The organism is Actinomadura montaniterrae, assembly GCF_008923365.1.
In the GTDB taxonomy this organism is placed as follows: domain Bacteria; phylum Actinomycetota; class Actinomycetes; order Streptosporangiales; family Streptosporangiaceae; genus Spirillospora; species Spirillospora montaniterrae.
In genome coordinates this window covers 55,133-97,327 of sequence record NZ_WBMR01000010.1, presented here as the reverse complement: position 1 = coordinate 97,327, position 42,195 = coordinate 55,133, and the positions used below count along the sequence as shown (strand labels likewise).

39 protein-coding genes and 1 rRNA gene (1 of these 40 running past the window's edge) are annotated in these 42,195 nt (G+C 73.1%); 18 read left to right on the top strand and 22 right to left on the bottom strand.

The features are described 5' to 3' along the window. Window positions 1–68: ribosomal RNA gene (locus F9B16_RS06180) — 16S ribosomal RNA — on the bottom strand; the annotation flags it as partial. A gap of 789 nt (window positions 69–857) precedes the next feature. Here F9B16_RS06180 and F9B16_RS06175 point away from each other — a divergent pair. Beyond that, window positions 858–1,631: a nitroreductase family protein gene (locus F9B16_RS06175; protein WP_225991405.1), complete on the top strand. Its 774-nt coding sequence runs from the start codon at window positions 858–860 to the stop codon at window positions 1,629–1,631. On the opposite strand, the gene F9B16_RS06170 is transcribed toward F9B16_RS06175, so the two are convergent. Both F9B16_RS06170 and trxA read right to left on the bottom strand, forming a co-directional pair. Next, entirely contained in the window at window positions 1,569–2,408 is an 840-nt protein-coding gene (locus F9B16_RS06170) for a putative RNA methyltransferase (RefSeq protein ID WP_151538899.1), read from the bottom strand. The genes F9B16_RS06175 and F9B16_RS06170 overlap by 63 nt on opposite strands. Window positions 2,409–2,558: 150 nt before the next feature. Beyond that, the gene (gene trxA, locus F9B16_RS06165; protein WP_151538897.1) at window positions 2,559–2,912 is read right to left on the bottom strand and encodes a thioredoxin; all 354 of its coding nucleotides are present in this window, start codon (window positions 2,910–2,912) and stop codon (window positions 2,559–2,561) included. A 131-nt stretch (window positions 2,913–3,043) separates the two neighbouring features. Between trxA and F9B16_RS06160 the strand changes: the two genes are divergently transcribed. Both F9B16_RS06160 and F9B16_RS06155 read left to right on the top strand, forming a co-directional pair. Continuing rightward, window positions 3,044–4,063, top strand: a complete 1,020-nt coding sequence (locus F9B16_RS06160; RefSeq protein WP_151538895.1) for a sigma-70 family RNA polymerase sigma factor — start codon at window positions 3,044–3,046, stop codon at window positions 4,061–4,063. A 191-nt stretch (window positions 4,064–4,254) separates the two neighbouring features. Next, entirely contained in the window at window positions 4,255–5,604 is a 1,350-nt protein-coding gene (locus F9B16_RS06155; RefSeq protein WP_151538893.1) for a class II 3-deoxy-7-phosphoheptulonate synthase, read from the top strand. Window positions 5,605–5,718: 114 nt separating this feature from the next. Here F9B16_RS06155 and F9B16_RS06150 read toward each other — a convergent pair whose 3' ends face one another. From F9B16_RS06150 to F9B16_RS06140, 3 genes are all read right to left on the bottom strand, one after another. Continuing rightward, on the bottom strand, window positions 5,719–6,087 hold the full coding sequence (locus F9B16_RS06150) for an ATP-binding protein (protein ID WP_067469847.1): 369 nt from the start codon (window positions 6,085–6,087) through the stop codon (window positions 5,719–5,721). An 81-nt stretch (window positions 6,088–6,168) separates the two neighbouring features. Further along, window positions 6,169–6,507 carry an STAS domain-containing protein gene (locus tag F9B16_RS06145; protein ID WP_151538891.1) on the bottom strand — a complete coding sequence of 113 codons (339 nt, stop codon included), beginning with the start codon at window positions 6,505–6,507 and terminating at the stop codon, window positions 6,169–6,171. Between the two features lie 31 nt (window positions 6,508–6,538). Then, on the bottom strand, window positions 6,539–8,812 hold the full coding sequence (locus tag F9B16_RS06140) for a SpoIIE family protein phosphatase (protein WP_151538889.1): 2,274 nt from the start codon (window positions 8,810–8,812) through the stop codon (window positions 6,539–6,541). Between the two features lie 323 nt (window positions 8,813–9,135). On the opposite strand from F9B16_RS06140, the gene F9B16_RS06135 reads away from it, so the two are divergent. The 3 genes from F9B16_RS06135 (at window position 9,136) to F9B16_RS06125 (ending at window position 15,245) form a co-directional block, all read left to right on the top strand. Then, a complete protein-coding gene (locus F9B16_RS06135; protein WP_225991404.1) occupies window positions 9,136–13,371 on the top strand; it encodes a HAMP domain-containing protein in 4,236 nt (1,411 codons plus the stop codon). Between the two features lie 88 nt (window positions 13,372–13,459). Next, the gene (locus F9B16_RS06130) at window positions 13,460–14,119 is read left to right on the top strand and encodes a response regulator (protein ID WP_151538886.1); all 660 of its coding nucleotides are present in this window, start codon (window positions 13,460–13,462) and stop codon (window positions 14,117–14,119) included. Between the two features lie 97 nt (window positions 14,120–14,216). After that, window positions 14,217–15,245, top strand: a complete 1,029-nt coding sequence (locus F9B16_RS06125; protein ID WP_151538884.1) for an urease accessory protein UreH domain-containing protein — start codon at window positions 14,217–14,219, stop codon at window positions 15,243–15,245. Between the two features lie 12 nt (window positions 15,246–15,257). Here F9B16_RS06125 and gltX read toward each other — a convergent pair whose 3' ends face one another. Both gltX and F9B16_RS06115 read right to left on the bottom strand, forming a co-directional pair. Then, entirely contained in the window at window positions 15,258–16,658 is a 1,401-nt protein-coding gene (gene gltX / locus F9B16_RS06120; RefSeq protein ID WP_151538882.1) for a glutamate--tRNA ligase, read from the bottom strand. Window positions 16,659–16,743: 85 nt separating this feature from the next. Beyond that, a complete protein-coding gene (locus F9B16_RS06115) occupies window positions 16,744–17,322 on the bottom strand; it encodes a TIGR03086 family metal-binding protein (RefSeq protein WP_151538880.1) in 579 nt (192 codons plus the stop codon). Between the two features lie 96 nt (window positions 17,323–17,418). On the opposite strand from F9B16_RS06115, the gene F9B16_RS06110 reads away from it, so the two are divergent. Both F9B16_RS06110 and F9B16_RS06105 read left to right on the top strand, forming a co-directional pair. Then, on the top strand, window positions 17,419–18,291 hold the full coding sequence (locus tag F9B16_RS06110; protein WP_151538878.1) for a helix-turn-helix domain-containing protein: 873 nt from the start codon (window positions 17,419–17,421) through the stop codon (window positions 18,289–18,291). Continuing rightward, the gene (locus tag F9B16_RS06105) at window positions 18,254–18,898 is read left to right on the top strand and encodes an NUDIX hydrolase (protein ID WP_151538876.1); all 645 of its coding nucleotides are present in this window, start codon (window positions 18,254–18,256) and stop codon (window positions 18,896–18,898) included. Before F9B16_RS06110 ends, F9B16_RS06105 begins: the two co-directional genes overlap by 38 nt. A 22-nt stretch (window positions 18,899–18,920) precedes the next feature. Here the strand turns inward: F9B16_RS06105 and F9B16_RS06100 are convergent, their stop codons facing one another. Then, window positions 18,921–19,682 carry an SDR family NAD(P)-dependent oxidoreductase gene (locus tag F9B16_RS06100; protein ID WP_151538875.1) on the bottom strand — a complete coding sequence of 254 codons (762 nt, stop codon included), beginning with the start codon at window positions 19,680–19,682 and terminating at the stop codon, window positions 18,921–18,923. Window positions 19,683–19,812: 130 nt separating this feature from the next. Further along, window positions 19,813–20,313: an HAD domain-containing protein gene (locus F9B16_RS06095; protein WP_151538873.1), complete on the bottom strand. Its 501-nt coding sequence runs from the start codon at window positions 20,311–20,313 to the stop codon at window positions 19,813–19,815. 135 nt (window positions 20,314–20,448) lie between these two features. Between F9B16_RS06095 and F9B16_RS06090 the strand changes: the two genes are divergently transcribed. From F9B16_RS06090 to F9B16_RS06080, 3 genes are all read left to right on the top strand, one after another. Then, window positions 20,449–21,903 carry an amino acid permease gene (locus F9B16_RS06090; protein WP_151538871.1) on the top strand — a complete coding sequence of 485 codons (1,455 nt, stop codon included), beginning with the start codon at window positions 20,449–20,451 and terminating at the stop codon, window positions 21,901–21,903. A gap of 57 nt (window positions 21,904–21,960) precedes the next feature. After that, on the top strand, window positions 21,961–22,815 hold the full coding sequence (locus F9B16_RS06085; RefSeq protein ID WP_151538869.1) for a class II glutamine amidotransferase: 855 nt from the start codon (window positions 21,961–21,963) through the stop codon (window positions 22,813–22,815). Between the two features lie 67 nt (window positions 22,816–22,882). Continuing rightward, a complete protein-coding gene (locus F9B16_RS06080; RefSeq protein ID WP_151538867.1) occupies window positions 22,883–23,698 on the top strand; it encodes a PIG-L family deacetylase in 816 nt (271 codons plus the stop codon). A 70-nt stretch (window positions 23,699–23,768) separates the two neighbouring features. On the opposite strand, the gene F9B16_RS06075 is transcribed toward F9B16_RS06080, so the two are convergent. The 6 genes from F9B16_RS06075 to F9B16_RS06055 all read right to left on the bottom strand — a co-directional run bounded on the left by F9B16_RS06075 (window position 23,769) and on the right by F9B16_RS06055 (window position 28,977). Then, window positions 23,769–24,923 carry an ARPP-2 domain-containing protein gene (locus F9B16_RS06075; RefSeq protein ID WP_151538865.1) on the bottom strand — a complete coding sequence of 385 codons (1,155 nt, stop codon included), beginning with the start codon at window positions 24,921–24,923 and terminating at the stop codon, window positions 23,769–23,771. Beyond that, window positions 24,920–25,690: a hypothetical protein gene (locus F9B16_RS52450; RefSeq protein WP_225991403.1), complete on the bottom strand. Its 771-nt coding sequence runs from the start codon at window positions 25,688–25,690 to the stop codon at window positions 24,920–24,922. Before F9B16_RS52450 ends, F9B16_RS06075 begins: the two co-directional genes overlap by 4 nt. Further along, the gene (locus F9B16_RS52445) at window positions 25,687–26,364 is read right to left on the bottom strand and encodes a hypothetical protein (RefSeq protein ID WP_225991402.1); all 678 of its coding nucleotides are present in this window, start codon (window positions 26,362–26,364) and stop codon (window positions 25,687–25,689) included. Before F9B16_RS52445 ends, F9B16_RS52450 begins: the two co-directional genes overlap by 4 nt. 177 nt (window positions 26,365–26,541) lie before the next feature. Beyond that, window positions 26,542–26,904 (bottom strand): VOC family protein, encoded by a 363-nt coding sequence (locus tag F9B16_RS06065; RefSeq protein ID WP_151538863.1) that lies wholly within the window; start codon window positions 26,902–26,904, stop codon window positions 26,542–26,544. A gap of 106 nt (window positions 26,905–27,010) precedes the next feature. Next, window positions 27,011–27,688: a TetR/AcrR family transcriptional regulator gene (locus tag F9B16_RS06060; protein ID WP_151538861.1), complete on the bottom strand. Its 678-nt coding sequence runs from the start codon at window positions 27,686–27,688 to the stop codon at window positions 27,011–27,013. Then, window positions 27,685–28,977 carry an acyl-CoA dehydrogenase family protein gene (locus F9B16_RS06055; RefSeq protein WP_151538859.1) on the bottom strand — a complete coding sequence of 431 codons (1,293 nt, stop codon included), beginning with the start codon at window positions 28,975–28,977 and terminating at the stop codon, window positions 27,685–27,687. The genes F9B16_RS06060 and F9B16_RS06055 overlap by 4 nt, the downstream gene beginning before the upstream one ends. Window positions 28,978–29,094: 117 nt before the next feature. Between F9B16_RS06055 and F9B16_RS06050 the strand changes: the two genes are divergently transcribed. The 3 genes from F9B16_RS06050 to F9B16_RS06040 all read left to right on the top strand — a co-directional run bounded on the left by F9B16_RS06050 (window position 29,095) and on the right by F9B16_RS06040 (window position 32,377). Next, a complete protein-coding gene (locus F9B16_RS06050) occupies window positions 29,095–30,159 on the top strand; it encodes a phosphotransferase family protein (protein ID WP_318839215.1) in 1,065 nt (354 codons plus the stop codon). Between the two features lie 131 nt (window positions 30,160–30,290). Further along, window positions 30,291–31,835 (top strand): cytochrome bc1 complex cytochrome b subunit, encoded by a 1,545-nt coding sequence (qcrB, locus tag F9B16_RS06045; protein WP_151538857.1) that lies wholly within the window; start codon window positions 30,291–30,293, stop codon window positions 31,833–31,835. Between the two features lie 29 nt (window positions 31,836–31,864). Continuing rightward, complete coding sequence (locus F9B16_RS06040) at window positions 31,865–32,377, top strand: GNAT family N-acetyltransferase (protein ID WP_151538855.1); 513 nt, start codon at window positions 31,865–31,867, stop codon at window positions 32,375–32,377. Between the two features lie 165 nt (window positions 32,378–32,542). Here F9B16_RS06040 and mctP read toward each other — a convergent pair whose 3' ends face one another. Next, complete coding sequence (gene mctP / locus F9B16_RS06035) at window positions 32,543–34,177, bottom strand: monocarboxylate uptake permease MctP (protein ID WP_151538853.1); 1,635 nt, start codon at window positions 34,175–34,177, stop codon at window positions 32,543–32,545. Further along, the gene (locus F9B16_RS06030) at window positions 34,174–34,434 is read right to left on the bottom strand and encodes a DUF3311 domain-containing protein (protein ID WP_151538851.1); all 261 of its coding nucleotides are present in this window, start codon (window positions 34,432–34,434) and stop codon (window positions 34,174–34,176) included. Before F9B16_RS06030 ends, mctP begins: the two co-directional genes overlap by 4 nt. A gap of 170 nt (window positions 34,435–34,604) precedes the next feature. On the opposite strand from F9B16_RS06030, the gene F9B16_RS06025 reads away from it, so the two are divergent. Then, window positions 34,605–35,579 (top strand): TIGR03621 family F420-dependent LLM class oxidoreductase, encoded by a 975-nt coding sequence (locus tag F9B16_RS06025; protein WP_151538849.1) that lies wholly within the window; start codon window positions 34,605–34,607, stop codon window positions 35,577–35,579. 30 nt (window positions 35,580–35,609) lie between these two features. Here the strand turns inward: F9B16_RS06025 and F9B16_RS52440 are convergent, their stop codons facing one another. From F9B16_RS52440 to F9B16_RS06010, 4 genes are read right to left on the bottom strand one after another with little or no spacing between them, the layout of a single operon-like run. Next, window positions 35,610–36,260 (bottom strand): ATP-binding cassette domain-containing protein, encoded by a 651-nt coding sequence (locus tag F9B16_RS52440; protein ID WP_264159684.1) that lies wholly within the window; start codon window positions 36,258–36,260, stop codon window positions 35,610–35,612. Between the two features lie 26 nt (window positions 36,261–36,286). Next, entirely contained in the window at window positions 36,287–37,132 is an 846-nt protein-coding gene (locus tag F9B16_RS52435) for an ATP-binding cassette domain-containing protein (protein WP_225991401.1), read from the bottom strand. A 1-nt stretch (window position 37,133) separates the two neighbouring features. Next, the gene (locus F9B16_RS06015) at window positions 37,134–38,207 is read right to left on the bottom strand and encodes a sugar ABC transporter substrate-binding protein (protein ID WP_151538847.1); all 1,074 of its coding nucleotides are present in this window, start codon (window positions 38,205–38,207) and stop codon (window positions 37,134–37,136) included. Continuing rightward, a complete protein-coding gene (locus F9B16_RS06010; RefSeq protein WP_151538845.1) occupies window positions 38,204–39,268 on the bottom strand; it encodes an ABC transporter permease in 1,065 nt (354 codons plus the stop codon). The genes F9B16_RS06015 and F9B16_RS06010 overlap by 4 nt, the downstream gene beginning before the upstream one ends. A 48-nt stretch (window positions 39,269–39,316) precedes the next feature. Between F9B16_RS06010 and F9B16_RS06005 the strand changes: the two genes are divergently transcribed. The 3 genes in view from F9B16_RS06005 to F9B16_RS05995 are tightly spaced (at most 53 nt apart) and all read left to right on the top strand, a layout consistent with a single transcriptional unit that may run on beyond the window. Beyond that, on the top strand, window positions 39,317–40,126 hold the full coding sequence (locus F9B16_RS06005; RefSeq protein WP_225991400.1) for an SDR family NAD(P)-dependent oxidoreductase: 810 nt from the start codon (window positions 39,317–39,319) through the stop codon (window positions 40,124–40,126). Between the two features lie 17 nt (window positions 40,127–40,143). Next, window positions 40,144–41,811 carry a thiamine pyrophosphate-binding protein gene (locus tag F9B16_RS06000; protein ID WP_151538843.1) on the top strand — a complete coding sequence of 556 codons (1,668 nt, stop codon included), beginning with the start codon at window positions 40,144–40,146 and terminating at the stop codon, window positions 41,809–41,811. A 53-nt stretch (window positions 41,812–41,864) separates the two neighbouring features. Next, window positions 41,865–42,195 carry the beginning of an IclR family transcriptional regulator gene (locus tag F9B16_RS05995; RefSeq protein WP_151538841.1) on the top strand. It continues 479 nt past the right edge of the window, so only the first 331 of its 810 coding nucleotides appear in the window; its start codon is at window positions 41,865–41,867; the stop codon falls past the right edge of the window.

Sequence of the window (42,195 nt, the reverse complement as noted above, 5' to 3'; positions counted from 1 at the left end):
CGCTCGACTTGCATGTGTTAAGCACGCCGCCAGCGTTCGTCCTGAGCCAGGATCAAACTCTCCATCAAGGTCCAAACGACCACCCCAGGGGGCGAACCCCGAAGCAGCCAAACCTCAGAAGAAAATCTCAGCAACGCAATCCTCAACGAGGATCGCTTTGCCTCAAAGAAATCCCCACCACCCCCGAAAACAGGGATGGCCACGGGGCGACCCGACCGAAACCGGCCGAGTCGATAAAGGCACTGGCTTTTAACACGCTGTTGAGTTCTCAAGAAACGGACACCCACCGCGCCGGACCCGCTTCCGCGAGCCCCGCTCCGGGGCAACCCTATTAACTTACCAGGTTCTTCTTCGGTGTCAAGCCGATCGGCGAAGATCTTTTCGACGTCGAGGAAGTTCCCGGTTCTCCGCGCGTCACGACCGCGGACAGCCCGAAGGTCTGTCGTGATCGTTCATCGGGAGGTGCCCTCCGGGCCGGCCACCTTGCGGCGTCCTGCATCCCGTCTCGGGCTGACCCAGTCATCGTACATCAGCGCGGGCGGCGCCCGAGCCGTTTTCCGAGTCCTGGTTCCCCGGGGCCGTCCGCCTCTCGGCGTCCCGCATCCCTCGGGGCGAGAGAGACATTAGGACCCGCCCACGGGACCGTCAAATCGGGGCGCTCCGGTCCCGCCCCGCACCCGCGTCCGGGCAGCACCGCGGGGCCCGTTGACCTCCCTTTTCACACCCTTAGTGGACCGGGTCACAGTGCGGTACCGTTCGCAGTCCCGAGTCGCTCGCCCGCCGGTGTTCCGGTGAGGCGGCGGCCGGTCCCCGGTTCGGCCGGTCCCCGATGCCGGCCGAGGTGAGGAGGAACGCCCGTGAGTGTCCCCGCAACGGTCCGCGCGTCGGCGGAGCGCCTGGTGGTCGCCGCGACGATGGGACCGACGGTCCATGACGTGCACGCCTGGCGATTCAAGGTCGTCGCGGGCCTCATCGAGCTGCACGCCGATCCGGACCGGTTCAGGCGGCTGCGCGATCCCGCGGGCCGGGCCCTGCACCTCGCGAGCGGGGCCGCGCTGGTGAACCTGCGGCTGACCGCCGCCCAGCTCGGGCACGAGGCCGTGGTCCGGCTGCTGCCCGACGCGGGACGCCCGGCGCTCCTCGCCACCGTCCGCCTCGCGGGACGGCACCGGGTGACGCGGGAGGAGCGGCTGCTCTGCGCGGCGACGCTGCGCCCGTTGTCCGCCACGGCCCACCCATCGGGTGAGCGTCCCTCCGCGCACGTCCTCAACGAACTCCGTGAAGCGGCACGGCTGGAGGGGGCCGCACTTCACCCTCTCCCCACGGCTGCGGACGGGGCCGTGCAACGCGCCGTCCTGACCACCACGGGAGACGGCCGTACCGAGTGGCTTCGCGCCGGGCAGGCGCTCCAGCGGGTGCTGCTCAGCGGCACCGCCCGTTCGGTGTCGGCCTCGTTCACCTTCGAGGCGGCGGACGTCCCCAGCGTGCGGGAAGTGACCACGCCCGGTGAGATCCCGCAGGCGTTGCTCGAACTCGCTCAGCAGGCCCCTGTGCGCCCTCGTGGCCGGCTATTCGAGCCGGCGGTAGACCGACAGCACGAAGGAAAGCGGAACTGGCAGCGGATCCGGTAGCGGCCTGAGCCGTTCCCATAGGCGTTCCGCCGGCACGTGGTGCGCGCTCGGTCCCATCCCCACGAGCGTGGCGGCCTCCTCATGGGTGAGGACGGCCTCGCCCTCGATCTGCTGCCGCGAATCGAACTTGAAGTAGCCGGACAGGGCGGCGTCCATGCGCTCGGTCTTGCGCTCGTCGATCGACAGCAGCCCGAGCGACTCCACCAGCGTGCCGAGGTGCCGGGGCGACGGCGTCACCGTGAAGAGCAGCCCGTCAGGGCTCAGGACGCGGTGGAACTCGGCGGCGTTGCGCGGAGCGAAAACGTTCACGACCGTCGCCGCGGCGCCGTCGCGCACCGGAAGGGGGCGCCACAGGTCCGCGACCACCGCGCCGGCGCGTGGATGCGCCTTCGCGGCTCGGCGGGCGGCGTGCTTGGAGATGTCCAGGGCGAGGCCCGCCGCGTCCGGTGCCCGGTCCAGGACGCGGGCGAGGTAATGGCCGGTGCCGGCACCGGCGTCCAGGACCAGGCAGCGTCCGTTCACGGAACGGGCGACGCTCGCGGCGAGGCGTGCGGCGAGCGCGTCGAAATGGCCGGCACCGAGGAACCCGGCGCGGGCGCGCACCATTTCGGGCGTGTCCGCCGTGCCGGGCCGCGCGTTGCCGGGCAGCAGGTTCGCGTAGCCCTGCCGCGCGATGTCGAACGTGTGCCCGGACGGGCAGAGCAGGCCCCGCTCCGCCAACGCCAGATCCCCTCCGCAGACGGGGCACACCAGGTACGGGACGACATCGGCGAGCATCCGTCCATCATCGTCCATCGGCGGGCCGCGGCGGGCGGCGCGGGCCGCATCTTTGCCATCCTGCCGCGCCCGTGACGACTGGGCGTCCCTTGCCCGCAACCCCGGCGTCGGCCGGTCCCGCGCACCCGGGCGGCGGGGCGTTCCGGAGGATCAGGTCTCGGCGCGGCGGCGGACGTCCTCCATGTCCAGGGCCCGGACCTGCTCGATCACGTTCTCCAGCACGGACTCGGGCAGCGCGCCCGGCTCCGCGAAGACGATCACTCCGTCGCGGATGGCCATCAGCGTGGGGATCGAGGCGATCCCGAAACGCTCGGACAGCTCCGGCTGGGCCTCGGTGTCGACCTTGCCGAAAACGATGTCGGCGTGCTTGCCCGCGGACTTCTCGAAGACGGGCGCGAACCGCTTGCACGGGCCGCACCACTCCGCCCAGAAGTCGACCAGCACGATGCCGTCGCCTTGGGCCACCTCGTCGAAGTTCTCGGCGGTGAGTGTGACGGTCGCCATGTCGGTTTCTCCTCTGCCGGGGTATCAGGACGGTAGAGCGGCTGCCAGCCTCGCAGTATTCCCCACCCGGGAATCACAGGACGGTAATTAGCGTTGACCTCATAGGGAGATCGCACCGGAGAAGGGTCAGGATGGCTGCAACCCGTACCAAGGGCGACAGGGTCGACGTCACCGACAAGGATCTTGTCGGAGCGTACCTCGACCGGATCGGCCGTACTCCCCTGCTCGACGCGCAGGAGGAGGTCGATCTGGCCAAGGCGATCGAAGGGGGCCTGTACGCCGAACAGCTGCTCGAGGAGGGACGCACGCCCGCGGGCGCGTCCCGCGAGGAGCTGGAGGACCTGGTCGCGGCGGGGCTGCGCGCCAAGCAGCGTTTCGTCGAGGCCAACCTGCGGCTGGTCGTCTCGATCGCCCGGAAGTACCCGACCGACTCGTTGCCCCTCATAGACCTCATTCAGGAGGGGAACCTGGGGCTGATGCGCGCGGTGGAGAAGTTCGACTACCGGCGCGGCTTCAAGTTCTCCACGTACGCGACGTGGTGGATCAGGCAGGCGATCGGGCGCGGGCTCAGCCACACGGCCCGCACGATCCGGCTGCCCGTCCACGTGGAGGAGGAGCTTTCCCGGCTGCGGCGCGCCGAGCGGCAGCTCGGCCGCGAACTCGGCCGCGAACCGACCCGCGAGGAGCTCGCCGGGTCGCTGGGCGCGGAACCGGAGCACGTCGACGAGCTGCTGCGCTGGCGGCGCGACCCGGCGAGCCTGGACGCGACCGTCGACGACGCCGGCGAGACGCCGATGGGCGACCTGCTGGAGGACCCGGAGGCGGTGACGCCCGAGGCGGAGATCCTGGCGCTGGACGACCTGGAGGGCCTCGGCCGGCTGCTGGACCGGCTGCCCGAGCGGGAGTCGGCGATCCTGCGGGCCCGGTTCGGGATGGACAACGGCCAGCCGCTGTCCTACGCGCAGATCGGCGCCCGGTACGGCCTGAGCCACAACCGAGTGCGGCAGATCACCGACCGCTCGCTGCGGCGGCTGCGGCAGCTGGCGACCGAGACCGACCTGAGCGGGCGCCGTGCCCTGGCGGGCGCGCCGCACGCGCCGCACGCGGCGGAGGAGCGCGTGCGGGCCGGCGCGGGGAGCCGCGCGGCCTGAAGCGTTTCCGGTTGGAAAACCGAACATCGTGCGTGATCCGCCGGCCGGGCGGCCTCCGTGGCCGTCCGGCCGGCGTTCTGCCGGGCGCCGGTGACGGCCCGCACCGTCCCCGTGGGGGACGAAGCACCGCAGAACGACCGGCGGGCCCGGACGGGGCATCAAGCGCGCGCGACGCCCTATAGCCTTTCCGCGTGAGTACTTCCAGCGTCTCGGGGGCGCTCGACGCCTGGCGCGACCTCCCCGCACTGCAGCAGCCCGACTGGGACGACGCGGCCGAGGTCCGCGCCGTCGCCGCCGAACTCGCCGCGCAGCCGCCACTCGTCTTCGCCGGCGAGTGCGACCAGCTCAAGGCCCGGCTCGCGGACGTCGCGCGCGGCGAGGCGTTCGTCCTGCAGGGCGGCGACTGCGCCGAGACGTTCGAGGGATCGAACGCCGACGCGGTCAAGAACAAGCTCAAGACGCTGCTGCAGATGGCGGTGGTGCTCACCTATGCCGCCAGCGTGCCGGTGGTGAAGATCGGCCGGATGGCGGGGCAGTTCGCCAAGCCGCGCTCGAAGCCGTCGGAGGTGCGCGGCGGCGTGGAGCTGCCCGCCTACCGGGGCGACGCGGTGAACGGCTTCGCGTTCGACGCCGCGTCCCGCCGCAACGACCCGCACCGGCTGCTGCGCGCCTACCACTGCTCGGCGGTGACGCTGAACCTGTGCCGGGCGTTCACCAAGGGCGGCTACGCCGACCTGCGGCAGGTGCACGCCTGGAACCAGGACTTCGTGGCGACGAGCCCGTCCGGCCGCCGGTACGAGCAGCTCGCCGGGGAGATCGACCGGGCGCTGACGTTCATGAAGGCGTGCGGGGTGAGCCCGGACGAGTTCCACAGCGTGGAGTTCTACTCCAGCCACGAGGCGCTGCTGCTGGAGTACGAGCGGGCGCTGACCCGCATCGACCACCTCAGCGGCCTGCCCTACGACGTCTCGGGGCACTTCCTGTGGATCGGTGAGCGGACCCGGCAGCTGGACGGGGCGCACGTGGAGTTCCTGCGGCACATCCGCAACCCGATCGGGGTGAAGCTCGGGCCGACGACCACCGCCGACGACGCGCTGGCGCTGATCGACCGGCTGAACCCGGAGCGGGAGCCGGGCCGGCTGACGTTCATCACCCGGATGGGCGCGGGCCGGATCCGGGACGCGCTGCCGCCGCTGATCGAGAAGGTGCACCAGAGCGGCGCCCCGGTCGCGTGGATCTGCGACCCGATGCACGGCAACACCTACGAGGCGCCGAGCGGGCACAAGACGCGGCGGCTGGACGACGTCCTCGACGAGGTCGCCGGGTTCTTCGAGGTGCACCGGGCGCTCGGCACGCACCCGGGCGGCATCCACATCGAGTTCACCGGCGACGACGTGACCGAGTGCACCGGCGGCGGTCACGGGCTGGCGGAGGACGATCTCCACCAGCGGTACGAGACGGCCTGCGACCCGCGGCTCAACCGCGGCCAGTCGCTGGACCTGGCGTTCATGGTCGCGGAGCTGTACCGCAAGTCGTCCTGACGAGACGCCGGACACGGCGCGCCCCGCCTCCGCGTGCGGGCGCGCCGTTCCCGTCTCCGGGCACGGCCGGCGGGCGGTGCGGCGAACGCGTTCGGGATCGGCGGGGACGCCGGGTCAGATGCTGACCTCGGCCCAGACGACCTTGCCGCCGGTGACCGGGTCGGCGCCCCACGAGGTGGCGAACCGGTCGACGATGAACAGGCCGCGGTGCGACTCGTCGAGGGGGCCGGGAACGGTCAGCCGGGGCAGCTGCGCGGCGCGGTCGCGGACCTCGACGCGGACGCGCCCGGTGCCGCGCAGCAGGCGCAGCTCCAGCGCCGTCCCCGCGTGCCGGACGGCGTTGGCGACCAGCTCGGCGACGATCGCGGTGACGAGCTCCTCGCGCTCCATCAGCGCCCAGGTGCGCATGGTGCGGGCGGCGAGGCGGCGCGCGTACTCGACGGCCTCCGTCTGGGGCGCCGCGCGCAGCGTGGTCTCCGTCATGGGGTCGGTCACTCCGCCCGCTCGCCGTTCCGCATCGTGTGCCGTCCCGTCCCGTCCGGCCGCCGTGCGGGCGACCGCGTGTCAGCGTCCATCGGCGGGCGCCTCCTCCGCCGGCCCCTCGATCAGGAACCGGTCGAGGCCGGTGGTGCGCAGCACGTTCTCGACCCGGCCGTAGGCGCCGGTGACGGTCAGCGTGGCGTTCTGCGCCCGCGCGTGCTTGTAGGCGCGGACGAGGACGTTGAGGCCGGAGGAGTCGCAGAAGTCGACGGCGGTGAGGTCGACCACGACGACGCGCTCACCGGCGTCCACGAGCTCCGCAAGCCGGGCCCGCAGCTCGTCGGAGGAGTGCAGATCGATGGAGCCGCGCGCGGCGATCGTCGCGCGGCCTTCCTGTCGTGTCGTGTGCAAGGCAAGCCCCACGCCACCCCACCTTACCGATTGTTGGTCTCCATCATGACGCCCGCAGAACGATGAGGGCAACGTCGTCGTTCGAGGGTTCGGGGCCGAAGTCGCGCACCGCGCGCTGGATGCGGGCGGCGACGGCCCCGGCGCTCAGCCCGGTGCAGCCGGCCAGCAGCCGCTCCAGCCCGTGGCCGTCGCCGAGCAGCCGGTTGCCCGAGCGCCGCTCGGTGACGCCGTCGGTCACGCACAGCAGGACCTCGCCGCGCCGCAGCTCGAGGGTGTCGGTGTGGAACTCCACGCCGTCGAACACGCCGAGCAGCGGCTGGGGCGTGGCGGCCTCGCGGACGCCGCCCTCCGGGTCGAGCACCAGCGGGGGCGGGTGCCCGGCGCTGGTCAGCCTGATCGTGACGCCGTCGCGGCGGCGGCGCGCCGCGATCTCGCCGTGCAGCAGGGTGAGCAGCCGGCCGCGCTCGCCCTCGCCGAGGATCAGCCGGTTGAGGCGGGCGAGCACGCCCGGCACCGACATGTCCTCGGCGGCCAGGATGCGCAGCGCGTGCCGGGCCAGGCCGGTGACGGCGGCGGCCTCCGGCCCGGTGCCGCACACGTCGCCGATCGCGAAGCGCCAGCGGGACGCGGACCGCGGGGCGCCGGGCCGGACGCCGGACTCGAAGACGTCGTAGAAGTCGCCGCCGACCTCGCTGCCCTCCCCCGCCGGCTCGTAGACGACCGCGACCTCCAGGCCGGGGATCTCCGGGATGCCGGGCGGGAGCAGGCTGCGCTGCAGCGCGCTGCTCATGGCGGTCTGGGCGGAGAACAGGCGGGCGTTGTCGACGGCGAGGGCGGCGCGGCGGCTGAGCTCCTCGGCCAGCTCGATGGCGCTGCGCTGGAACCGGTCGCCGGCGGGGCGGCCGATGACGATGCTGCCGATGCGGCGGCCCCGGGCGATCAGCGGGAACGCGTAGACCTGGTCGTCGGCGGTGTCGCCGGCGGCGGCGCGGGTCTCCTCCGGGGCGCCGGCGAGGCCGTTCCACGGGCCGGGGGCGTCCATCGGCGGGGCGGAGCGGGCCTGGTCGAGCAGGTCGCGCAGGCCGTCGGCGCGGGTCTCGTCGGCGTGCCAGACGTAGGCGAGCCGCGCCGGCTCGGCCTCGGTGACGGTGTAGACGGCGCACCAGGTGGCGAGGCGGGGCACGACGAGCTGGGCGACCAGCGCCATCGTCCGCTCCTGGTCGAGGGTGCCGGCGAGCAGGTCGCTGGCCTCGGCGACGAAGCTGAGCCAGCCGCGCCAGGACCGTTCCAGCTCCCCGACCCTGGCCTTCTCCAGGGACAGCGAGATCTCGTCGGCGAGGCGGCCGAGGCGGGCGCCGTCGGCCTCCTCGAACCGGCCGGGGGCCGAGGTCACGGCGACGAGCAGGCCCGTGAGGCGGCCCTGCGACTCCAGGGGCGCGGCGGCCAGCGAGCCCGCCCGCAGGGCGGCGGCGGCCGGATCGGAGGCGTCGGGGGCCACCCAGGGCGACCCGGCGCGGACGGCGGGGGCGAGGCCGCCCACCGTGAGGCCGCCGAGCGGCATCTCCGCGGCGGTGCCGCCGGACGCGCCCATGATCAGGCGGCCGTCGCGCTCGGTGAGCAGGACGGCGGCGCCGTCGGCGCCGAGGACCTCGCGGACGGCCGCGACGGCGTCGTCCATGGCCTCCACCGCGGCCGGGGAGCGCAGCAGCCGGTCGCCGGCGGCGGGCGTCTCGCCCATGCCGTCGGCGTCGAGGCGCTCGCCGCCGAGCCGGTCGTCGCGGGGCTGGGCGCCGGGGACGGCGCCCTCCGGCCCGCTCTCGGCGGCGGTGTCCAGGTCGGCGAAGCCGCGGGCGGCGCGCTCCGCGCGGGCGCGGCCGTGGGCCGGTTCCGCCTCGGCGGCCTCGTCGGCGGACGAGCCCGGCTGCGTCCCGTCCTCGTCGGCGCCGGGACGGGGAAGCCGGAACCACACGCCCTTGGTGCGGCGGTCGTAGGAGACGCCCCACGAGGCGGCCAGGCGGGCGATCGACGGCAGCCCGCGGCCGCTGGAGGCGGTGACGCCCGGCATCTCGATCCCGCGGGTGGGGTGGCGGTCGCGGACCTCGATCTCGATGTCGCCGCCCTCCAGGCGGCAGGACACCTCGAAGGACGTGCCCGCGTAGGCGACCGCGTTGGTGGCCAGCTCGCTGGTGGCGAGCACCGCGTCGTCGGCGGCCTCCTCCATGCCCCAGTCGGCGAGCACCTTCCGGACGAAGCGGCGCGCGTCCGCCACCGCCGCGGCGGCGGACGGGAAGGTCGCCGACGCCGTCTGCCGATCCAACTGCCGTCCCTCGTTCGAAGCCTGATTACCCGGGCCTGGCCATCGTGGCAGACCGTGCGGCCCCAGGGCCACGAGAGTGCCGAACCGGGGCCGCGCAATGCCTCTGACCTCGGTGTGCGCCCCTCCGCCACAACACGACAGACCGTAACACGAAGACTACGGGCCCCGATCCACGACCTATGCCGCGTGTCACCCGTGAGCGAGCGATTCGGGTCCCGGAACGGGCGGCAACGTAGAGTACAGATGCGGCCGGGAGGCGGTCCGGACAGACCGGCCCGCCGCGTCGGGCACCCCGGCGACCGCGGGCCAGGAGGATGAAGAACATGCCGCGTACAGCGTCCCGTGCCCGCCCCGCGGGCGGGTCTCGCGACACCACTCCGCGTTACAGCGACGCCGATCTGGCGCCGCTGCTGAAGGCGCTGACCGCCGTCCGGGACGGCCGGACGGGCGCCGAGCTGGACGTGCCCGGCGAGGGCGCCGTGGCGGAGGCCGCGGCGATCCTGGACGAGATCCGGCAGAACGGCCACGAGGTCGCGTCGGGGCTGGCCCGGGTGCGGCGCGAGATCGGCCGCGAGGGGCAGCTGCGCGGGCGGCTGACGCCGGGGACCCTGCGCGGGTCGTGGGCGTCGGCCGTGGAGGACTCGAACGCGATCATCGACAAGCTGACCGACCTGGCCACCGGGATGCACCGGGTGGTGGAGGCGGTGGCGGCCGGCGACCTGAGCCAGCGGGTGGAGCTGCGGGTGCGCGGCCGGCCCATGCGCGGCGAGCTGCTGCGGATGGCCAAGTCGGTGAACGGCATGGTCGAGCTGCTGGACCAGTTCACCTGGGAGGTCACGCAGTTCGCCCGGGAGGTCGGCACGGAGGGCCGGCTCGGCGGCCAGGCCCCGTCGCGCGGCATGACGGGCCGGTGGCGGGACGTGACGGCGTCGGTGAACGTGATGGCGGCGCGGCTGACGTCGCAGGTCCGCGACATCGCGGAGGTCACGACGGCGGTGGCGCAGGGCGACCTGACCCGCAAGGTCACGGTCGAGGCGACCGGTGAGCTTCAGGAGCTGAAGCTGACCGTGAACCAGATGGTGGACCAGCTGTCGGCGTTCGCCGACGAGGTCACCCGTGTGGCCCGCGAGGTCGGCACCGAGGGCCGCCTCGGCGGGCAGGCGAACGTGCGGGGCGTCAGCGGCGTCTGGAAGAACCTGACCGACAACGTCAACGCGATGGCGAACAACCTGACGTACCAGGTGCGCAACATCGCGCAGGTCACCACGGCCGTCGCCGAGGGCGACCTCGGCAAGAAGATCACCGTCGACGCGCAAGGCGAGATCCTCGAACTCAAGGACACCGTCAACACGATGGTCGACACCCTCTCGGCCTTCGCCGACGAGGTCACCCGCGTCGCCCGCGAAGTCGGCACCGAAGGACGCCTCGGCGGCCAGGCCAACGTGCCCGGCGCGGGCGGCGTGTGGCGCGACTTGACCAACAACGTCAACGGCATGGCGTCCAACCTGACCTACCAGGTCCGCAACATCGCGCAGGTCACCACCGCGGTCGCCGAGGGCGACCTCGGCAAGAAGATCACCGTCGACGCGCAAGGCGAGATCCTCGAACTCAAGGACACCGTCAACACGATGGTCGACACCCTCTCGGCCTTCGCCGACGAGGTCACCCGCGTCGCCCGCGAAGTCGGCACCGAAGGGCGCCTGGGCGGCCAGGCGAACGTGCAGGGCGTCAGCGGGGTCTGGAAGAACCTGACCGACAACGTCAACTCGATGGCGAACAACCTGACGGTGCAGGTCCGCGGGATCGCGCAGGTCACCACGGCGGTCGCGCAGGGCGACCTGACCCGCAAGATCGAGGTGGACGCGCAGGGCGAGATCCTGCAGCTCAAGGACACCCTGAACACGATGGTCGACACGCTGTCGGCGTTCGCGGACGAGGTCAGCCGCGTCGCCCGCGAGGTCGGCACGGAGGGCCGCCTCGGCGGCCAGGCGCACGTGCCCGGCGCGGGCGGCATGTGGAAGGACCTGACCGACAACGTCAACGGCATGGCGTCCAACCTGACCTACCAGGTCCGCAACATCGCGCAGGTCGCGACGGCGGTCGCGCACGGCGACCTGACCCGCCGCATCGACGTCGACGCGCAGGGCGAGATCCTGGAGCTGAAGACGACGCTGAACACGATGGTGGACACGCTGTCGTCGTTCGCGTCCGAGGTGACCCGCGTCGCCCGCGAGGTCGGCAGCGAGGGCCGGCTCGGCGGGCAGGCCGAGGTCGAGGGCGTCTCCGGCACCTGGAAGCGGCTGACCGAGAGCGTCAACGAGCTGGCCCGCAACCTCACCACGCAGGTCCGCGCGATCGGCGCGGTGGCCAGCGCGGTCGCCACCGGCGACCTGACCCGGACGATCACCGTGGAGGCGCGCGGCGAGGTCGCGGAGCTGTCCGACAACGTCAACCTGATGGTCGCCACCCTGCGCGAGACGACCCGCGCGAACGAGGAGCAGGACTGGCTGAAGACCAACCTGGCCCGGATCGGCGGGCTCATGCAGGGGCACCGGGACCTGATGCAGGTCGCCGAGCTGATCATGCGGGAGCTGACGCCGACGGCGAGCGCCCAGTACGGCGCGTTCTACCTGGCCGAGGGCGGCGAGGAGACCGAGCTGGTGCTGATCGCCGGGTACGGGACGCGGCGCAGCCGGATCGGGACCGTCCGGTTCGCGCTCGGCGAGGGGCTCGTCGGGCAGGCCGCGCAGGAGCGCCGGCCGCTGCTGATCAACGACGCGCCCGCCGACTACGTCCGGATCGGGTCGGGGCTGGGCGAGTCGTCGCCGGTGAACATCATCGTGCTGCCGATCGTGTTCGAGGACGAGGTGCTCGGCGCGATCGAGCTGGCCTCGTTCGGCCGGTTCACGGACGTCCACCTGGCGTTCTTCAGCCAGCTGATCGAGACGATCGGGGTGACGCTGAACGCGATCCGCGCCAACACCCGGACCGAGGCGCTGCTCGGCGAGTCGCAGCGGCTCGCGCAGGAGCTGCAGGAGCGCTCCGACGAGCTGCAGCGCCAGCAGGGCGAGCTGCGGCACTCCAACACCGAGCTGGAGGAGAAGGCGGCGCTGCTGGCCCAGCAGAACCGCGCGATCGAGATCCAGAACTTCCAGATCGAGCAGGCGCGGCGGACGCTGGAGGAGCGCGCCGAGCAGCTGGCGATCTCCTCGCGGTACAAGTCGGAGTTCCTGGCGAACATGTCGCACGAGCTGCGGACGCCGCTGAACAGCCTGCTGGTGCTGGCGAAGCTGCTGTCGGAGAACCAGGGCGGCAACCTCACCGACAAGCAGGTGGAGTTCGCGCGGACGATCCACGAGTCCGGCACCGACCTGCTGGAGCTGATCAACGACATCCTGGACCTGGCCAAGGTGGAGGCCGGGAAGATGGAGGCGCACCCGCAGCGGCTGTCGGTGCCGGCGCTGGTGGACTACGTGGACGCCACGTTCCGGCCGCTGTCGGTGGACAAGGGCCTGCACTTCGGGGTGGAGGTCGCGCCGGACGTCCCGCCGACGCTGAACACCGACGAGCAGCGGCTGCAGCAGGTGCTGCGGAACCTGCTGTCGAACGCGGTGAAGTTCACCGCGGAGGGCGAGGTCCGGCTGGTGATCGAGCGGGCCGGGGACATCGACTTCACGCTGCCTGCGCTGTGGAACACCCCGGACGTCATCGCGTTCCGGGTGATCGACACCGGCATCGGGGTGAGCGCCGACAAGCTGCAGGAGATCTTCGAGCCGTTCCAGCAGGCCGACGGGACGACCAGCCGCCGCTACGGCGGCACCGGGCTGGGCCTGTCGATCAGCCGGAACATCGCGCGGCTGCTGGGCGGGGAGATCCAGGCGGAGAGCCAGCCGGGCCGCGGCAGCGTGTTCACGCTGTACCTGCCGGCCCAGTACAGCGAGACCGAGGGGCGGCGGCGGTCCGCGGCGGCCGAGGAGGCGGACGGCCCGGCGGAGGCCGTGCCCGCGCTGCCGGCGGGCGCTTCCGCGGACGGCGGCGCCGCGCGCGCGGCGTCCGGCCGGGAGAACGGGCTGCCGGCCGACCAGCGGCCCCCGTCCGAGGGCCAGGGCCGGCCCGAGCCCGCGCTGAACGGGATGCTGGCGGAGCCGCCCGCGGACTTCGTCGACACGGTGCTGTCGGGCCGCAAGGTGCTGATCGTCGACGACGACGTCCGCAACGTGTTCGCGCTGACGTCCGTCCTGGAGGGCTACGGGATGGAGGTCCTGTACGCCGAGGACGGGCAGGCGGGGATCGACCTGCTGCACCGCAACCCGGACGTGGCGATCGTGCTGATGGACGTGATGATGCCCGGCCTGGACGGCTACGCGACGACGGCGGCGATCCGGCAGATGCCGCAGTTCGCCGAGCTGCCCATCATCGTGATCACCGCGAAGGTGATGAAGGGGGACCGCGAGAAGAGCCTCGAATCGGGCGCGTCGGACTACGTGCCGAAGCCCGTCGACGTGGATCATCTCCTTGACGTCATGAGGAACTGGCTGCAACCCTCCATCGTCCGCTGAGGAGAGGAGTCGCCTGGCAGGTAGGGTCGCCGTGGGCATGGGCGTGGCTTCGCGGCGGGAGGCCGGACCGGAATCGGAGAGACGACGCGTGGACGACAAGGCGAAGATCCTGCTCGTGGACGACCGCGAGGAGAACCTGATCGCGCTGGAGGCCATCCTCAGTTCGCTCGATCAGGACCTGGTCCGGGCGCGGTCCGGCGAGGAGGCGCTGAAGGCGCTGCTCACCGACGAGTACGCGGTCATCCTGCTGGACGTCGTCATGCCGGGGATGGACGGGTTCGAGACGGCGCGCGACATCAAGCGCCGCAAGAAGACCCGCGACCTGCCGATCATCTTCCTGACGGCGGTGAACAGCGATCCCGACTACGCGTTCCGCGGGTACGCGGCGGGCGCGGTCGACTTCATCTCCAAGCCGTTCGACCCGTGGGTGCTGCGCGCGAAGGTGTCGGTGTTCGTGGAGCTGCACACCAAGAACAAGCAGCTGCGCGACCAGACGGCGCTGCTGCGGGAGCAGGCCGCGCTGCTGCGCGAGCAGTCGACGCTGCTGAAGGCGCGGGACGCCGGGCGCTCCGATGACGCGGCGGAGGCCCCGCGGTCCGACGACCCGCAGGTCGCCGAGCATCTGGCGGCGGTGTCCGAACAGGCCGAGACCGTCGGGAAGCATCTGCCGCCGGCGCTGCGCGGCGAGTACGACGAGCTGGAGCGGCGCCTGACGGCGCTGCGCGAGGCGCTGCGGCCCGGCGGCTGAGCCGCCGCCCCGGCTCCGGGGTGATCGACTGGCCGTGTCCGGTCAGTGACGCTTTGCGCCCTGCCGCGCCGGGGATGGTCCCGCCGGGAGGTGGGCCGTGGACGTCGCGGGGCTGTTCCTCGCGGGCGCCGGGGCGGGCCTGCTGGCGGGCGGCACCACGTGCGCGGCGACGCAGTTCGGCCTGCTGACGGGCGCGGTGGGCGGTGCGGCGGGCGCCGGTTCCGGTCAGGCGGGGACGCGTCCGGTCCGGCAGGTGTCGGTGTTCCTGGCGGCGAAGCTGGCCTCGCATGCGGCGCTGGGCGCGCTGCTCGGGCTGGTGGGCGGCGCGGTGCAGCCGGGGCCTCGCGTCCGCGGGACCCTGCTGGCGGCGGCCGCCGCGGTGCTGGCGCTGTTCGCCCTCGATCTGCTGGGTTTCCGGCCGGTGCGCCGCCTGCTGAGACGGGACGGAGCGTCCTCGTCCGAGTCCGAGCCGGGCGACGGCGGGGAGGGCTGCCATCCGCCCCGAGCCGGACGGTCCGGGCGGCCCGTGCTGCTGGGCGCGGCGACGGTGCTGGTGCCGTGCGGGCTGACGCTGTCGGCGGAGCTGCTGGCCGTCACGTCGCGTTCCGCGGTCGGCGGCGCGGTGGTGATGGCCGCGTTCGTGCTCGGGACGGCGCCACTGTTCGGGCTCATCGGCGTCACCGTCGGGCGGACGATGGCGCTGCTGCGGGGGCGGCTGACCGCGCTGCTCGCCGTGGCGCTGCTCGCGGTGTCCGGCTGGACGCTGCTGTCGGGGCTGCGACTCGGCGGCTGGCTCCCGTCCGGCGGCGGGGCGACCGCCGCGGCCGACTCGGCCCGGTTCGTCCGGACGGACGCGTCCGGCACCCAGGTCGTGACGATCTGGGCGCTGAACCAGGGCTACCGGCCCGCGCTGCTCACTGCGCGGGCCCGTGTCCACACCGTCCTCGTCCTGCGGACTCGGCACACCTCAGGGCACATGCGGGTGTTCACCATCCCGAGCCGCGACAAGGACGTGTACCTGCCCGCGACGGGCGAGACCCGCGTCGACCTGGGCGCCCCGGGGCCGGGCCGGATGCCGTTCATGTGCGCGTCCGGCCACTTCCCCGGGGCCGTCACGTTCCGGTAGCCCCGCGCCGGGTCAGGAGGACGCGGCGAGCTTCGCGCGGGCGGCGGCGATGCGGGCGAGGGTCCGCTCCCGGCCGAGGATCTCCAGGGACTCGAACAGCGGCAGGCCCACGGTGCGGCCGGTGACGGCGACGCGGACGGGCGCCTGCGTCTTACCGAGCTTGAGACCGCGCTCGGTGCCGATGGCCTCCAGCCGGTCCTTCAGCTCGGCGGCGTTCCACGGCGCGTCCTGGTAGGCGGCCTCGGCGGCGGCGAGGATGTCCGCGGCGGGCTCCTTCATCGCCTTGTTCCAGGACTGCTCGTCCTCCGGCGGCTCGTCCAGGAACGCGAAGTCGATCATCTGGACGATCTCCGACAGCAGCGCGACGCGGGTCTGCGCGAGCGGCGCCAGCTCGGCGAACACCGCGACGTCCACGTCGAACGGCGCCTCCTGCAGGAACGGCAGGCACTCGGCGATGAACTTCTGCTCCGGCAGCGCCCGGATGTACTCGCCGTTGATCGCGCGCAGCTTCTTGACGTCGAAGAACGCCGGCGAGGAGTTGACGTCCTCGATGCGGAACTCGTCGACGATCACGTCCCACGGGACGATCTCGCGGTCGCCCGACGGCGCCCAGCCGAGCAGCATCAGGTAGTTGCGCATCGCCTCGGCGAGGTAGCCCTCGGCCCGGTAGTCCTCCAGCGCGACCTTGTCGCGGCGCTTGGACAGCTTCTGCCGCTTCTCGTTGACGATCACCGGGACGTGCGCCCAGACGGGCGGCTCGCCGCCGAGCGCCTCCCACAGCAGCTGCTGCTTGGGCGCGTTCGACAGGTGCTCCTCGCCGCGCACGACGTGGGTGATGCCCTGGCTCATGTCGTCGACGGCGTTGGCCAGCAGGAACGTGACCGACCCGTCGGCGCGGGCGATGACGAAGTCCTCCAGGACGGCGTTCTCGAAGACGGGCTTGCCGCGCAGCAGGTCGACGACGGTGGTCTGGCCCTCGTCGGGGGTGCGGAACCGCAGGGCGCGCCCGGGGCCGGCCTCCAGGCCGCGGTCGCGGCAGAACCCGTCGTAGCCCTTGTGCTGGTCGCCGGTGCGGGCGATCACGGCCTCGCGGGTGCAGTCGCAGTAGTAGGCGCGGCCCTGCTCCCGCAGCGTCCGGGCGGCCTCGACGTGCTTGTCGGCGTTGGCGGACTGGAAGTAGGGGCCCTCGTACTGCTCGCCGTCCATACCGAGCCAGGCCAGGGCGCGGATGATGCCCTCGGTCCACTCGGGGCTGTTGCGGGAGGCGTCGGTGTCCTCGATCCGCAGTACGAGCGTGCCGCCCGACTGGGCCGCCATCACCCAGTTGAACAGCGCGGAGCGGGCGCCGCCGACGTGGAACATGCCGGTCGGCGACGGCGCGAAACGTACCCGGATCGAAGAACTCGTTGACATGCCCTCAAGGGTAGAGCGCGCGGGCCCCCGCTCGCGCCCGGACACCGGCGCGGCGCGCCGCCCGCCCCGCGGCGCCGGACGCCCGTCAGGGCTTCCAGTACGGGTCGCGGCCGGCGAGCCCGAGGACGCGGTCGAGCAGCGGCGCGTCCTCCGGGACCGCGACCTCGGGGCCGAACGCGCCGTACTTGCGGCTGATCTCCGCGGTGGGGACGAGCTGCTCCCAGGCGGCCTCGACGACCTCGGGCGGGAAGGCGGGCTCGCGGCCGGTGGCGACGGCGAGGTCCCAGCCGTGCACGACGCACTCGCCGAAGACGATCCCGGCGATGAACGCCGCGGGCATGCCCTCCTTGTTGCCGGTGAGGCTGGTGTTGCCGTCCCAGGCGGCGGGTTCGCTCCAGGCGTCGGCGGTCCTGCGGGCCTGCTCCTCGAACCGCTCGGCCCAGTCGGGCTCGGCGGTGAAGTCGTGGTCCTCGCCCGGCCCGGTCACGGGCTCCCTGCGGGCGGCGGTCTCGCCCCGCGCGTTCCACAGGATCAGGTGGTTGACCAGCGCGCGCACGTCCCAGTCCGGGCACGGCGTCGGCGCGTCCAGGCGGTCCTGCGGCACCTCCAGGACGATCCGCGCCGCGGCGTCCGCGGCGGGCCGCATCTGCCTCCGGATGTCCATGACGACTCCTTCGCTCATCCGTTCGAACATGTCTCCACGCTAGGCCGGGCCGCCGCGGGGGGTCTTGAAGAAACGCGACACCGCTAGCCTGGCCTGATGGGCCGATCCCTACCCGGCGGGACGCGCGGAATCCTGCACGCGCGGACGGGCCTGGAGCGCTTCCAGGTCCGGCGGGTGGCCCCGGCGCCCGCCCTCTCGGCGTTCGTGGAGTCCTTCTGGGTGCTGCGCTGGGACCTGCGGGGGCGGCCGCCGCACCGGCAGCGGGTGCTGACCCGGCCGTCGGTGCACGTGACCTTCACCAGCTACCTGACGAGCGGCGCGACGCGGGCGCGGATCGTCGGGGTGGTGCGCGACGACTTCGTGGAGGAGATCGCGGACGAGGGCCGCGTGATCGGCGCGGCGTTCCGCCCGGGCGGGTTCCGGCCGTTCCTGGACGGCCCCGTGTCCGCGCTGACCGGCCGGTTCGCGGCCGTGGACGAGGTGTTCGGCGAGCCGGGCCTCGCCCTGGCCGCGGAGATCTTCGGTACGTCCGGCGACGCGGAGGCCGTCGCGCGGCTGGAGGCGTTCCTCACCGGCCTGCGGCCGGAGCCCGACCCGTCGGCCGAGCGGGCCGCCGCGATCGTCGGGCGGATCGCGGGACGTCCGGGCGTCGTCCGCGTCGCGGAGCTGGCCCGGGACGAGGGCGTGAGCCCGCGCAGCCTGCAGCGGCTGTTCCACGAGTACGTCGGGATCGGCCCGAAATGGGTGATCCGCAGGTTCCGGATGATGGAGGCGGCCGAGCGGGCCGCGGCGGGCACGCAGGTCGACTGGGCGGGGCTGGCCGCCGAGCTGGGCTACGCCGACCAGGCCCACTTCATCCGCGACTTCACCGCCGCCGTCGGCACCTCCCCCGCCCGGTACGCGCGCGAGGAGGGACTGGCAGGATCGGGACATGACGGACCCCCTCCCGGCCCCCGGCCCCCTCGATGACCTGACGGCCTTCCACCGGCTCGCCGCGGAGCGGCTGGCCGGGTTCGAGCACACCACCGTCCCGGACGCGCCGGGCCTGCGCCGCGCCGGGGTCGTGCTGTGCGCGGTCGAGGACGGCGGCGTCCCGTCGGTGATCCTGATCAAGCGGGCGTACCGGGGCCGCAACGCCGGGCAGTGGGGCCTGCCGGGCGGCCGGCTGGAGGACGGCGAGACCGCCGAGGAGGCCGCGCTGCGGGAGATGCACGAGGAGATCGGCCTGGCCGCGGGCCCGGGCGACGTGGTCGGCCGGCTGGACGACTTCCCCGCCGCGTCCGGTTTCGCGATCACGCCGATCGTGGTCGTGCTCGAGAATCCCGGGCCGCTCGCGCCGAACCCGGACGAGGTCCATTCCGTCCATTACACGAGCCTGCGCAAGCTGACCGACGACGACACCCCGAGGTGGGTGCCGCTCCCGGACGGCGGCAGCCTGCTGCAGATGTGGCTCGCGCCGGACTGGCGGGTGCACGCCCCGACCGGCGCCATGCTGTGGCAGTTCCGCGAGGTGGTGCTGCTCGGGCGCCAGGCCAGGGTCGCGGACTTCGCCCAGCCCGACTGGACCCGCAACTAGCGGGCCCGGCCGGGCCCGGGGGCTAGAACGTGCCGCCGTCGATGACGATGCGCTGCCCGGTCAGGTAGGACGCGCCGTCCGACACCAGGAACCGGACGACGTCGGCGACCTCCTCGGGAGTGCAGACGTGCCCGTAGGGGGACGCGGCGTCCACCTGCCGGATGTCGTCGACCCCCATCGTGGCGCGCACCAGCCGCCGCCCCATGTCGGTGTCCACGACGCCCGGCGCGACCACGTTGACGTGCATGCCGTTGGCGCGCTCCTCCTTCGACAGCACCTGTGCCAGTGCCTCCTGGGCCGCCTTGCCCATGGCGTAGGGCCCCGAGTTGGCGTGCATCAGGTCGGTGACCACGCTGGACACGAACACGATGTCGCTGCGTTCGGCGCGCCGCATCAACGGGATCAGCGCCTGGCTGAGGTGGTGCGGGCCGAAGGCGTGCACGCGCAGCACCCGCTCCAGCTCGGCGGGGTCGGTGTCGGCGACGCTGTTGCCGCGGCTGGCGATCCCGGCGCTGTGCACGAGGATGTCCAGCCCGCCGAGCTCCTCCTCGACCGCGGCGGCGAGCGCCCGGCAGGCGTCGAGGTCGTCGACGGACGCCTGGAAGGCGTGGCCGCGCGACCCGGCGGCCTCAATGTCGGCGACGGTCTTGCGGGCGGCCTCCTCGTCGCGCCGGTAGGCGATCGCGACGCGGGCGCCGCCGGCGGCGAGGGCCAGCGCGATGGCGCGGCCGATCCCCCGGCCGCCGCCGGTGACCAGGGCCGTACGGCCGGCGAGAGAACTCATGGGCACTCCTTCGTCAGGTCGCGGAACGCGGAGCACCATCCTGCCCCGCGCGGGTCCGCGCCCGTAAGCGGCCCCTGACAAGAGCCGGCCCGCCGGTCGTGCGCCGGCGATGTGGCGTCCGGCGGTTCGATCAGTCGGCCAGGGCGCGCAGCCATGCCGCGCCGCGCTCCAGATCGTCGTCGGTGAGGCCCAGCAGCGGGTCCACGGCGACGAGGAGGTGGTCGGCGACGCCCTCCTCGGCGGCGATGCACTCCGTCGCGTCGGGCTCGTCCTCGAACCACACGAACGGCCTCCGCTCGGCCCACGCCGCGACGTGCCGGGCCTTCCACGCGCCGAGGGTGCGCCCCTCCTCGATGCCCGGGAACCGCGGGATCGGGACGAACGGCAGCCGGGGCAGCCCGACCCGGGGCGAGATCCACTCGTTGGCGTTGTCGCACCAGTAGCTCGCCCAGGCCAGCTCGGCGCCGGCGGCCTCGGCCAGCTCGAGCAGCGCCGGCCCGTGCGCGGCGTTCAGCCAGAGGCGGAAGGTGACGCCGTTGGGCGAGCAGCGATGCCGGCGGTAGCCCCGGTGCGGCCTTTCGAACGGATTGAGAACCCCGTCTACGTCCAGCAGCACCAGCGGCGACCCCATACCCGAGAACCTACGGCATGGCGCACGGAAGTTACATCAAGGTCATTTTGGGCAGCGTTTTGACAGTTTCGGTTCCATGACCGAAACTGCACCGGGCCATCGAGGCGACACCCCGTGGAAAGGCGGTAACGAGGCGTGAGCGAGCAGGATTTGAGGACGGCACCGGCCGCGGCGTCGCACGTCGACGCGGGCGACGCCGGCTACCGCAAGTCCCTCAAGACCCGCCACGTCAACATGATCGCGATCGGCGGGGCGATCGGCACCGGGCTGTTCCTCGGCGCCGGCGGACGGCTGGCCAGCGCCGGACCGTCCCTGGCCATCGCCTACGCGGTCTGCGGGTTCTTCTCGTTCATGGTGGTGCGGGCGCTCGGCGAGCTGGTCCTGCACCGCCCGTCGTCGGGGTCCTTCGTCTCCTACTCGCGCGAGTTCATGGGCGAGAAGGGCGCGTTCGTCGCGGGCTGGATGCACTTCCTGAACTGGTCCACGACCGGCATCGTCGACATCACGGCGATCGCGCTCTACATCCACTACTGGAAGGCGTTCACGAGCGTCCCGCAATGGGTGCTCGCGCTGATCGCGCTCGCGGTCGTCGTCACCATCAACCTCATCTCGGTGCGCATCTTCGGCGAGCTGGAGTTCTGGTTCTCCATCGTCAAGGTGGGCGCTCTCGTCGCGTTCATGTGCATCGGCATCGTGCTGGTCGTCACCGGCCACAAGGTCGGTGCGCAGGACGCCGGACCGCTGACGATCTTCGACCACGGCGGCGTCTTCCCCAAGGGCGTGCTGCCGATGCTCGTGGTCGTGCAGGGCGTCGTGTTCGCCTACGCCTCCACGGAGCTGGTCGGCGTCGCCGCCGGGGAGACCGAGAATCCCGAGAAGGTCATGCCGAAGGCGATCAACTCGATCGTCTGGCGGATCCTGGTGTTCTACGTGGGGTCGGTGCTGCTGCTCACGATGCTTCTCCCGTGGAGCGCCTACAAGGACGGCGAGAGCCCCTTCGTCACCGTGCTGTCCAAGCTCGGCGTGCCCGCCGCCGGCGGCGTGATGAACCTCATCGTGCTCACCGCGGCGCTGTCCAGCCTGAACTCCGGGCTGTACTCCACCGGCCGGATCCTGCGCTCGCTCGGCGCCTCCGGGTCGGCGCCCCGGTTCACCATGGCGATGAGCCGGTCGCAGGTGCCCTACGGCGGCATCCTGATGACCACGGCGATCTGCGTGCTCGGCGTCGGGCTGAACGCGTGGGTCCCCAAGGACGCCTTCGAGATCGTGCTGAACTTCGCGGCGATCGGCATCCTCGGCACCTGGGCGATGATCATGATCTCGCACCTGCTGTTCGTGCGGCGGACCCGCACCGGCGCGCTGTCCCGGCCGTCCTACCGGCTGCCGGGCTCGCCGGTCACCGAGATCGTCACGCTGGCGTTCCTCGCCGCGGTCGTCGTGCTGATGTGGTTCGACTACGACGGCGAGGGCCACAAGACCGTGCTGGCCGTCCCGGTGATCATCGCCGCGCTGGTGGCCGGCTGGTTCTGCGCGCGGGGCCGCGTCGCGTCGATCGCGGCGGCCCGGACGGCGGACCCGGTCGAAGAATGACCGAGCCCTGACCCGCCGGGACCGGTTCGGCCCCGGCGGTGCGGGCACCGTGCAGGCATGTGCCGACTCTTCGGGATGACGACCGGCGGGCCGCGCGTGCACGCCACGTTCTGGCTGCTGGACGCCCCCGACAGCCTGTCCTCGCAGAGCCGCCGGATGCCCGACGGGACCGGGCTCGGCTGGTTCTCGCTCGGCGAGGAGCCGGTCCGCGACCGGGCGCCCATCGCGGCGTTCAAGGACGCCGACTTCAACGCCGAGGCCCGCGACGTCGTCTCCCACACGTTCATGTCGCACGTCCGGTATGCCTCGACGGGCAGGCCGGACGTGCACAACTCGCACCCGTTCGTCATGGACGACCGGCTGTTCGCGCACAACGGCATGGTCCGGGGCCTCGACGTGATCCGGTCCTGGCTCACCGACGTGGACCGCGCGCAGGTCCGCGGGCAGACCGACTCCGAGCTGGTCTTCGCCTACGTCACGGCGGAGATCCGGCGGAACGGCGACACCACCGCCGGGCTGATCGCCGCGGTCCGGCGGATCGCCGCCGAGGTGCCGGTGTTCGCGCTCAACGTGCTGCTCGCCGAGTCGGGGCGGCTGTGGGCGCTGCGCTACCCCGACACCCACGAGCTGTGGGTGCTGAAGCAGGAGCTCGGTGAGGAGGAGGCGGCCCGCCGCCTGGAGGCCGGCCGGGAACCCGGCCGGGTGCACGTGTCGGCGCACCGCGAGGCGGCGCCCGCACACGTCCTCGCCAGCGAGCGGATGGACGGCGCGCCCGGCTGGCGGCTGCTCGACCCCGGCGAGCTGCTCGTCGTGGACGGCGCGGTCGCGACCTCGCTGTTCCCGTTCGACCCGCCGGCCCACCCGGTGTCCCTCGACGATCTGTCGGTGACCGAGGCCACGTCGCAGACGTGATCTGCTTCACCCGCGGCCACGTAGGGTTGATCGGGTCGGACGAGCGCCCCCGAGGAGTCCCGGAGCAATGGAGCACGAACTCACGCTGATGGCGGTCCACGCCCACCCGGACGACGAGGTCCTCAGCACCGGCGGGCTGCTCGCGCGCTGCGCCGCCGAGGGGATCCGGACCGTGCTGGTCACCTGCACCAACGGCGAGCAGGGCGACGACTCCGGCGGTGTGAAGCCGGGCGAGCCGGGCCACGACGCGGAGGAGGTCGCGCAGCGGCGGCTGGCCGAGGTGCGCGAGTCCGCGGGGATCCTGGCGGTCGAGCACCTGGAGCTGCTCGGCTACCGCGACTCCGGCATGGAGGGCTGGTCCACCAACGAGGACCCGCGGGCGTTCGCGAACGTGCCGCTGGAGGAGTCCGCCGGGCGGCTGGCCGAGCTGATGGAGCGGTACCGGCCGCAGGTCGTCGTCACCTATGACGAGAACGGCGGCTACGGGCACCCCGACCACATCCAGGCGCACCGCATCGCCGTCGCGGCCACCGAGAAGACCGGCATCCCCGACAAGCTGTACTACACGGCGATCCCCCGGTCCGGCATCGCGCAGATGTTCGAGTTCGCGAAGTCGGCGGGCGTGGACCTGGGCTTCGAGCCGCCGGACGACTTCGGCGTCCCGGACGAGGTGATCACCAGCGTGGTGGACGTCGCGCCCTACGCGGCCCGCAAGGTGAAGGCGCTGGAGGCGCACGCGAGCCAGGGCGAGAACATCTTCTTCCTGCGGCTGCCCGAGGAGGTCCAGCACATGGCCTTCTCGAACGAGACGTTCATCCGGCACTTCAACCGCGTCGACGCCGCTCCCGACCACGAGGACGACCTGTTCGCGGGCCTGCGCTGACGCCCCGGCCGCGCTGACGCGGCCTGCCATGCTGACGCGGCCTGCGTTGGCGGCCCGGCGCCACCGGGGCTCAGGCGGGCGTTCCGCGCCTCGCCTGGGCCCGGTAGTGGTCGAGGACGTCCTGCCGCAGCAGGTGGCCGAAGCCCGCCCGCTCCAGCCGCAGCGCGAGGGCCGCCTCGGTGATGCCCAGCGCGGCGGCGGTCGCGTCCAGCCGCCACTCGTGGGCGGCCAGGCGCGTCAGCAGGTGCCCGCGCCGCACCTGCGAGTCCGAGAGCCGGTAGGTCTTCAGGTAGGCGATCCGGCCGTCCGCGCCGGTGACCGTCTCACCGATGTGGTTCTCCTTGCGGAGCCCGAACGACGGCAGGAACCGCGCCAGTTCGAAGCCGTGCAGATGCTGCACGGTCTGGCGGGAGCCGTCCTCGTCGAACAGGTCGCCGGCCATGACCTCGTCGTGGAAGGCGGCCCATTCCTCCCGGCGGCGGGCCGCGGCGGCGCGCAGGTCGTGGAGCGAGGTGATCCCGGCGCCGTCGATCCCCGCCGACAGGTCGCCGGCCGGGGCGCCGAGCAGCCCGTAGGTGTAGATCAGCTCGCCGAACAGGTCCTCGACCAGGGTCGCGTGCAGCGCTCGGTAGTCGTCGGGATGCGGCGTGACGAACGCGCCGGCCAGCGCGTCGGCCACGTAGACGAGCACGCCGCACTGGCCGGGATGGATCTCGAAGATCCGCAGCGCGTCCTCCAGGCCGTGGACCCGCAGGCCGAGGTAGCTCTCCTCGCAGCGCGGCGACAGTCCGCGCGTCACCGCCCGCCGCGACCACTCCTCCCAGAGGATCTCCGGGCCGCCGAAGTGCAGCGCGAGGTAGCCCTCGACGACCAGGTGCAGGGGCAGGAACCGGAGGCGGTCCTTCCCGGCCTTGCGCGCCATGCGCCGGGTGAACCGGACGGGCATGCGCGGGGACGCGACCGCGGTGTCGCGCTCCAGCAGGCGCGTCCCGTAGGAGGCGGCCGGCGTCTGGTCGCCGTCGTTCCAGGTCGCCACGAACGCGTGCGGGACGAACGACACATAAGCGGTCCCGTCGCCGACGTCGACGACCGACACCGGCTCCTCGTAGGCCTTCCGGTGCAGCCGCAGGTGCGGGACGGGCTCGTCCCGGACGAGCGGGACGAGCCGCACGGACCCCCACACCTGCGCGGGCCGGGTCTCCAGTCCTTCCAGCTCGAAGCTCATGCGCGCTCCCCCAGGAACCGGGCGGTGCGGTCGTCCAGGTGGGCGCGCAGGCCCGCCAGGCCGACCTGCCGCTCCGCGAAGCGGGCCAGCTCGACGAGCGTCGGCAGGTCCTCGGCGTCGCGGATGCCCGCGGTCGGCACGCCGGGCGACAGCCGGCGCACGTCGAAGTCGTCCGCGTCGTACACCGGGTTGAGATGGGCGATCAGGACGCGCTGCCCGGGCGCGAGCCGGTGCCCGGGGTCGAGGCGCGTCCGCCAGATCCGCAGGACGTCGGCGGCGAGACCGGGCGGCGCGTTGTCGAAGCCGTCGGAGACGATGACGAGCCGGTCGGGGCGCGTCTCCAGCGCGTCGATGATCCGCTCCCCCAACGGCGTCGGGCCGAAGGGGTAGACGAGCAGCTCGTCGGTGCGGCCCGACGTCCACAGCGGCGCGTACTCCTTGGCGAGCGCCTCCAGCAGGTAGTGGGCGGCGAGCGCGACGGCGAGCGGCCGGCGGCGCTTCTGCCCGGAGCCGATCGAGGAGTGGCTGTCGTCCAGCACCGCCGCGACGCGGCCCCAGGACCCGCGTGCGGCGCCGGCGACGCGGCGCCCGGCGGCGCGCAGCGCCCCGGTCAGCTCGGCGCGGCGGGCCGCGCGGTCGTCGAGCGGGAGCGCGAGCACGTAGGACGCGAGCCGGGTCAGCGGCATCGCGGTCAGGTCCGCCGCCACGGCCGCGGCACCGGCCTCCCGGGCGTTCTCCTGCAGCCGCAGCCGCTCCAGCCTGGTCATGCGGGGGGCGCGATGCGCTCCAGGAACACCTCGCGCGGGACGCGGTGCTTCGCCGCGAACCCCTCAGCGACGGTGTAGGGCAGCTCGTACAGCGCGCCCTTCTCGTAGTGCGCGCGCCGCCACTGATCGAGGATCGGCGTCTCGTAGGACTTCGCCGCGAGCGGGTCGAACAGGAAGCCGCGGAGCTCGCCGCCGGGCTGGACGTGCGCGTGCCGGACGGCGGTCTTGACGCCGTTGCGGTACTTCACGGCGTCGAACGCGGGGTCGGCGCGGGCCTCCAGCCAGCCGCGGATGATCGCGCGCGTGCGCCGGTTGTTGACCTTCAGCCGGCGCAGCTCGCGGAACAGCCGGTACACCCGCTGCCGCGGCATCAGCTCGAGCCGCCGCGCGATCAGCCGGCCCTCCAGGCGGCGCCGCTCCGCGTCCGCGTCGGCCGACCGCACCAGCAGGTTGCGGATGATGATCGCGGCGTTGTGGTCGTTGACGTCGAGCGCGAGCGCCGCGGCATAGACCTCGCGGTAGTTCTCCAGGGTGTAGTCGTGCAGGAACCCCAGGGAGAGGCGCTGGTCACCGGGGGCGTGGTGGAACTCCCGCTGGCCGGTGGAGGTGATCGCGGCGTTGACGAACATCAGCGCGTCCTCGCAGGCGATCAGGTCCGCGAACGTCTCGCTCATCGTGATCCAACGTCGGCCGGGGGCTGGGTCCAGGAACGGGGTGCCGGCCGGGGAAGGGGAGCGCGAGCTGCGAATCATCGCTTTACAGGGCGGGTTCCGGAAGTCGCACCGAAGTCCCGCGGCCGGCCCCCGCACCGTAGCACCGGGGCGCGGGGACGGTCGCGGCCATTTCCGGCGTCAGGGGCGGTAGGTGCCGAAGTACCACTCGTTGCCGTCCAGGTCGCGGGCGGCGTAGTCGCGCGAGCCGTAGTCGGTGTCGGCGAGCTCGCGAAAGATCTCGGCGCCGGCGGCCTTGGCGCGGGCGTGGTGCGCGTCGGGGTCGTCGACCGCCACGTACACGGCCGCCTTGACCTGCACGCCGGCGCCGAACATGAAGAGCCCGGTGTCGTACCCCATCTCGGCGTGGACGATCTTTCCGGAGTCGTCCCGGTACACGTTGTGCTGGACGAACCCGAACGCCTTCTCCAGCCACTCCATCGACTTGTCCGGGTCGGCGGTGGCGATCAGCGGGTAGAAGGTCCGCCGGATCTCGCTGGTCATGTCGTCCTCCTCGGTCGCCTGGTGACATGCCCAGTCTCCGCCGCGCCTCCCCCGCCGGTCTTGGACGAATGGGAGGCCGGGGGAGGTCAGGCGGCGGGCGGGGAGGTCAACGGCGGGCGGCGTCGCGCTCGTCGGCGAGGCGGCGCGTCTCCTCGGAGACGGGCGCGCCGAGGATCGCGGCGACGACGTCGATCAGGTAGCTGGTGAACAGCCGGTCGTCGGTGCGCGGCCCCGAGCGCGCGCGGCGGGCCAGCTCCGTCGCGGCGTAGAGGATCGCGGTGAACCGGCGGTGCAGCCGCGCCGCGTCCTCCTCCAGGACGGGTTCCACGAGGTCCCGCCACCGGCACAGGCTGTCGGTCTTCGGCGGCTGCGCCGCTCCCCCGCCCGCACCCGGCTCCGGTGGATCGTCGGGGACGGCGAGCGGGAGCAGCGGGCGCGGCCGGTTCACCACGTCCGCCCAGATCTGCAGGAACGCGCGGCCCGACGCGTCGCCGAGGCGGGCCGCCATGGGCCGGACGAGCGCGGCGGCGAGCGCGCGCCCGCCCGTCCCGCCGTCGGCCTCGTAGGCGTCGAGCAGGGCGTGCCGGCGCGCCTCGATCTCCGGGGCGTGCCGGGCGAAGATCGCGCGCACGATCCCCGCCCGGTCGCCGAAGTGGTACTGCACGGCCGTGGCATTGCGGGCGCCGGCGGCCTGCACGATCTCGCGCAGGCTGACGGCGTCGATCCCGCGCTCGGCGTAGAGCCGCTCGGCCGCGTCCAGCAGCCGCTCCCGCGTCTCGTTCATTCGTTACCTATAGCCTGTTCCAGGGCGTCGGCGAAGCGGGCGCGGGCCGCCTCGCGGCGGGTCGGCAGGTGGCCGGACGGCCACAGGCCCTCGACGGGCTCGACGTCGCGCAGCAGCTGCCGCGCCACGGTGATCTTGTGGACCTCGGTGGGGCCGTCGGCGATGGCCATCGCCTGCGCGCCCATCATCATGGCGGCGAACGGCATCTCGTTCGACACGCCGAGGGCGCCGTGCAGGTGCATCGCGCGCTGCGCCACGTCGTGGTACACCTTCGGCATCGCGGCCTTGACCGCGGCGATGTCCTTGCGGACCTTCTTGTAGTCCTTGTGCTTGTCGATCAGCCAGGCGGTGCGCAGGACCAGCAGCCGGAACTGCTCGATCTCGATCCAGCTGTCGGCGATCTTCTCCTGGGTCATCTGCATCTTCGCCAGCGGCCCGAACCGGGTCTGTCGCGAGACCGCGCGCTCGCACATCATGTCGAACGCCTTGCGGACCTGCGCGATCGTGCGCATGGCGTGGTGGATGCGGCCGCCGCCGAGGCGGGTCTGCGCGATGACGAACGCGCCGCCCTCGTCGCCGAGCAGGTTCTCGGCCGGGACGCGGACGTTCTCGTAGCGCAGGTAGCCGTGCGAGCCCTCGCGCTCGCCGCCGACGCCGACGTTGCGGACGGTGGTCAGCCCGGGCGTGCCGGCGGGGACGATGAACATCGACATGCCCTCGTAGGCGGACACGTCGGGGTTCGACACCGCCATGACGATCAGGAACTCGGCGTGCCGCGCGTTGGAGGAGAACCACTTCTCGCCGTTGATGACCCAGCCGTCGCCGTCGCGGACGGCGCGCGTGGTGAACAGGGTCGGGTCGGCGCCGCCGTGCGGCTCGGTCATCGAGTAGGACGAGGAGATCTCGCCGTCCAGCAGCGGCCGCAGGTAGCGCTCCTTCTGCTCGGGCGTGCCGAAATGGGCGATGATCTCGGCGTTGCCGGAGTCGGGCGCCTGGCAGCCGAACACCGACGGCGCCCACCGGGACCGTCCGAGGATCTCGTTCAGCAGCGCGAGCTTCACCTGCCCGTAGCCCTGGCCGCCGAGTTCGGGGCCGAGGTGGCACGCCCACAGGCCCTTCTCGCGGACCTGGTCCTGCAAAGGCCGCACCATCGTCTTGTAGCGGGGGTCGGACTTGTCGTAGGGGTCGCCCAGCACCAGGTCGAGGGGTTCGACCTCGTCGCGGACGAACGCGTCCGCCCAGTCGAGAAGTTCCTGGTAGGCGGGGTCGGTCTCGAAGTCCCAGGCCATGGCGAGCCTCCTGCGGTCGGTGCGCTCCGTCCCGTGAATAATCGAGCCATCTCAATGAATAATGCAAGTGCATGACTGTTACTCTCCGGTAGACCGCCGTACCCGAAGGGAACCGCCGTGCAGCCTGAGCAGATCGACCCCGCGCTCGTGGACTTCGCCGTCCTGGCCGCGTGGATGGACGGGCAGGGCCTGCCGGACGGCCCGTTCGAGAAGGTCGAGCCGCTCACCGGCGGGACGCAGAACACGCTGGTCCGCTTCCACCGCGGCGGCCGGGACTACGTGCTGCGCCGCGGCCCCGCGCACCTGCGCGCCCGGACCAACGACGTGCTGCGCCGCGAGGCGCGCGTGCTCGCGGCGCTCGACGGCACCGACGTGCCCGCGCCCCGCGTGATCGCCGCCTGCCCGGACGAGTCGGTCATGAACGGCGCCGTGTTCTACCTGATGACGCCGGTCGAGGGCTTCAACGCCTCGGTGGCCCTGCCGGACCGGCACGCCGGCGACGCGTCCGTCCGGCACGCGATGGGCCTGAACGCGGCGCGCGCGCTGTCCGCGCTCGGCGCGGTCGACCACGAGGCGGTCGGGCTGGCGGACTTCGGCAAGCCGGAGGGCTTCCTGGAGCGGCAGGTGAGCCGCTGGCTCTCCGAACTCGACTCCTACAGCGCGCTCGACGGCTACCCCGGACCGGACATCCCGGGCCTGGACGACGTGGCGCGCTGGCTGGAGGAGCGCCGTCCCACGACGTGGCGGCCGGGCATCCTGCACGGCGACTACCACCTGGCCAACCTGATGTACTCCTTCGACGGCCCCGAGGTCGCGGCGATCGTCGACTGGGAGATGTGCACGATCGGCGACCCGCTGCTCGACCTCGGCTGGCTGCTGGCGACCTGGCCGCAGCACGGCGACGAGAGCGCGCGGCTGGCCGGGCCGCTGGGCGCGGCCGGGGGCCTGCCGTCGACGGACGAACTGGTCGCCGCCTACGCCGAGCGCGCGGACGCGGTCGCCGGCCGCGACCTGTCGTCCATCACGTGGTACGCGGTGCTCGCCTGCTTCAAGCTCGGCATCGTCCTGGAGGGCACGCACGCGCGGGCGTTCGCGGGGAAGGCGCCGAAGGAGACCGGCGACATGCTGCACGCCATCACGCTCGGGCTGTTCCGCCGGGCGCAGGCGTTCATCGCCTCCTGACCCTCGCGGGTTCCGGGCGCACGGCCCCCTGAAAGCCACTTCCCGTAGTACTACGTCTTGTAGAACTACAGTGCGTCGTACTACGTTCGGTCGTACAGGTCACCGGCGACCGACCCCCACGGGAGTGGCGCATGTCCCTGACCGAACGGCGCACTTCGACGGCCGAACAAGCCCTGAACGCCCTCGACGACCGGCTCGGCACCACCGGGTTCGCCCGCCGCGCCGCCCGCAAGGCGTTCCCCGACCACTGGTCCTTCCTCATCGGCGAGATCGCCCTCTACTCCTTCCTCGTCCTGCTCGCCTCCGGCGTCTTCCTGACGTTCTTCTTCAAGCCGAGCATGGGCGAGGTCGTCTACCACGGCTCCTACACCCCGCTCCGCGGCGTCGAGATGAGCGAGGCATACGCCTCGACGCTGCACATCAGCATGGACGTGCGCGGCGGCCTGCTCGTGCGGCAGGTGCACCACTGGTCCGCGCTGATCTTCATCGCCGCGATCCTGGCGCACATGCTCCGGGTGTTCTTCACCGGCGCGTTCCGCAAGCCCCGCGAGCTGAACTGGCTGCTCGGCATCGTGCTGTTCACGCTGGCGATGGCCAACGGGTTCACCGGCTACTCGCTGCCCGACGACCTGCTGTCCGGCACCGGGCTGCGGCTGGTCCTCGGCGCCGCGCAGGCGATCCCGCTCGTCGGCAGCTACCTCGCGTTCTTCCTGCTCGGCGGCCAGTTCCCCGGCACCGACCTCATCCCGAGGCTCTACGTCGTGCACGTGCTGCTCGTGCCGGGCCTGATGGCGGCGCTGGTGCCGCTGCACGCGATCGTGCTGCCGTGGGTGCAGAAGCACACCGACTTCCGGCGCGGCCGCAGCACCGAGCGGACCGTCGAGGGCAAGCCGTTCTACCCGGTCTTCATGGCCAAGACCACGGCGTTCGTCCTGTTCACCGCCGGGGTGACCGTACTGCTGGCGGCCTTCCTGCAGATCAACCCGGTCTGGCAGTACGGCCCCTACTCCCCCACCGCGATCAGCGCGGGGTCGCAGCCCGACTGGTACCTGGCGTTCGGCGACGGCGCGCTGCGGCTGATGCCCGGCTGGGACGTCACCGTCGCCGGGCACACGCTGTCGTTCGGCATCCTCGTCCCGCTGCTGGTCATCACCGTGTTCTTCACGCTGCTCGCGCTGTACCCGTTCATCGAGCGGCGCGCGACGGGCGACACGGCGATCCACCATGTGCTCGACCGCCCGCGCGACGCCGCCACGCGGACGGGCCTGGGCGCGGCCGGGATCGTCTTCTACGGCGTGCTGTGGGCGGCGGCGGGCAACGACGTCATCGCCGACCGGTTCGAGGTGTCCCTGTTCGCGACCACCTGGTTCTTCCGCATCATGCTCCTGGTCGGGCCGGTGCTGGCGTTCGCGGTGACACGGCGGCTGTGCCTCGGCCTCCAGCGCCGCGACCGGCTGCTCCTTGAGCACGGCGTCGAGACGGGGATCATCGTCCGCGCCCCGTCCGGCGGGTTCAGCGAGCGGACCCGCCCGCTCGCCCCCGAGGCGGCGGAGCGGCTCCGGGCGAGGACGGCCGTACCGGGGCCGCGGGGCGGGCCGATCGCGCGGCTGTTCTCCGGCGGTGAGCTGGAGCGTTCCGAGGAGGCGGGAGAGGAGCGCCGCCCGGTCCCGCGGTGATGCGATGATCACGGGTGGGAGGTGCCGCGATGGAGATCCGCAGCGGCGGGTCGGACGACGTACCCGTGATCATGGCGATGCTGGACGGCGCCGTCGCCTGGCTGGCGAGCAACGGGCGGACGGGCCAGTGGGGCGCCGAGCCGTGGTCGCGCGACCCGCGCCGGGTCGAGCGCATCACCGGCATCGCCCGCGACGACGAGATCCTGGTGGCGGAGGTCGGCGGCCGCCCCGCCGGGGTCATGGCCGTCGCGCCGCGCCCGCCGTCCTACGTGGGCGCGGCCGACGAACCGGAGCTGTACATCACGCTGCTGGTCACCGACCGGGCGTTCGCCGGCCACGGCGTCGGCGCCGCGCTGATCGCCGAGGCGAAGAGGCTGGCGCGGGCGCGCGGCGCCGGGCTGCTGCGCGTCGACTGCTACGGCGGCGGCGACGGGCGGCTCGTCGGGTACTACCGGAGCCAGGGGTTCGCGACGGTCGCCGAGTTCGAGGTGGGCGGCTGGCCGGGGCAGGTGCTGGCCCAGCGCGTCGACGCCGCGGGCTGATCCCCGCCCGCCCCGCCCGCCCCGCCCGCCTTGCGGATCGCGGCGGGCGGGGCGCAGTCTGGAAGGGACCGGTGGGATCGGGGCAGTCGGTGACGCCCTTACGCCGCACGGACGGCGACCGAGCCGCTCGCCCCGTCCCACCGGTCTGCGCGAATGCGCGTGGCCTCAGGCGGACTGGCCGGTGAGCTCGCCCGCCGGGTCCTCCGGCGCGGCCAGCCGGTCGCCCGCGTCGGCGGTGTAGTCGCCGGCGCTCGTCTCGTCCCGGCCGGCCGGCACCTTCAGCGCCCGCACGACCAGCGTGACCACGACCGCGACGACCATGTTGAGCACGAACGCGGTCAGCGCGATGTAGCCGGTGTGGCCGACGAACGGGATGTCGGCGAGCGGCGAGCCGAAGTGGCTCTGCGTCGGCGACGCCTGGTCGTAGGCGGTGTACGTGCCGTACGCCATGCCCGCGGCCCAGCCGGCGAGCAGGCCCCAGCGGTCCAGCCACCGCGTGTACAGGCCGATGCCGATGGCGGGGAACGTCTGCACCACCCAGATGCCGCCGAGCAGCTGCAGGTTGATCGCCAGCGACTTGTCGAAGCCGAGCACGAACACCAGCGCGCCGAGCTTCACCAGCAGCGACACCAGCTGCGACACCCGGGTCTCCTCCTCCGGGGTCGCGTCCGGCCGGATGAAGGAGGTGTAGACGTTGCGGGTGAACAGGTTGGACGCGGCGATCGACATGATCGCGGCCGGCACCAGCGCGCCGACCCCGATCGCGGCGAACGCGACGCCGGCGAACCAGTCCGGGAACACCTGGTCGAACAGCTCCGGCACCGCCAGCTGCGGGTTGCCGGCGTGCTTGACGGCGGCGACGACGCCGGGGTGGGCGAGCGCCATGTAGCCGAGCAGCGCGAGCAGCCCGAGCAGCAGCGAGTACGCGGGCAGCAGCGCCGCGTTCCGCCGAATCACGTCGCGGCGCCCGGCCGCGAGCGCGCCGGTCACGCTGTGCGGGTAGATGAACAGCGCGAGCGACGAGCCGAGCGCCAGCGTCCCGTACGCCCAGTGCGTCATGTCGCTGGTGAACAGCGAGCCGGCGGGCTTGCCGGTCGCCGGGTTCGGCTTGGCGAGAGCGGCGGCGGACTTGTCGAAGATGCCGTCCCAGCCCCCGAGCTTGGTGGGGATGTAGACGATCGCGACGATGATCACGATGTAGATCAGCGCATCCTTGACGAACGAGATCAGCGCCGGCGCCCGCAGCCCCGAGGTGTAGGTGTAGGCGGCCAGCAGCGCGAACGCGATGAACAGCGGCAGGTCCTTCGCCCAGCCGGACCCGGACACGCCCATCACCGTCAGGACGGCCTGGATACCGACGAGCTGGAGCGCGATGTACGGCATCATCGCCAGGATCCCGGTGAGCGCGATGGCGAGCCCCAGCGACCGGGAGCCGTACCGGCCGCGGACGAAGTCGGCCGCGGTCACGTAGCCGTGCCGCTGCGCGACCGACCACAGCCGCGGGCCGATCAGGAACACGATCGGGTACGCGATCGCGCCGTAGGGCACCGACCAGAAGCCCATCGCGCCGCCCGCGAACACCGCCGACGGCACGGCGATGAACGTGTAGGCGCTGTAGAGGTCGCCGCCGAGCAGGAACCAGGTGATGAACGTGCCGAAGCTGCGGCCGCCGAGGCCCCATTCATCGAGGTGCATGATGGTCTGGCCGCGCCGCCAGCGCGCGGCCGCGAAGCCGACCACGGTCACCGCCGCGAAGAAGACGATGAAGATGGTCAGCTCGACGCCGTTGACGTCCTTCACTTCGCCGCACCCCGCTTCCGGGTCAGCAGGTGGGCGCCGCCGATGCACACGGCGGTGAGCACCACCCACAGGAGCTGCCACCAGTAGAAGAACGGGAAGCCCGCCACGTGCGGGCCGTCCTTGGCGTACGTCGGCACGGCCAGGTAGACGGCGAACGGGGCCACCAGCAGGACGCCGGCCACGACCTTCCGCGCCGGGGACGGGCCGGGAGGGGGCTGCTGGGCTGGAGACGCGGGGGCGGGGGACGTTTCACTCACGGACTGACCTCCGGGGCCGGGGGAACGAGCGGCCAGGGCGAATCTCGCCCCCGGCAATATTGCGATCTTCGAACCGCCGGCACCAGCCCCGGGGCCATTTGTTGACCAAGTCGAGCCCTCTGCCGTTTTCCTGCCAGCGGACCGGTCCGCGGGCACGGCATGCTCGGCTCATGGACGAAGCCCCCAAGGACCGGACGAACACCGGCCCGGCCCGCCGCGCGTTCCGGTTCGGCGTGGTCGGCGAGTCGATCTGCTCCGGTGCGCAGCTGCTCGCGACGGCGCGGCGTGCCGAGGACCTCGGGTACTCCGCGCTGGTCCTGCGCGACCACTTCGTGGCCGAGCCGTTCGGCGACCAGCTGGCCCCGATGGTCGCGCTGGCGTCGGCCGCCGCCGCGACGAGCACGCTGCGGGTCGGCACGATGGTGCTCTCCAACGACTACCGGCACCCGGTGATGCTCGCCAAGGAGGCCGCGACGCTCGACCATCTGTCGGGCGGCCGTTTCGAGCTGGGCCTCGGCGCGGGCTGGCTCCGCGAGGAGTACGAGGCGGCCGGGATGCCCTTCGACGCCGCGGGCGCGCGGGTGGGCCGCCTGGAGGAGTCGCTGCGGATCCTGCGGAGCCTGCTGTCCGGCGACAGGACGACCTTCGCCGGCGAGCACTACCGGATCGACGGCCTGGAGGTGTTCCCGCGTCCGGAGCACCGGCCGCCCCTCGTGGTCGGCGCGGGCAGCCGGCGGATGCTCGGCATCGCCGGGCGGCTCGCCGACACCGTCGGGATCCTGCCCCGCGCCCTCCCCGACGGGACGATCTCCGAGGAGATCACCGAGCGCCTCCCGGAGACCGTCGAGCGCAAGGTCGGCTGGGTCCGGGAGGCCGCGGCGGGCCGCGACGTCGAGCTGAGCATGGTGGTCACGCCCACGTTCGGCCCCGATCCGCGCCGCGCCGCCGCGAAGGTCGCGGTCATGCGCGGCTGGGGCACCGCGTCCACCGGCCTGGTGCTGGAGATGCCGTCGCAGTTCGTCGGGCCGCCCGAGCACATCGCCGAGCAGATGCTCGCCCGCCGCGATCGCTACGGCTTCACCTACTACCAGGTGCCCGACACGGCGATGGACGCGTTCGCGCCCGTCATCGCGCACCTCGCCTGACCGCGCGTCAGCGCAAAGGGGCGACGCGCGTCAGCGCGCGGGCCCGGCGAAGCCCGCGTTCATGGCGAGGCTGAGCGCGGGCTCGGTGAGCCGCCTCCCGGCCAGCGACCCGACGACGCGTCCGTGCTGGAACACGACGACCCGGTGGCACAGCTCGACCAGCTCAGCGAGGTCCGACGACGCGATCAGCACGACCTTCCCCTCGGCGGCCAGCCCGCGGACGATGCCGTGCAGCTCGGCGCGGGCGCCGACGTCGACGCCGCGCGTCGGGTCGTCCAGCGCCAGGACGGACGGGGCGGCGTCCAGCCACTTGGCGAAGACGACCTTCTGCTGGTTGCCGCCGGACAGGTCGCCCGCGCCGGCGCGCACGTCGCCGCGGACGCGCAGCCGCTCCAGGTGGCCGCGCGACCGGTCGACGAGCCGGGAGCGGCGCGGCAGGAACCCGCCGCGCCCCTGCCCGAGCCAGCTCACCGCCGTGACGTTCTCCCACAGCGCCTTGTCGAGCATCAGGCCGCGGCCCTTGCGGTCGCCGGAGACGAAGGCGACGCCCGAGGTGACGGCGTGCCGCGCCGACCGGGGCGCCCGCCCGCCCGGCAGCCGCACGGACCCCGACGACGGCCGGGCGCGGCCGCACACGGCGTCGAGGACGGCGAGGTGGCCGGCGCCCTGGAGCCCGGCCAGCCCGACGATCTCCCCGCCCGCCGCCGTCAGCGAGACGTCCCGCAGCCGGCCGGGGACCGTGACGCCGGTGAGGGAGACCGCCGCCCCGGCGGGGCGGCGGCGGGCTCCGTCCCGGACCGTCCGCCGGGCGCGGCGGCCGGTCCGGCGCCGTGGGCGGCGGGCTGGCCGAGCATCGCGGTGACCAGGGAGTCCAGGCTGACGTCCGCGGCCCCGGCGCCGGGCAGCACGACCCGTCCGTCGCGCAGCACGGTCACCCGGGTCGCGATCCGCATGACCTCCTCCAGGAAGTGGGAGATGTACAGCACGGCGAGGCCGCGCTCGGCGAGGCGCCAGGTGACGCCGGCGAGCCGCGCGGCGGCCTCGCGGGGCAGCGCGGAGGTCGGCTCGTCCAGGATGAGCACGCGGGGCTCCAGCAGCAGCGCCCGGCAGATCTCCAGCAGCTGCCGGTCGGCGAGCGGCAGCTCACCGGCCCGGGCGTGCAGCGGCGGGTCGATGCCCAGTTCTTCCAGGACGGGCGCGGCGAGCCGGCGCATCTCGCGGGTGCTGACCAGCCCGCGGCGCCGGGGCGCCCCGTAGGGGAAGAGGTTCTCCAGCACGGTCAGGTCGTCGTAGGTCATCAGCTCCTGCGAGACGATCGCGACGCCCTGCGCGGCGGCCTGCCGGGCGCCGGCGAACCGGACGGGCTCGCCGTCCAGCTCGATGGCGCCGCCCTCGGGCCGCACCACCCCGGAGATGATCTTCACGAGGGTGGACTTGCCCGCGCCGTTCTCGCCGACGAGCGCGTGTACCTCCCCCGCGTCCAGGGTGATGCCGACCCCGTCCAGCGCGGTGACGCCGCCGTAGTGCTTGACCAGGCCGGAGGCGACCAGCATGTCAGCGGGCCTCCTTGAGCGGCCGGATGCTCGCGTTCGGGTCCGCCAGCAGCTTGTCGAGCTGCGGCTTGTACCAGGCGTAGGCGTTCTGCACCGACTGCTGCCGCTTGAGGATCTCGTCGATGTTGCCGGAGTCCATCACCAGGCCGGGCGTCTTGAACCAGCCCGACGGCAGCTTGCCCTTGCCGTCGCGGACCGCCTTGATGAGCAGAGCGGTCGCGATGTAGCCCTTGAGGTAGTGCTCGGGGTCGATGCCAGCGAAGTTGGTGCCGCGCTTGATGGCGTCCAGCGTCTTCGGATCGACGTCGAACCCCGCGGTCAGGTACTTGCCGTGCCGCTGCTCCTTGAGCCGGGCGAGGTTGTAGCTGTCGGCGTCGCCGACGCCGAGGAACGCGAGCGCGTCGGGGTGCGCGTTGACCTGCGCCTGCCAGGCACCGTAGCTCTGCGCCGGGTCGCTGTAGGTCTGGAACGGGCCGAGGACGCGGATGCCCGGCGCCTGCTGCGCGAGCGTGTCCTTGATTCCTTTCGCGCGGCTGTCGAGGACGGGCGTCCCCGGGTTCGGGACGCCGATGACGATCGTGCCCTTGGCGTCCTTGCCGAGCTTCTTCACCGTCGCCTGAGCGAGCAGCGCGCCGAGCTCGTAGTTGTCGTTGCCGACGTAGAAGCCGACCTTGCTGCCGTCGGTGGGCGCGGTGTCCAGCGCGACGATCGGGATGCCCTTCTCGACGGCCTGCGCCGCCGGCCGGGTGAAGATCGGCGGGTCGAGGTTCTCCAGCACGATCCCGTCCGGGTGGGTGACGGTGAGGTTCTGGAAGAGCTGCTGCTCGGCGGGCCCGTCGGTGTTCGGCGGGCCGACGACCTTGAAGTCGACGTTCCCGGCCCGCTTGGACGCCTCGGTCGCGCCCTCGTACATCTCGCGGGCGAAGTTGAGGCTGTAGTTGGCGACGGCGATGCCCATCTTCAGCCGGCCGCTCTTGCCGCCCGACCCGCCGTCCCCGCAGGACGCGGTGGTCAGGGCGGCGCCGAGCAGCAGCGCCGCGGCGGCGGCGAGCGGCCCGCGGGGACGCGGGATCATGGGTTCCTCCCAGGTGAGCGCAGGTCGCGGACCGCGCGCAGGTCACGGACGTCGCGGACGCGGCGCAGCAGCGGCGCGGCGCCGACGGCGACGAGGATGACGCCCCCGGTCGCGAACGTCGTCCAGTTGATGGGGACCTCGAAGAACACCAGCGCCGCGGTGACGGCGCCGAGGATGAGGGTGCCCGCCGCGGCGCCGAGGACGGAGCCGGTGCCGCCCTTCAGCGGGGTGCCGCCGATGATGGCCGCGGCGATGGCGGTGAGCTCGTAGCCCTGCCCGATCGTGGGGTCGCCGGCGATGAAGAACGCGAGCGCGAGCACCGCGGCGAGGCCCGCCATCAGCCCGGACAGCGCCAGCGCCGCGATCCGGGTGCGGGCGACGGGCAGCCCGCCGAACTCGGCGGCCTCCGGGTTGGAGCCGATCGCCCGGACCCGCGCGCCGAACCTCGTCCGGGTGAACAGCACGGTGAGCACCACGACGGCGAGCACGAACACCCACACGGCGTCCGGCACGCCGAGCAGCTCCCCGCCGCCGAGGACGCGGAACAGCGCGTCGCCCTGCGGCAGGTCGGTGATCTGCTTGCCCTCGGCGAGCGCGAGGCCGACGCCGCGCAGCAGCATCGCGGTGGCGAGCGTGACGATGAACGACGGCAGCCGCAGGTACGTCGTCACCGCCCCGTTGAGCGCCCCGACCAGCGCCGACAGCGCCAGCACGGCCAGCGCCGCGAGCCAGGTGTTCCAGCCGTCGCGGATCAGCAGCGCGCCGACGACGACGCCCATCGCGTACATCCCGCCGACCGACAGGTCCACCTCCCGCATCGCGAGGGCGAACACCATGCCGAGCGCCATCAGCCCGACGTAGACGGAGTTGTGCGCGGTCGTGAGCAGGTTGCCGGTGCGCAGGAAGTCCGGCTGGAACAGCCCGACGCCGAGCACCAGCAGGATCAGCACGCCGACGACGCCGGCCTCGTCGGGGACCGGGCGGCGCGTCCGGCGGCGGGGCGCGGCGCCGCCGTCGCCGTTCGCCGGCGGCGCGGCGGCCGAGGGCTTCGGAACTGACATGCGGCGAGCATGTGACCGGCCGCTTCCGACGACAAGGACGCCGTTTCAATGAGTGAAAACGGCGCCTTGTCGGCGCCGCCGCGGTGGCGCACGCTGCCGTCCATGACGATGACGCCGTCCCTGAACGGAACGCAGCGGGTCGCCCTCGTCACCGGAGCCGCGGGCGGCCTCGGCCGGGAGTTCGCGATCGCGCTCGCCGCGCGCGGTCACCGGGTCGCGGGGCTGGACCTGGCCGACATGTCGGGCACCGCGGAGCGCATCCCGGGCGACCGGTTCCTTCCGGTCCGCGCGGACGTGACCGATCCGGACGAGGTCGGGGCGGCGGTGGAGGAGGCCGCCGCCCGGTTCGGCGCCCTGCACATCGTGGTGAACAACGCCGGGATCTACCCGCCGATCCCGTTCGAGAAGACGACGCTGGAGGACTGGCGCCGGATCATGCGGGTGAACCTGGACGGCCCGTTCCTGGTGTCGCGCGCCGCGCTCCCCCACCTGCGTTCGGCCGGGTGGGGGCGGATCGTCAACATCGTCTCGGCGGTGGTGTTCCTCGGACCGCCCGACCTGGTCGCCTACACGACCTCCAAGGCGGGACTGGTCGGCTTCACGCGCGCGCTGGCGAGCGCCGTCGGTTCTGACGGGATCACCGTGAACGCGATCGCGCCCGGCCTCACCCGCACCGCGACCGCCGCCCGGACGACGGGCGCGGACGGCGGCTTCGACCGGGTCCGGGCGCTGCAGGTGGTCCCGGCGACCGAGGAGCCGCGCGACCTGCTGTCGACGCTGCTGTACGTGGTCGACGAGGGCAGCGGGTTCCTCACCGGGCAGACGATCAACGTCGACGGCGGCTCCGCCAAGCACTGACATCCGGAAGGCAGGACATGAGGCCGATCGAGGCGCTGCTGGAGATCGCCCGGGACGAGGGCGTCACGCGGATCTTCGGCAACCCCGGCACGACCGAGTTGCCGCTGATGGACGCGCTCGTGGAGGCGCCGGACCTGCGGTACGTGCTGGGCCTGCAGGAGGCGTCGGTGGTGGCGATGGCGGACGGGTACGCGCGGGCGTCGCGCCGCACGTCGATGGTCAGCCTGCACGTCGCGGCGGGCGTCGCGAACGGGCTGATCGGGATGCTGAACGCGCTGCGGTCGCGGACCCCGATGGTGGTCGTCGCGGGGCAGCAGGACCGCCGGCACCTCGTCCAGGACCCGATGCTGTCGGGCGACCTGGTCGGGCTGGCGTCGGCGGCCACGAAGCAGGCGGTCGAGGTGCAGCACGCCCGCGACCTGCCGGTCCTCTTGAGGCGCGCGTTCGCGCTGGCGGCGCGGCCGCCGGCGGGCCCGGTGCTGGTGTCGGTCCCTATGGACCTGGTGGAGGAGGACTGCGACGTCGCGGTCCCCGCCCGCTCCCCCGTGACCGGCCCCGGACCGGCGGACGTCGCGGACGCCGCGGCGCTCCTCGCGGCGGCGGAGCGTCCGGTCGTGATCGCCGGTGACGGCGTGGGCCGGGCGGGCGCCGTCGCGGAGCTGGTCGCGGTCGCCGAGCGGCTCGGCGCGGTGGTGCATCACCAGCCGATGAACGACGGCGTCGACTTCCCCACCGGCCATCCGCTGTACGCGGGGATGCTGCCGCCGCGCAACGCGGTGATCCGCGAGACGCTCGCCGCGCACGACGCGGCGCTCATCGCGGGGTGCCACGCGTTCATGCCCCACCACTACACGCCCGGGCCGGCGGTCCCGGACGGGCTCGCGATCGTGCAGATCGACGAGGACCCGGCGGAGATCGGCCGCAACTTCGCCGTCCGGCACGGCCTGACCGGCGACCTCACCGGGACGCTGGGCGCGCTCGCCGCCGCGCTCGACGGGCGCGTGCCGTCCGCGAAGGAGCGGATCGAACGGCTCGGCGCCGCGCACGCCCGTGCCCGCGCGGAGACCGAGGAGCGGGCCCGCGCCGCCTACGGCCCCGCGCCGATGGACCCGGGCGCCGCCGCGCACGCCGTCGCCGCCGGGCTGCCCGGCGACGCGATCGTGGTCGAGGAGGCGATCACGGCCGGGTTGAAGCTGCGCGCGGTGCTGCGCCAGGACCGGCCCGGCTCGTACGTGCACACGGTCGGCGGCGGGCTCGGCTGGGGCATCGGCGCCGCGGTCGGCACCCGGATGGCCGTCGGCGACCGTCCGGTGGTCGCGGTCCTCGGCGACGGGTGCGCGATGTTCGGCGTGCAGGGACTGTGGAGCGCCGCACGCTACCGGGTGCCGGTCGCGTTCGTCGTCATGAACAACGGCGAGTACCGCACCCTCAAGGAGACCCTCGACGAGGGCGGCGGCGCGTCCGCCGAGCACCGCCGCTACGTCGGCATGGACCTGGCCCCTCCGGCGCTGGACTGGCAGGCCGCGGCGCGGCTGTTCGGCATCGCCTCGGTGCGCGCCGCATCGGCCGCCGAACTCGCGGACGCGGTCGCGTCGGCGAAGGACCTGGAGGCGCCGCTGCTGATCGAGGCCCCGGTCGCCGGGCACGCCCCCTCGTCCGGCGACCGGCCTCCGGGCGCCCGGTGAGCGGCGGGCCGCGCCCCCTTGCCGGGACGCGCGATCACGGTGACGATCGGGGCATGGACACGCGCGCCCGTGGAGCCGAGCCGGAGCCGGAACCGCCGCGGTCGGTGCTGGCGCGCGGGCTCAGCCTGCTGGACGCCTTCGGCTCCGCCGACACCGAGCTGACGCTGACCGAGCTCGCCGCCCGGACCGGGCTGCCCAAGCCGACCGCGCACCGGCTGCTGGCGGAGCTGGTGCGGTGGGGCGGCGTCGAGCGGACCGCGGCCGGCTACCGGCTCAGCATGCGGCTGTTCGTCCTCGGGCACCGGGCGCCGAGCCCGCGCGGGTTCCGCGAGGCGGCGCTCCCCCACATGGAGGACCTGTACGAGGCGACGCACGAGAACATCC

Excerpts from the sequence above, each read along its gene's own strand:
- F9B16_RS06085 (WP_151538869.1), top strand. The coding sequence starts at position 21,961 with ATGTGCCGACTCTTCGGGATGACGACCGGCGGGCCGCGCGTGCACGCC.
- F9B16_RS06055 (WP_151538859.1), bottom strand. The coding sequence starts at position 28,977 with ATGGCCTGGGACTTCGAGACCGACCCCGCCTACCAGGAACTTCTCGAC.
- qcrB (WP_151538857.1), top strand. The coding sequence starts at position 30,291 with ATGTCCCTGACCGAACGGCGCACTTCGACGGCCGAACAAGCCCTGAAC.
- F9B16_RS06135 (WP_225991404.1), top strand. The coding sequence starts at position 9,136 with ATGCCGCGTACAGCGTCCCGTGCCCGCCCCGCGGGCGGGTCTCGCGAC.
- F9B16_RS06015 (WP_151538847.1), bottom strand. The coding sequence starts at position 38,207 with ATGATCCCGCGTCCCCGCGGGCCGCTCGCCGCCGCCGCGGCGCTGCTG.
- F9B16_RS06100 (WP_151538875.1), bottom strand. The coding sequence starts at position 19,682 with ATGAGTTCTCTCGCCGGCCGTACGGCCCTGGTCACCGGCGGCGGCCGG.
- F9B16_RS06005 (WP_225991400.1), top strand. The coding sequence starts at position 39,317 with ATGAGTGAAAACGGCGCCTTGTCGGCGCCGCCGCGGTGGCGCACGCTG.
- F9B16_RS06095 (WP_151538873.1), bottom strand. The coding sequence starts at position 20,313 with ATGGGGTCGCCGCTGGTGCTGCTGGACGTAGACGGGGTTCTCAATCCG.
- F9B16_RS06065 (WP_151538863.1), bottom strand. The coding sequence starts at position 26,904 with ATGACCAGCGAGATCCGGCGGACCTTCTACCCGCTGATCGCCACCGCC.
- F9B16_RS06000 (WP_151538843.1), top strand. The coding sequence starts at position 40,144 with ATGAGGCCGATCGAGGCGCTGCTGGAGATCGCCCGGGACGAGGGCGTC.
- F9B16_RS06075 (WP_151538865.1), bottom strand. The coding sequence starts at position 24,923 with ATGAGCTTCGAGCTGGAAGGACTGGAGACCCGGCCCGCGCAGGTGTGG.
- F9B16_RS06105 (WP_151538876.1), top strand. The coding sequence starts at position 18,254 with ATGACGGACCCCCTCCCGGCCCCCGGCCCCCTCGATGACCTGACGGCC.
- gltX (WP_151538882.1), bottom strand. The coding sequence starts at position 16,658 with ATGTCAACGAGTTCTTCGATCCGGGTACGTTTCGCGCCGTCGCCGACC.
- F9B16_RS06160 (WP_151538895.1), top strand. The coding sequence starts at position 3,044 with ATGGCTGCAACCCGTACCAAGGGCGACAGGGTCGACGTCACCGACAAG.
- F9B16_RS06115 (WP_151538880.1), bottom strand. The coding sequence starts at position 17,322 with ATGGACATCCGGAGGCAGATGCGGCCCGCCGCGGACGCCGCGGCGCGG.
- F9B16_RS52445 (WP_225991402.1), bottom strand. The coding sequence starts at position 26,364 with ATGAGCGAGACGTTCGCGGACCTGATCGCCTGCGAGGACGCGCTGATG.
- F9B16_RS06040 (WP_151538855.1), top strand. The coding sequence starts at position 31,865 with ATGGAGATCCGCAGCGGCGGGTCGGACGACGTACCCGTGATCATGGCG.
- F9B16_RS06080 (WP_151538867.1), top strand. The coding sequence starts at position 22,883 with ATGGAGCACGAACTCACGCTGATGGCGGTCCACGCCCACCCGGACGAC.
- F9B16_RS06170 (WP_151538899.1), bottom strand. The coding sequence starts at position 2,408 with ATGCTCGCCGATGTCGTCCCGTACCTGGTGTGCCCCGTCTGCGGAGGG.
- F9B16_RS06150 (WP_067469847.1), bottom strand. The coding sequence starts at position 6,087 with ATGACGGAGACCACGCTGCGCGCGGCGCCCCAGACGGAGGCCGTCGAG.
- F9B16_RS06110 (WP_151538878.1), top strand. The coding sequence starts at position 17,419 with ATGGGCCGATCCCTACCCGGCGGGACGCGCGGAATCCTGCACGCGCGG.
- F9B16_RS52450 (WP_225991403.1), bottom strand. The coding sequence starts at position 25,690 with ATGACCAGGCTGGAGCGGCTGCGGCTGCAGGAGAACGCCCGGGAGGCC.
- F9B16_RS06025 (WP_151538849.1), top strand. The coding sequence starts at position 34,605 with ATGGACGAAGCCCCCAAGGACCGGACGAACACCGGCCCGGCCCGCCGC.
- F9B16_RS52435 (WP_225991401.1), bottom strand. The coding sequence starts at position 37,132 with ATGCTGGTCGCCTCCGGCCTGGTCAAGCACTACGGCGGCGTCACCGCG.
- F9B16_RS06010 (WP_151538845.1), bottom strand. The coding sequence starts at position 39,268 with ATGTCAGTTCCGAAGCCCTCGGCCGCCGCGCCGCCGGCGAACGGCGAC.
- trxA (WP_151538897.1), bottom strand. The coding sequence starts at position 2,912 with ATGGCGACCGTCACACTCACCGCCGAGAACTTCGACGAGGTGGCCCAA.
- F9B16_RS06060 (WP_151538861.1), bottom strand. The coding sequence starts at position 27,688 with ATGAACGAGACGCGGGAGCGGCTGCTGGACGCGGCCGAGCGGCTCTAC.